Origin of the sequence: Roseateles sp., assembly GCF_019237615.1 — a bacterium.
Classification (GTDB): Bacteria; Pseudomonadota; Gammaproteobacteria; order Burkholderiales; family Burkholderiaceae_C; genus Pelomonas.
This window is the reverse complement of sequence record NZ_JAFAGT010000044.1, coordinates 1-55,218: the sequence shown is the minus strand read 5'-3', so window position 1 is coordinate 55,218 and position 55,218 is coordinate 1. Positions and strand designations below refer to the sequence as shown.

Sequence of the window (55,218 nt, the reverse complement as noted above, 5' to 3'; positions counted from 1 at the left end):
AATAGCTGGCAGTGCGCAAGGGCCGAAAAGCACTGCCAGCCAAGCGCACATGATCGCCAAGAACAACACGCTCGAAAGAAGGCCCATCTCGCTAGTTGGCCGAGCCAGAAACAGCACCAGCCGATTCTTGGTATTCGGCCGAATGCCACGGAGCACGTCTGCATGAGACGTGAGCGCAAAGCCGAACACGAAGCCGACCGCCGCACCGCAGGCGAGACCGAAGATCGCGACTAAAGACGGCGGCAGGAAATTCATAATGCCCAACGTTTTGTAGACCGCAGGTGGACGCGGCCTATCACGGCAGCCCGCGCAGTAACGCGGCGCCCCGCACGCGACCCAAGTGCTTGTCGAGGCTGGAGCTTCAGCCGACTTGACTGTCGTTTCATACAGTACAAAATTTCCCGTCAAAAGCCGCACCCGTTACAAACCGGTTTGGTTGGTTCGCGGCACCGCCAAGCGGAGGCTGCCATGCTGCCTGCCATCGCTCGCCCTGTCACTCCTCGCGCGGCATTGCGCCCGAGCCCTGCAGTTAATCTGCCGCCCTTGCGAGCCGTCAGGCTGCTGGATCAGCTGCGTGAGCGCATCCGGATGTTGCACTACAGCCGGCGAACCGAGCAGGCGTACTTGTACTGGTCTCGGGCCTTCATCCGGTTCCACGGCCTACGCCATCCGGCAGAGATGGGTGGCCCCGAGGTCGAGGCCTACCTTACCCATCTGGCATCAGACCGGGGGCTGTCTCCGTCCAGCCATCGTCAGGCCTTGTCTGCACTCCTGTTTCTCTACGGCAAGGTGCTGAGCCTGCAGTTGCCCTGGATGCAGGAGATCGGACGCCCGGTGCCCAAGCGGCGCTTGCCGGTGATCCTCGGTGTCGATGAGGTGTTGTCGGTGCTGACCAGATTGCCCCGGCGTCAGGACTTGTGTCGTGTGAGTGGCAAGGCGGTTCGATCAGGCCCGCAGGCGCGCCCGTTGACGCAGCATGGCCGGTGTCGGGCCAGCCCGGGCCTTCCGCTGACGACAGGGTGGGCGGCCGCCGTTCAGGTGGCCTGGGCGTCGGTTTCCAACCCGAACTGCATCGCCGCCAACTTCGCATACAGCCCGTCGCGTGCCACCAGCTCCTCGTGCCGGCCGATGTCAACGATGCGCCCCGCCTCGAGCACCACGATGCGATCGGCCTTCTGGATGGTTGCCAGCCGGTGCGCGATGACCAGCGTCGTGCGGTGCTGCATGGCGGCCTCCAGCGCGGCCTGCACGACGCGTTCGCTCTCGGCGTCCAGCGCGCTGGTGGCCTCGTCGAGCAGCAGCAGCGGCGGGTTCTTCAGCATCGCGCGGGCGATGCTGATGCGCTGGCGCTGGCCGCCGGACAGGCGCACGCCGCGCTCGCCCAGGAAGCTCTGGTATCCCTCGGGCAGCGCGCGGATGAAGTCGTCCGCGAACGCGGCCCTGGCAGCGGCCACGACCTCCTCGTCGCTGGCGCCCGGCCGGCCGTAGCGGATGTTCTCCATCGCCGTGGTCGAGAAGATGACGCTGTCCTGGGGCACCAGGCCCACGTTGGCGCGCAGGTCGGCAAGGCTCAGCGTCTGCGTGGGCGCGCCGTTCAGGCGGATCTGGCCAGACTGCGGGTCGTAGAAGCGCAGCAGCAGCTGGAACACCGTCGTCTTGCCGGCGCCGCTGGGGCCCACCAGCGCGACGGTCTCGCCGGGCTGCACCGTCAGCGACAAACCGTCCAGCGCCGCCGTCTGCGGCCGCGAGGGGTAGTGGAAGGTGATGGCGTCGAACTCGACGCGGCTGCCGCCCCGTGCGGCCGTCAGCGCCTGCGGCATGGCCGGGTCGGCCACCGGCGAGCGCGCCTCCATCAACTCGATGAGGCGCTCGGTGGCGCCGGCCGCGCGCAGCACGTCGCCCCAGACCTCGGCCAGCACGGCCACGCTGCTGACCAGCAGCGTCACGTAGACCACCGTCTGGCCCAGGTGGCCGGCCGAGATCTTGCCGGCGATGACGGCCTGCGTGCCCTGGTACAGGCCCCACAGCATGGCGCCGAAGACGGCCGTGATGATGAAAGCGACCAGCAGGCTGCGCACACGTGTGCGCTTGCGCGCCGTGTCGAAGGCGGCCTCGCTGGCGGCGGCGAAGCGCTTGGCCTCGGCGGCTTCCTGGGTGTAGCTCTGCACGACCGTGACGGCGTTCAGCACCTCGGCGGCGATGGCCGACGTATCGGCCACGCGGTCCTGGCTGGCCCGCGACAGCTTGCGCACGCGGCGGCCGAAGTACAGCGCCGGCGCGACGATCAGAACCAGGATGCCCAGCACCTGGCCCATCACATAGGGGTTGGTGACGACGAGCATGACCAGCGCGCCGACGCCCATGACGATGTTGCGCAGGCCCATGGACAGGCTGGAGCCGACGACTGTCTGCACGACGGTGGTGTCCGTCGTGATGCGGCTCAGCACCTCGCCGGTCTGCGTGGTCTCGAAGAACTCGGGACTCTGGCGCAGCACATGGGTGTAGACGGCGTTGCGCAGGTCGGCCGTGACGCGCTCGCCCAGCCAGGTGACCATGTAGAAGCGCGAGGCCGAGAAGATGCCCAAGGCGGCGCCGACCCCGAACATCGCGAGGAAATGCTCGCGCAGCGCCATCAGCCGCTCGCCGGGGTCGCCGGCGGAGAAGCCCGCGTCGATGAGGCCGCGCAGCGCCAGCGGGAAGGCCAGCGTGGCCATGGCGGACAGCAGCAGGGCCACGAGGGCCACCGTGATGCGGCCGCGGTAGGGGCGCAGGAAGGGGGCCAGGCCGCTCAGCGAGCGGGCCTGCTTGGAGGCGGGGCGTTCGGTGGTGGAACTCATGTCTTCAGGGCGTCGGTCAGCACGTCGCAGGTGCGGGTCAGCATGGCATCGTCGAGGTCTTGGTGGCACAGCAGCTGCAGCACCTGGGTGCGCCAGCGGGCGCCGTGATCGTCGGGGAAGTCGGGCACGTCGGGCCAGACGCGGTCCCAGCGGAACACCGCGCAGCCGGCCGCGCGAAGCGCCGCGTAGGCGGTTTCGGCAGGCTCGGGCGCGTCCAGCCACAGCGGCATCACATAGGGCGCGGCCTGGGCGGGCAGGGGGGCGGACAGCGGCCGCGCGCCGGGCAGTCCTTGCGCGAGGCGGTGCAGCATGTCGTAGTGGGCGCGGCGGCGCGTGACGATGCGCCCGCGTGGCAGGCCCAGCAGACGCCGGGTCAGGGCCGGCGCTGCCTGCTCGCTGCGGCCGAGGTCGCATTCGGCCAGCATCCGGGCTTCGTCCGGCTCGCCCGGCGCGGCGGGCGAGGGCGCGCGGGGCGGACCGTTCTTCAGGCGGAACAGCGCGCGCAGCGGTGCGTTCAGGCCTGTCAGCCGGCCCTGTGCGCTGCCACGCTCCAGCAGATCCACCCAGGCCTTGAGCTGCGCCCTGGCGCCGGCCGGCTGCAGGGCCTGCGCGGGCAGAGGCCGGGCCGCGGCGAGCAGGCCGCCTTCTGCCACGGGGAAGAACTTGGACAGGCTGGCCGTCGCCAGGTCGCCCCAGTGCCCCACAGGCCGCTCGCCGGCCTGGCCGAAGAAGCTGTGTGCGCAGTCCTCCACCAGCGCGATGCCGCGGGCGTCGCACCAGGCCCGCACGGCGGCCAGCGAGCGCGGCAGTCCGAAGAGCTGGGCCGCGACCAGGGCGCGCGTGCGCGCCGCCGGTGTGATGGCGTCGAGCGCGGGCAGGCCATCGGGGCCCAGCGGATAGAACTGCAGCGCCGCGCCGGCCGCGCGCAGCGGCGCGACCAGCGTCGGGCAGTGGTAGCTGGGGGCCAGCACGCCGTCGCCGGCCTGCACGCCCAGCGCCTTCATCGCGGCGAACAGCGCCGCGCGGCCACTGGTCAGCAGCCGCGTGTGGGGCAGGTCGTCGACGGCGGGGAGGCCGGCGGCGTGCCCGCCCGCGAGGTTGTCCCAGCCGAAGGTCGGGCGGGTGGGTTGGCGTTGCAGCATGGGCCGCGCATTGTGGTCTACAGGATGGGTGGCCTGCCCGCGTAGCCGGTCAGTTCCAGGTAGCCGGCGCCGAGTTGCCGGTTTCTGCCGTCGAACAGCCGTGCCACACCCTCCCAGTAGACCAGGCCCGAGCTGCGGCGCGCGTCGATCTCCTGGGCGTCGAAGGCGGCGCGCAGCTGCATCTCGCCGGCCGGACTCTTCAGCCGCCAAGCCACCGGCCAGCGGGCGCCCGTGGCGGGGCTGGTCCAGTGGCGGACCGGCTGCATCTCGACCTCGTCGGGCGCGAAGCTGCGGTCGGGCTGGCCGGGCGTGCGCAGGCTGCCGCCGGCCCAGTCGCGGCGACCGTCCGGGCGGCGCAACTGGAATAGCGTCAGCGCGCGGCCATCGTGCAGGTTGATGCCCAGCCAGTCCCAGCCGACGGCGTCGCCCAGCAGCTTGTCGCTCCACTCGTGGTCCAGCCAGGCGCGGCCGGCCAGGCTGTGGCGCTGGCCGTCCAGCATGAGCGCGGCCTGAGTCAGCAACTGCGGCCGCGAGTAGTAGTGGCTGAACTGCTGCGGTCCGGGGCCCTTGCGAGACAGGCCGGCCTCGCCCTGCTGCAGCGGCGCGTCCGGCGAGGCCAGCTCCAGCTCCAGCGAAAAGCCTGGCCCGCCGAACAGCGCGCGGTAGCCGCCGCTCTCGCGCCTGAGCGTCCAGTCGCGCAGCTTGACGTCGCAGTCGCCCACTGCGGCCTGCACGGCACCGGGCAGGGCACGCAGCAGGCGCTGGGCATGGCGCTGCCGCTGCGCGCCGAGGTCGGACAGGGCCACATGGCCCAGCAGCAGTTGCCGGGCGGCCAGCGGGCTGGGGTGATCGGCCGCGGCGGGGCCGGGCAGACGAAAGAAGGTCAGCTGGTAGCCGTAGCGCGGCTGCGCGCCGTCGCGGTCACCCAGCAGGCCCGTCAGGTACCACCACTCGATGGCCTGGTCCGGGTGGGCGCCGAAGTCCTGCGGGAAGTTCAGCGCGGCGCGCACCGGCAGGGGCAGCGCGGCCAGCAGCAGCGTGCGTCGGCGCAGCATCAGGCGTCCTCCCTGACCGCGCGCACGGCGTCCTGGCCCAGTGCACGGTGGCCGGCCAGCAGCGACGCGCCCACCGCCGCCGCAAAAGCCAGCCCCACCAGAGACGCGAGGCGCGCGAGGGGCAGGTGCATCTCCATGCTCCAGTGAAAGCTCTGTGGGTTCACGACGTAGACCAGCACGACGCTCAGGCCCAGGCCCAGCGCCAGCCCGGCCAGTGCACCGGTGCCGCCGGTGAGGCCGGCCTCGATGAGCAGCAGCCTCAGCAGCTGACGCCGCGAGAGGCCCAGATGGCGCAGGAGCCCGAACTCGCGCTTGCGCGCCAGCGCCTGGGCCGACTGGCTGGCGACGACGCCGAACAGCCCCACGGCCAGCGCCACGGCCTGCAGCCAGATGGTGATGGCGAAGCTGCGGTCGAAGATCTGCAGCGACAGCCTGCGCAGCTCGCCGGCGGCGGCCAAGTCCACGTCCGCGCCGGCCAGCCGGCGCACGGCCGCCTGGGCGTTGTCCGGCGTCTGGCCGGGCGCCAGCCACAGCGCGACCTCGGTGGACGTGGCGTCGCCGCTGGCACGGCGGTAGTCGGCCAGCGCCATCCACAGCGCCGTGCTCTGGCGCGCGTAGTCGCGCCAGACGCCGCGTACCTGCAGCTCGACGCTGCGGCCGCCGTTCACCAGCTCGGCCGCGACCACGCGGCCCGGCACCAGCCCGTCGCGGTCGCGCGCCACCTCGTTGACCCAGACGGGCAAGGCGCCGGCGGCCGGCGGGCCGTCCCAGCGCTCCACCAGGGGCAGTCCGGCGGCGCCGACGTCGCGCGCCGTCAGCGTCACCGGCTCGGCGCCCGGCGCGAGGCGCAGCCGGGCGGTGCGCTGCGGCAGCGCACGAGCCACCTCGGGCAGGCGGGGCAGGGCGTCGAGCAGGGCCGGCGGCAGCGGCGCGGGCTGGCCATCGGCAGCACGCAGCGCGCTGCGCAGATAGAGGTCGGCCGGCAGGGCCTGGTCCAGCCAATGCATCAGCGACTCGCGGAAGCTGCCGATCATGACCGTCATCGCGACGGCCAGTGCCAGTGCGACGAGCACGCCGGCCAGCGAGCGGCGTGCCTCGCTCGCCTGGTCGCGGCTGCGCTCGCGGGCCAGCAGCAGCAAAGGCGTGGCCGGCAGCCGCGCCAGCAGCGCCGTCAGGCCGCGCACCCCGGCCGGCACCAGCGCCAGGCCGCCCAGCAGCAGGCAGAGCATGGACAGGTAGGCCGCAACCGGCGTGTCGTGCCACAGCGGCGGCAGCGCGGCCAGCAGGCCGCCCAGCGTCAGCAGGCCCGCGCCCAGCCAGGCCGGCAGGCTGCGGCTGGCCGGCAAGCCCAGGCCCTTGAGCACCAGGGCCGGCGCGATGCGGCGTATCGTCAGCGCCGGCGCCAGCGCGGCCAGCAGTGCGGCGGCCATGCCCAATGCGCCGTAGACCAGCGCCGGCAGCAGCAGCGACTGGCCCAGCAGCAACTGGATGGACGAGCCGCCCGCGCCCTGCAGGCCCAGGTCGCTGCCCAGCAGCTTCAGCGCGCCGGCCGCCAGGCCCAGGCCCAGCGCCAGGCCCAGCAGGGTGCCGATGAGGCCGACGATGCCGCCCTCCATCAGGATGAGCCGCCAGCGCATGCGCGCCGACACGCCCAGCACGCCCGCCAGCGCCCATTGCGGCAGGCGCTGGGCAGTGGCCAGCGACAGCACCGCGTAGACGAGGAAGCTGCCCGTGAACAGCGCCATCAGCGCCAGCAGCCCCAGGTTGACGCGGTAGGCGCGGGTCAGGTCGGACAGGCGGGCGCCTTCGTCCACGGGCGGTGCGGCCCGCCAGCGCGCGGGCAACCGGGCGGCCCAGGCGGTGGCGTCCACGCCGGGGGCCAGCTGTACGTCGATGCGGTCCAGCCCGTCGAGGCGCCCGAACAGGACTTGCGCGTCGGCGATGTCCAGCACGCCCAGCGGCGTGCTGCCGGCGGCGACGCGGCCACCGATGCGCAGCTCGATATCGCGCGGCGCCGCGCCGCCGGGCTGGGGCAGGCGCAGTCTCAGGCGGGTCGCACCGGCGGGCAACAGGCGACGCGCGGCCGCGTTCAGGTGCACCGTGTCGGCGGCCAGCAGCTCGTTGACGCCGCCCTCGATCTGCGGCGTGAGCTCCGGCGCGAGCGGGCGGCTGCTGGCGGCGGAGGCCAGCAGGGCCAGCGGGTCCAGGCCGATGAGGTGCAGGCTCAGGCCGCGGCCCACCGAGTCGGTCTGGCCGGGCCACAGCGCCTGGGCCTCGACGACGGGGCTGGCGGCGGCGACATCCGGGCGGTTCAGCAGCTCGGCGAGGTCGGCGGCGGTCAGCGTGCCACCGCGGGCGTGCAGCACCAGGTCGGGCTGGCCGTTGACGCCGCGCGCGGCGCGCGCGAACTCGGCCAGCGCCGCGCCGTTGAGCAGGTGCACGCCAAAGGCCAGCGCCACGCCCAGCATGACGGCGACGATGGCCAGCACGATACGACCGGGCTGGTCGCGCCAGGCGGGCCAGCACAGCGTGGCCCACAGCCTCATGCTTGGTGCAGGCCGAGGCCGTCCAGCCGCAGGCGCCGGTCCGCGGCGTCGGCTGCGCGTTCCGAATGCGTCACCAGCAGGCAGGCCGCTCCGGCCTCCAGCGTGCAGTGCCGCAGCAGCGCCAGCACCTCGGCCGCATGGCGGGCGTCGAGGTTGCCCGTGGGCTCGTCGGCGAGCACGAGGCGGGGGCGGTGCACCAGTGCGCGGGCGATGGCGACGCGCTGCAACTGGCCGCCGGACAGCTGGCGCGGCATGCGCTCGGCCAGTGGCGCGAGCTCCACCGCCGCGAGCATCTGCGCGACGCGGGCGTCGTCGCGGCGGCCCAGCAGGCGCAGCGGCAGCGCGACGTTGTCAGCCACATTGAGGTGCGGCAGCAGGTGGAAGGCCTGGAAGACGAAGCCCAACGCCCGGCGGCGCAGCGCCGAGCGGCCCTCGTCGTCGAGCGTGCGCAGGTCGCGGCCGTCCAGCGTGATGCTGCCGGTATCGGCCTCGTCCAGCCCGGCCAGGCAGTTCAGCAGCGTGGACTTGCCAGCGCCGGACTCGCCCAGCAGCGCGACGATCTCGCCCGGCGCGAGTTCGAGGTCGATGCCGGAGAACACGGCCACGTCGCCGTAGGCCTTGGACAGGCCGCTCGCACTCAGAGGATTCATGCCTTGGATTCTGGATCCTTGCGTGCGGCCGCCGCCCGACCCTGGGGCGGCGCGAGCTTGATGCCGCGCCGGCCCAGCGCCTCGCGCAGCAGCAGCTCGGCCTGGGCGTTCGCGCTGCGCAGCTCGGCCGCGGCGAGCCGCTCGACCTCGGCCCACAGCGCGGGGTCGACGCGCAGCGGGAAGGATTTCTTGTCGGGGCTGGCCATCAGCTGTGCTTGTCGGGGCGCCTGGGCTGCCGCTGCGGCTCGATCTCGGCGGGGGGCGGTGCCGGAAACAGGCGAAAGATCTGCCAGCACCAGGCGGCAAACCACAGGGCCAGCGCCGCGGCCCCGAGCTGCCAGGCTTCGCCCGGCGGCTGCGGCCAGTCGGGGCTGCTGCGCAGCAGCAGCAGGAGGTGGATGCCGGCAAGCAGCAGCATCTGCATCAGGCCCAGGGCGCTGACGTGCTCGGCCAGGCGGGCCAGCGTGGCTTCGCGGCGTTCCGGCGCCAGCCAGTAGGCCCGATGGGGCAGGCTGAGCTGCTGCGGTGCGTTGCGTCCCATCCAGGTCACGAAACCGGGCCCGAACAGGCCGCCCGTCCCGACCGCCAGCAGCATCGCGACGAGGTAGGCGCCCCGGCCCATCTCCTGGCCAGGGTCGCCGACCTGTTCAGGGAGCCAGGGCAGCGTGGCCGCCATGAACAGCGCGGTGAGCGGCCAGGCGAGGCGGAACAGGTGGCTCTGCACGGCGCTGCCTCAGGTGTAGAGCGAACCGGTGTTGACGACCGGCTGGGTCTCGCGGTCGGAGCACAGCACGACCAGCAGGTTGCTGACCATGGCGGCGCGGCGTTCGTCGTCCAGCACGACGATCTGGCGCTCGCTCAGGCCCTTCAGCGCCGACTCGACCATCTCCACCGCGCCCTGCACGATCTTGCTGCGTGCGCTGATGATGGCCTCGGCCTGCTGGCGGCGCAGCATGACCTGCGCGATCTCGGGGGCGTAGGCGAGGTGGCTGATCTTGGCGTCCAGCACGTCCACGCCGGCATCTGCGAAGCGGGCCTGCAGTTCGGCGCGCAGGGCCAGCGCGACGACGTCCTGGCCGCCGCGCAGGGTCACGGCGCCGGCCTCGACCTCGTCGGCCTCGTCATAGGCATAGCACGTGGCCAGGTGGCGGATGGCGGCCTCGGCCTGCACGCGCACATAGGCTTCGTAGTCATCCACCTGGAACAGCGCCTGAACGGTGTCGCGCACCCGCCAGACGACGACGGCGCTGATCTCTATGGGGTTGCCGCGCTGGTCGTTGACCTTGAGCACTGGCGCGTTGAGGTTGCGGTCGCGCAGGGAGACGCGCTTCTTCACTGCCAGCGGGTTGGCCCAGCGCAGGCCGGTGCCGCGGTCGCTGCCGATGTAGGCGCCGAACAGCGTCAGCGCGGCGGCCTGGTTGGGATTGAGCATGTACAGGCCCGCCAGCGTCAGTACGCCGGCCAGCACCAGCGGCACGCCCAGCAGCGGTGCACCACGCATGAGGCCGATGCCGATGGCGATCAGCGCCAGGCCAAGCGCCACCATGGGATAGCCGTTGACGCTGCGGGCCGCGCTTTCGCTGACGCTGGTTTCACGCGACGGGGAGGGAGTGCTCATGACGTGGCTTGCCTCAAAAGTGAATCAAAGTGATATCACTTTAACGAGGCTTTCGATGCGACGCAAGAGGGCTCAGACCAGCAGGCGATGCAGCCCGGCCAGCAGCTCGGGGATGGGTTGGGGGCCATCGCAGGCGATGACGCGGCGCCGCGGCATGCTGCGCAGCCAGGTGATCTGGCGCTTGGCGAGCTGGCGGGTGGCGGCGATGCCGCGCTCACGCAGGTCATGGAAGTCGTCGGCATCCAGCGCCTCCCAGGCCTGGCGGTAGCCGACGCAGCGCATGGACGGCAGGGCCAGGCTCAGGTCTCCGCGGGCGCGCAAGGCCTTCACCTCGTCGATGAGACCCTGGGCCAGCATCGTGTCGAAGCGCTGTGCCAGCCGCTCGTGCAGCCAGGCGCGGTCGGTGGGTTCCAGCGAGAACAGCGGCCAATCCACGCCTTCCTCGCGCGTCGCGGCATGCAGGGCGCTCAGCGGCTGGCCGGTCAGGCGTATGACTTCGAGGGCGCGCTGGATGCGCTGGCTGTCGTTGGGCGCCAGGCGCTCGGCCGTATCGGGGTCAAGCCTTGCCAGTTCGGCATGCAGCGCCGGCCAGCCTCGCTCGGCAGCCTCGGCGTCGATGGCGGCGCGCAGCTCCGCGTCGGCCTGGGGCAGCGTGGAGAGGCCGTCAAACAGCGCCTTGAAGTACAGCATGGTGCCGCCCACCAGCAGCGGCAGCCGGCCGCGCGCGGCGATCTCCGACGCCAGGCGCCTGGCGTCGCGCACGAACTCGGCAGCCGAGTAGCTCTCCAGCGGGTCGAGGATGTCGATCAGGTGGTGCGGCACGGCGGCCCGCTCAGGCGTCGTTGGCTTGGCGGTGCCGATATCCATGCCGCGGTAGACCAGCGCCGAGTCCACGCTGATGATCTCCACCGGCAGCACCTCGGCGATTGCCAGCGCCGCCGCAGTCTTGCCGCAGCCGGTGGGGCCGGCCAGGCAGATGGGGGTCAGAAGCGTTCCCATGGGGCGAGGTAGCGCCATTGGCCCACCGGCAGATGACCCAGCGGGATGCGGCCGATGCGCACACGCTTGAGACCCACGACTTTCAGCCCGACCAGTTCGCACATGCGGCGGATCTGGCGCTTCTTGCCCTCGCGCAGCACAAAGCGCAGCTGCTGCTCGTTCTGCCAGCTGACCTTGGCGGGCTGCAGTTGCTCGCCGTCCAGCTCCAGGCCATGGTTGAGCAGGGCCAGTTGCTCGGGCGCCAGCGCCGCGTTGGGCAGCGTGCCCTCGGGCACCTCGTGACCCACGAACTCGACGCGGACGAGGTACTCCTTCTCAATGTCGGAATCGTCGCCGATCAGCGCCTTGGCCACGCGACCGTCCTGCGTCAGCACCAGCAGGCCGGTGGAGTCGATGTCCAGCCGGCCGGCGGGCGCCAGGTGACGGTGGTGGTTGGGATGGGGCTTGATGCCGGAGGGGTCATCCTTCCAGCGGTTCTCCTGCTGGAACAGCACCACGGCCGGCTCGTAACCGTCCTCGGCCTGGCCGGACACGTAGCCGATGGGCTTGTGCAGCAGCACGGTGACGAGCTGGGATTGGGCCTGGCGGGCCGCGGGGTCGATGGTGATCTCGACGTCGCCGACGACGCGCTGACCCAGCACGGCGACCTTGCCGTTCACCCGCACCCAGCCGGCGGCGATCCACTCGTCGGCCTCGCGGCGCGACGCCATCTTCAGCTCGCTCATGCGCTTGGACAGGCGATCGCCGTCCTCGGCATCGACCTGGCGAGCCGGGTTGCGGCGCTGCTGCGGCCGCGGCGGCGCCTCGAAGCCGGGGCCGCGGTTGGAGGCGCGGCGCTGGTCGATGCGGGGCGGGCGGTCGCCGGCGGGGCGCTCATCGCGGTGCTCGTGACGGCGACTCGGGTCGCCGTGTTGCGCGCGCTGTGGCGGGCCGTCCGGGTTGAAACCACCGGGCCTGGGGCCGGGGCGACCCTGCCGCTCGTCGCGCGGCCGGTCATCGCGGCGGAAGGGTTCGCTGCGCGGCTGCGGCCGCTCGGGCTTGAAGCCGGCCGGCTTGGGCCGGGCCGGGCGCTCGTCGCGCCGATCGTCACGCTGGGGCGCGGACCGCTCGTTGCGCTGCTGCTGAGTCTTCTGGAAGCGCTCCTCGCGCTCGGTCCTCTCGGCTTGTGCCTTGGCCAAGGTGGGGCGGGGCTTGGAGACGCCCTTGCCGCGCAGCGGCGCGCGCTTCTCGCCCTCGGCATTGCGGGTCTTGGCGGCGGGCTTGGGCTTGCCCTTGAGGGTGATGGTGGCCATCTTTTCTTCTTTCAGCGGCCGCGCAGGAACAGGGCGTCCAGCTCGCGCATGTCGAGCTGGCGCCAGGTCGGGCGGCCGTGGTTGCATTGGTCGGCGCGTTCGGTGGCTTCCATGTCGCGCAGCAGCGCGTTCATCTCGTCCAGCGTCAGCTGGCGATTCGCGCGCACTGCGCCATGGCAGGCCATGGTGGCGAGGATCTCGTGCTGGGCGCGCTCCAGCACCGAGCTGGCGTCGAACTGGGCCATCTCGGCCAGCAGCTCGCGGGTCAGCGCGACCAGGTCGCTCGCGGCCAGCAGGGCAGGGCGGGAGCGCACGGCCAGGGTGCGGACGGACAGTGGCGCCACGTCCAGTCCCAGCTGGGCCAGTGTCGTCGCATGCTGCTCGGCCGCGGCGACCTCCTCGGCCGTGGCGGCAAAGCTGATCGGGATCAGCAGCGGCTGGCTCTCGATCTGCGTCGCGCCCAGCCTGGCCTTGAGGCGTTCGTAGACGACGCGCTCATGGGCGGCATGCATGTCGACGATGACCAGGCCCTGGCGGTTCTCGGCCAGGATGTAGACGCCCTGGATTTGCGCGATGGCGCGACCCAGTGGCCAGTCCTGGTCGGGCAGCACCGGCTTCAGCGTGACGGCGGGTGCGGTCGGAATGGGGGTGGGTGGCGCGGATTCGGTGGGCTCGGCGGGCCGCCACAGCGCTTCGTGCTGCTCCAGCGACAGCCGCACCTGCTCGGCCGTAGGCGGCACGGGCGGCACATAGGCCGCGTGACCCTGCCGGGGCTCGGCGACGTAGAGCGTGGCCGCGGCCGTCGGCGCGAAGCCCAGCGGCGCCATGGCCGATTCGACGCCCGCGGCCTCGGCACTGCGCGAGGAGGCCAGTGCGTCGATGAAGGCGCGGCGCACGCTCTGGTGGATGGCGCGGCCATCGCGGAAGCGCACCTCGATCTTGGTCGGGTGCACGTTCACGTCCACCAGCTCGGGCGCGATCTCGATGAACAGCACGTAGCTGGGCTGGCGCTGGCCGTGCAGCACGTCCTCGTAAGCCGAGCGGATGGCGTGGCTGATGAGCTTGTCGCGCACGTAGCGACCGTTGACCCAGACGTACTGCTGGTCGGCCCGCGAGCGCGCGGCCTCGGGCAGGCCGGCGCGGCCGGTCAGCGCCAGCGGGCCGGCGCTGTGCTCGAAGGCGCGGCTGTCCTCGTTGAAGTCGGCGCCCAGCACGTCGGCGATGCGCTGCTCGCTGGAGGCTGCGCGCCACTGGTCCACCAGCTTGCCCTCGTGCCAGATGGCGAAGCCTACGTCCGGCCGCGCCAGCGCATGGCGGCGCACCGCCTCCACGCAATGGGCCAGCTCGGTGGCGTCGGTCTTCAGGAACTTGCGGCGCGCGGGCGTCGAGAAGAACAGCTCGCGCACCTCGACGCTGGTGCCGCGCGAGCGGGCGGCGGCGCAGAGCTCGCCGCTGCGGGCGTCGATGCGGTGGGCATGGGAGGCGTCGGCCGTGCGGCTGGCGATGGACATCTCCGATACCGACGCGATGGCCGCCAGCGCCTCGCCGCGGAAACCCATGGTCGCGACCGACTCCAGCTCGTTGAGCGACGCGATCTTGCTGGTCGCATGGCGCTTGAGCGCCAGCGGCAGCTGGGCCGCCGGGATGCCGCAGCCGTCATCCTCGACGACGATGCTGCGCACGCCGCCAGCCATCAGCTTGACGAGCACGTTGCGGGCGCCGGAATCCAGCGCGTTGTCAACCAGCTCGCGCACCACCGAGGCCGGACGCTCGACGACCTCACCGGCGGCGATCTGGCTGATCAGCTCGTCGGGCAGTTCGCGGATGGTGCGGGGCGCGGAGACTTCAGGGAGCGGCGAATCCATCCCCGGGATTATCGACGCCCCTCGACCGTCATCGAGGCGTCGGGATAATGCCGCGCCATGGACCTGCTGCACTTTCTCGTCGACTTCATCCTGCACGTGGATCGGCACCTGGCCGATTTCGTCCAGGCCTACGGCACCTGGGTGTACGCCCTGCTGTTCCTCATCATCTTCGTGGAGACCGGCGTCGTCGTGATGCCCTTCCTGCCGGGCGACTCTCTGCTGTTCGTGGTCGGCGCGATGTGCGGCGTGGGGCTGATGGACCTGGGCCTGTCCATGGCGCTGCTGACGGCGGCGGCCATCCTGGGCAACCAGAGCAACTACACCCTGGGCCGCTACTTCGGGCCGCGCGTGTTCCAGTGGGAGCAGTCGCGCTTCTTCAACAAGGCGGCCTTCGACAAGGCCCATGCCTTCTACGAGAAGTACGGCGGCTTCACCATCGTCGCGGCGCGCTTCATGCCATTCCTGCGCACCTTCGCGCCCTTCGTGGCCGGCGTGGCGCAGATGACGCGGCGCAAGTTCACCTTCTACGACGTGACTGGCGGCGCGCTGTGGGTGTGCGGCATCACGCTGGTCGGCTATGTGTTCGGCAACGTGCCCTGGGTCAAGGCCCACCTGGACAAGATCATCTGGGCCATGATCCTCATCCCCGGCCTCATCGTCATCGTCGGTGGCCTGCGCGGACGGCTGGCGCGCAAGTCGGGCTGACTGACTTTCGGGTCCGGCCCGTCCAGGGTCTAGAGTCACGGGCTTTTCGTGACTGTCGGAGATCCCGATGACCCTGTCCCGCATTGCCCTGGCCCTGGCCTGCGCCTGGATGACCTCCGGCCTGGCCCAGGCCGCCGAACCGACGCTGATGCTGCGTCAGCCCGCCGTTTCCAAGGACCATCTCGCCTTCGTCTACGCCGGCGACCTCTGGCTGGCCGACCGCAACGGCGGCAATGCGCGCCGGCTCACGAGCCACGCGGCCAGCGAATTCGCGCCGCGCTTCTCGCCGGACGGCCGGCAGATCGCCTTCTCGGCCAGCTATGACGGCAACATCGACGTCTACGTCATCGGCCTGGATGGCGGTACGCCGAAGCGTCTGACCTGGCACCCTGGGGCCGATGTCGTCAGTGGCTGGAGTCCGGACGGCCGTCGCGTGCTGTTCGCGTCGCCGCGCGAGGTGCTGAACAACCGCAGCAACCAGCTCTACGAAGTTAGCGTGGATGGCGGCTACGAGAAGCAGGTCATGAAGGCCGTGGCCTGGGAGGGCGCCTGGTCGGCCGACGGCAAGCAACTGGCCTACCGCCCCTACAACGCAGCCTACGCTGGCGTCAGCGGCTGGCGCCAGAGCCGCGGTGGCTCGACGCCACCGGTGTGGATCATGGACATGGCCTCCCAGCGCTGGCAGGAGATTCCCCACGTCAATGCAACCGACTCGGCGCCGGTCTGGGCCGGCGGGGAGGTGGTCTTCATCTCCGACCGCGCGGACGGCGCCGCCAACCTGTTTGCCTTCAACCCGGCCACCAAGTCGCTGCGCCAGCTCACGAAGGAGACGCAATGGGACGTGCGCAGCGTCGACGCCGTCGGCACGACGCTGGTCTACGAGGCGGGTGGGCGCATCAAGCAGATCGAGCTGGCCGGCGGCGAGCCGCGCGTGCTCGACATCCAGCTCGCCAGCCTCGCGCCCCGGCCGCAGTGGAAGGACGCCGGCAAGACGCTGACGCAGGCCCGCCTGTCCAGCACCGGCAAGCGCGTGGTGGTGAGCGCGCGCGGCGACGTGTTCACGGTACCGGTCAAGGACGGCAGCGTGCGCAACCTGACCGAGACTGCCGGCGTGCGCGAAAAGGACGCGCTGTGGAGTCCTGACGGCCAGCGCGTGGCCTATGTCTCCGACGCGCCGGGCATGCGCCACGAGCTGGTGCTGCAGGCGCAGACCGGCCTGGGCGCCAAGGAGCGCTTCCTGCTGTCCAAGGAGGGTTATTTCACGCTGATGGACTGGTCGCCGGACGGCCAGCAACTGGTGCTGCAGGACAACCACCTCAACCTCTACCGCCTCGGCCTGGCGGCGGGACCGCAGCGTGGACAGCTCGTCAAGATCGCCACCAATGTGCGCCGCTTCGGCGCCAACGGCTTTGCGGTGTCCTTCTCGCCGGACAGCCGCTGGCTGGCCTACACGGTCTCGGGGGACAACTACTTCGGTCGCATCGTGCTGCACGACATCGCCACCGGCCGCAGCCACACGGTGACCGACGGCCTGGCCCATGCCGGCAATCCGGCGTTCTCGGCCAAGGGCGACTACCTCTACTTCACGGCGTCCATCAACTCCGGCCCCAGCCAGGTCGGGCTGGACCTGTCCACGCAGGAGCGCCCGCGCCGCGTGGGCCTCTACGCACTGGTGCTGGCGGCGGACGGCAAGTCGCCGCTCGCGCCCAAGGCGGGTGACGAGGAGGCCAGGAAGGAAGAGAAGAAGGATGAGCCGGCCGACAGGAAGGCCGACGCCAAGAAGGACGACAAGCCCAAGGCCGAGCCGCTCAAGCCCGTCAAGGTCGACCTCGACGGGCTGGCGGACCGCCTCGTGGCTCTGCCGGTGGCGGAGCGCAACTACGACAGCCTGGCAGTGGCTTCCGATGGCGCGCTCTACTATCTGCAGCGTCCGCAGCCGGGGGCCAGCAACGAGCTGCCGCAGGCTGAGCGCCGCGCGACGGCCGAGCTGTGGCGCTTCGACTTCGAGGAGCGCAAACCCAAGCTGCTGCGCAGCGGTGTCGCCGAGTTCTCGCTGAGCGAAGACCACAAGAAGCTGCTGCTGACCGTGGCCGGCGGCAAGCTGGAGGTGGGCGACGCCAACGACAAGGCCGAGACCAAGGCGCTGGACTTGTCCGGCCTGCGCGCCCGCATCGACCCCAAGGCGGAGTGGAAGCAGATCTTCGACGAGGCCTGGTGGATGGAGAAGGAGTTCTTCTACGACCCCGCCCTGCACGGGTTGAACTGGCAGGCCGTCTACGACCGCTATCTGCCGCAACTGGCCCATGTGCAGCGTCGCGAGGACCTCAACGACCTGCTGGTGCAGATGATCGGCGAGCTGCAGGTGGGCCACAACCGCACCGGCGCCGGCGACGAGCACCAGGAGTCACCGGTGGCCGTGGGCCTGCTGGGTGCGGACTTCGCCGTCGAGCAGGGCCGCTACCGCGTCGCCACGCTTTACGCCGGCGACCGCCTCAACCCCAGCCTGCGCTCGCCGCTGAGCGCGCCGGGCCTGGGCGTGAAGGAGGGCGATTTCATCCTGGCCGTCAACGGTCATGAGCTGGACGGCAGGACCGGCCCCATCGGCAACATCTATGCGCTGCTGGAGAACACCGTCGGCAAGCAGGTCGTCCTCGCCGTCGCGCAGGACGCGGCCGGCAAGGGTCGCCGCGACATCACGGTCGAGCCCATCGCCAGCGAGTCGTTGCTGCGCCGCTGGGCGTGGATAGACGGCAACCGCAGGAAGGTCGAGCAGAAGAGCGGCGGCAAGGTGGCCTATGTCTACATGCCCGACACCGCGGGCCAGGGCTTCGAGCACTTCAACCGCATGTTCTTCGCGCAGGTCGACAAGCAGGCGCTGATCGTCGACGACCGCCGCAACGGCGGCGGCCAGGCGGCCAACTACGTGACGGAGCTGCTGTCGCGCCCCTACCTGGGCAGCTGGAAGGACCGCGACGGCCTGGTCTTCGACACGCCGGGTGGCGCCATCTACGGCCCCAAGGCCATGCTCATCGACCAGGACGCCGGCTCGGGCGGCGACTTCATGCCCTATGCGTTCAAGCGCGTGGGCCTGGGGCCGCTGATCGGCAAGCGCACCTGGGGTGGCCTGATCGGCATCTCGGCCAACCCGCCGCTCGTGGACGGCGGCTTCCTGACCGTGCCCTATTTCCGCTTCTACACGCCGGAAGGCGAATGGCGTATCGAGAACGAGGGCGTGGCGCCGGACATCGACGTCGAACTGGACCCGGCTGCCGTCAACCGCGGCGAGGACACGCAGCTGGATGCGGCGATCGCCGACGTGATGAAGCGGCTGGAGGGCTGGAAGCCCATCCAGCGCAAGGTGGCGCCGGCGCCGGCGACGCTGGGGCGTTGACATGAAGGGCTGGGCCGCCCTGTCCCTGCGGGGCCGCCTCTTCCTGCTGGCGCTGCTGCCCCTGCTGGCCTCGCTGGCGCTGATCGCGCTGGCCGTGCGCCAGCAGGAGAGCGCGCTGGCCACGCGCGAGCACGCGCTGGTGCGGGCCAGCTATATGGATGCGCGGCGTACCGAGCTCAAGCATTACGTGGACCTCGCCGTCAGCACCATCAAGCCGTTGCTCGGCCAGCCGGGCGGGCGGGAGCGGGCGCTGGCCATCCTGTCCTCGCTGGACTACGGCCGCGACGGCTATTTCTTCGTCTACTCGCTGAGCGGCCGCGTGCTGATGCACTCACGCCAGCCTGAGCTGGTCGGCCAGGAGCTCTGGGAACTGCACGACCCACGCGGCCGGCCGACCATCCAGCAGCTGATCCACCAGGCCAAGGCCGGCGGTGGCTATGTGGACTACCTGTGGCGCAAGCCGTCCAGCAACCTGCTGGCGCCCAAGCTGGGCTATGTCGTCGCGGTGCCGGAATGGGACTGGATGCTGGGCACGGGCCTCTACCTGGACGGCATCGAGGCGACGATGGCGGAGCTGGAGCGCGGCGCGCGCCAGAACATCACGGCCACCATGCTGTGGGTGGGCGCCGTCGCCATCTTCGGCGTGGCCCTCATCAGTGCCGGCGCGCTGGCGCTCAACCTCAGCGAGCACCGCAGCGCCGAGGCCAAGCTGCGCGCGCTGGCGCGCGAGGTCGTGCAGAGCCAGGAGGACGAGCGCGCGCGGCTGGCGCGCGAACTGCACGACGGCGTCAGCCAGGCGCTGGTGGCGACCAAGCTGCTGATCGAGTCAGCCCAGTCCGAGCCCGCCTCGGCCGCGCGTCTGCAGGCGCTGGCGCTGACGCGGCTGAACAGTACGCTCTCGGAGGTGCGGCATCTGTCCCACGCGCTGCGGCCCGCGTTGCTGGACACACTGGGCCTGCCAGCGGCGCTGCAGCATCTGGCGGCGGAGTTCGACGCCGCCGGCGGCACGCATTTCCAGGCCAGCGTGGAGGGCGAGGAGGTCGAGTTGCCAGAGGTGGTGAACACGGCGCTGTTCCGCATCGCGCAGGAGGCGCTGAACAACGCGGCCCGCCATGCCCGTGCGACGCGGGTGGGCGTGATGCTGCACTTCGGGCGTGACGGCGGACTGGCCCTGGAGATCCACGACGACGGCCAGGGCTTCGACGCCGACGCGGCCCAGGCCGTGGCCGACCAGGGACTGGGCCTGCGCAGCATGCGCGAGCGCGCGGCTGCCCTGGGCGCCAGGCTGGGGCTGGTGACGTCGCCAGGCCTGGGCAGCCGGTTGACGGTCAAACTGGGGGCTGCTGACCTGGCCCGCGCGGCCTCATGAACATGCCCATACGCATCCTGCTCGTCGACGACCACCCCATGGTGCGCGAGGGCCTGGTCGCGCGCCTGGCGGCCGTGCCGCGCTTCGAGGTCGTCGGCGAGGCCGGCGGCCGCGTAGAGGCGCTGGAGCAACTGGCCCGCACGGCGCCCGACGTCGTGCTGATGGACGTGGGGCTGAAGGACGGCAACGGCATCGCGCTCGGCGCGGAAATGCTGGAGGCGCGGCCGGCCATCAGGCTGCTGATGTTCAGCATGTATGACAACCCCGAGTACGTGCAGCGCGCGCTGACGGCCGGTGCGCGCGGCTATGTGCTGAAAGATGCGCCGGCGACGGAGATCGTGTCGGCCATAGATGCGGTGGCGGCGGGCGGCACCTTCCTGAGCGCGGCCGTATGCGGCCGGCTGTTCCGCGGCCAGAGCCCCAAGCCGGTGCTGACGCCGCGCGAGAGCGAGATCCTCGGCAAGCTGGGGCAGGGCGCTTCAAGCAAGCAGATCGCACGCGAGCTGAACCTGTCGGTGCGCACCGTGGAGGCGCACCGGCAGAGCATCAAGCGCAAGCTGGAACTGGACGGGCAGGCGGAGCTGATCCGCTATGCCGTCGAGCATGTCAGCGGCAAGGGACCGGCATGAGCTGCCGGCCCTGACTCAGCGGCCGCGGCGCGGGCCGTAGTCGTCGCGATCATGGTCGCGGCGATCCCAGCGGTAGTCGCGGCGGCCATCGCGATCACCCCAGCGGCGCTCGTGATAGACCGTCTCGTACACCACCCGGGGCGGAGGCGGGGGCGCGTAGTAGACGTCGGGCTGGACATAGCGCGGCGCCGGCACGTAGACGACCGGCGGCGGGTCGTAGTAGACCGGCGCGGGCACCACATACCTCGGGCCGTCGGCCACATAGACGCCGGCGGCCGGCAGGTTGATGCCGATGGACCAATGCGTGCCGGCGTGGGCGGCGCCGGCACCGAGCATGGCGGCGCCGGCGGCCAGGGTGACGAGGGCGGAACGAAGCATGGTGAACCTCCTGCAAAGCCAGGACTGCTGGCTCGATGCCGGAACAACGCTGCCCGACGCGTTGCGTTGACGCGTCGCCCGGCGCATTGGTAAGCGGGTGTGATGACGCCAGGGTTGACCCTTAGGTGATGCCGCGTGGTTGGTCTGCGTGACATGGACGATTGCCTGCCGCGCCCCGATTCCCGAGACTTCCGTCACGGCCATGCGCCCTCGTCGAGGCGTGCGCCGCATCCGGAGACAAGACTCATGAATCTGCGCCGCCACCTCGCGTGGGCGGGCATTGCGATCCTTGGCGCTGCATCCCTCGCCGTCGTGGCCCTGAGCCGCGGCGAGACGATCAGCGCGCTATGGGTCGTGGCTGCCGCCCTTTGCACCTACCTGATCGCCTACCGCTACTACAGCCTGTTCATCGCCGACAAGGTGCTGGGGCTGGACGCCAAGCGCCAGACGCCGGCCTGGAAGTACAACGACGGCCTGGACTACGTGCCCACCAACAAGCATGTGCTCTACGGCCACCACTTCGCCGCGATCGCCGGCGCGGGCCCGCTGGTGGGCCCCGTGCTCGCGGCGCAGATGGGCTACCTGCCCGGGCTGTTGTGGATCCTGGCCGGCGTCGTCTTCGCCGGCGCGGTGCAGGACTTCATCGTGCTGTTCATCTCCACGCGCCGAGACGGCCGCTCGCTGGGCGACCTCGTCAAGCAGGAGATGGGCACGGTGCCGGGCCTGATCGCGCTGTTCGGCGCCTTCATGATCATGATCATCATCCTGGCGGTGCTGGCGCTCATCGTCGTGAAGGCGCTGGCGGACTCGCCCTGGGGCCTGTTCACGGTGACGGCCACCATCCCGGTCGCGCTGTTCATGGGCGTCTACCTGCGCTTCATCCGCCCGGGCCGCATCGGCGAGGTGTCAGTCATCGGCTTCGTGCTGCTGATGGCGGCCATCTTCGGCGGCCAGGCGGTCAGCGAGAGCCCGACGCTCGCGCCGCTGTTCACGCTGGCCCCGACCACGCTGGTCTGGGCGCTGATCGGCTACGGCTTCATCGCTGCCTGCATCCCGGTGTGGCTGCTGCTGGCGCCGCGCGACTACCTCAGCACCTTTCTGAAGATAGGCACCATCGTCGCGCTGGCCATCGGCATCATCGTCGTCGCGCCGCCGCTGAAGATGCCCGCGCTGACGCAGTTCGCGGCCGGAAACGGCCCGGTCTGGGCCGGCAACCTGTTCCCCTTCCTGTTCATCACCATCGCCTGCGGCGCGGTGTCGGGCTTCCACGCGCTGATCGCGTCGGGCACCAGCCCGAAGCTGCTGGAGAACGAGACGCACGCCCGCTACATCGGCTATGGCGGCATGCTGGCCGAGAGCTTCGTCGCCGTGATGGCGCTGGTGGCAGCCGCCTGCATCGAGCCGGGCGTCTACTTCGCGATGAACAGCCCGGCCGCCGTCGTCGGCAAGGATGCCGCCACGGTGGCGCAGACGCTGTCCACCTGGGGCTTCGTCATCACGCCCGACATGCTGACCCAGGCCGCGGCCGACGTCGGCGAGAAGACCATCCTGGCCCGCGCCGGCGGCGCGCCGACGCTGGCCGTGGGCATGGCCGAGATCCTGCACCAGGTCATCGGCGGCAAGGCCATGATGGCCTTCTGGTACCACTTCGCCATCCTGTTCGAGGCGCTGTTCATCCTGACCGCCGTGGACGCCGGCACGCGCGCCGGCCGCTTCATGCTGCAGGACCTGCTGGGCAGCTTCGTGCCCTCGCTCAAGCGCACCGAGAGCTGGGTCGCCAACTTCATCGCCACCGGCCTGTGCGTGGCGGCCTGGGGCTACTTCCTCTACCAGGGCGTCGTCGATCCGCTGGGCGGCATCAACACGCTGTGGCCGCTGTTCGGCATCGCCAACCAGATGCTGGCCGCCGTCGCGCTGCTGCTGGGCACTGTCGTCATCTTCAAGATGAAGAAGGACCGTTACGCCTGGGTCACGGCCCTGCCGGCCGTGTGGCTGCTGGTCTGCACGATGACTGCGGGCTGGCTGAAGATCTTTTCGGCCGACCCCAAGCTGGGCTTCCTGGCCCACGCCGACAAGTACGCCGCCGCGATTGCGCAAGGCCAGGTGCTGGCGCCGGCCAAGACGCTGGCTGCGATGGAGCGCGTGGTCTTCAACGACCGGCTGGACGCGGCACTGTGCGCCCTCTTCATGGGCGTGGTCATCAGCGTGCTGATCTACAGCGTCAAGGCCATCGTCGCGGCCCGCCGCAGCGGCCGGCCGACGGCCCATGAAACGGCCTTCGTGCCGATGCCGGCCGGCCAGCATGCGTGAGCAGCTGGGCGAGCTGGCCCGTGACGCCGCCCGTGCCGGGCGGTACCTCACGCAGAGCCTGCGCCTGATGGTGGGCGTGCCGGACTACGGCAGCTACCTGGCCCACCACCAGGCCACGCACCCGGAGCGGGAGCCCATGAGCTACGAGGAGTTCTTCATGGAGAGGCAGGCGGCGCGCTACAGCGCGCGCGTCGGGAAGTGCTGCTGACCCAGTGGTACAAGGCCGGCCATGCCGGCCTTTTCCGACGATGTCCTTCCAGAAGGCTTCCATCTGCTGCCCGGCCTGCTCGCGCCGCAACGGCGGCAGGCCCTGATCGACGAGCTTTCGACGCTGCCGCCCGGCGCGGCGGGTCAGCGTGAATTGCTGGACCGGCCCTGGTGCCGGGCCCTGGTGGGTTGGCTGAAAGGCCAGCCGCGGCTGCGACCCTATCTGCCGTGCGACGACGTGGCGGTGCAGTGCACGCTGTTCGAGAAATCCCAGGATCGCAACTGGCTGGTCGCACCTCATCAGGACCTTGCCGTTCCGGTCCGGAACCGAATCGATCACGCCATGCTGAGCGGCTGGTCCGTCAAGGGCGGCCGGCATTTCGTGCTGGCGCCGGCTGAGGTGCTCCGCGGCATGCTGGCCCTGCGTCTGCATCTGGACGATGCGACGCAGGCCGATGGTGGCTTGCGCTTCGTGCCGGGCTCGCATCGAGAGGGTGTTCTCTGCCCTGACGCGATCCGCGCCCGGCGTGACCGGTCCGGCGAGGTGGTGGTTGACGCGCGGGCCGGCGATGCGCTCTTGATGCGCCCCCTCGTACTGCACTCATCCAGCAAGGCCGTTGCCGCAGGCCGGCGGCGTGTGCTGCATCTGCTGTTTGGCCCGCCGGCCTTGCCCCACGGCCTGCGCTGGCTCTCGGCCGTCTGACGCTTACAGCGTCGTGCTGCGCTTCCTCGCCATCGGCGGGCTCTTGGCAAAGTACCTGGCGATGCCGGAGGCCAGCGCGTCCACCAGTTGATCCTGGTAGCCCGGATCGTTCAGCTTCTTCTCCTCCTCGGGGTTGGAGATGAAGGCCGTCTCCACGAGGATGCTGGGGATGTCCGGCGCCTTCAGCACGGCGAAGCCGGCCTGCTCGACGCGCGGCTTGTGCAGCTTGCCGACCTTGCCGATCTGCCCCAGCACCTCGCCGCCGAGCTTGAGGCTGTCCTTGATCTGGGCCGTGGTGCTCATGTCCAGCAGCGCGCGCAGCACGTTGGCGTCCTTGGTGGCGGCGCCGACGTTGACGCCGCCGACGAGGTCGGCCGCGTTTTCCCTGTTGGCCATCCAGCGCGCGGCCGCGCTGGTGGCTGCGCCATCGCTGAGCACGAAGACCGAGGCCCCGCGCGCCTGGCTGTTGATGAACGCGTCGGCGTGGATGGACACGAACAGATCGGCCTGCACGCGCCTAGCCTTCTGTACGCGCTCGTGCAGCGGCACGAAGAAGTCGGCGTCGCGCGTCATCAGCACGCGGATGTTGGGGTTGGTCGTCAGCCGTTCGCGCAGCTTGTGGGCAACGGCGAGCACGACGTCCTTCTCGCGCAGGCCGGAGGGTCCCACGGCGCCCGGATCCTCGCCGCCATGGCCGGGGTCCAGCGCGATGATGATGAGGCGGTCTATCCTGGGCTCGGCCGTCGGAGCCGGGGCGGCCGGCGCGGGCTTGGGGGCGGCGACCACGGGCGGCGGGGGCGCCGCAGCAACGGGTGGGGCCGGCGGGCGCTCGATCTTCTGGATCAGCTCGCCGAGGGCGTCGTTGACTGCGCTGGCCGCAGCCTCGGCGCGCTGGGCGGCGGGGGGCGGCGCGGGCTGGGCCTTGCGGCCGCCTTCCTTCGCCAGCGCCACCAGCGGGTCGGCCTCGACCTTGGGGCGCAGGTCGAAGACCAGGCGGTGCTGGTAGGCCGCAACCGGCGTCAGCGTGAAGATCTGCGGCGCGACGGGCTGGCGTAGGTCCAGCACGATGCGCACGACGGTGGGCGTGTTCTGGCCGACGCGCACGCCGCTGATGTACGGGTCGTCGGCCTTGACCTTGCCGATCAGGTCGCGCAGGCCGGGGCTCAGCGTCAGGCCGTCGATGTCGATGACGAGGCGGTGCGGCGAGTCGACGAGGAAATGCCTGGCGGCGAGCGCCTGGTCGGACTCGATGGTGACCCGCGTGTATTCCTGGGCGGGCCAGACGCGCACGGCGACGATGCTGGCCTGGCCGGGCTGGGTCGGGGCGGCCAGCGTGTCGGGGGCCTTCAGCAGCAGGGCGAGCAGGCCGAGGGAGCTGCGGCGCTTCACGCTGACAGTGCCTCCACGAGGTGCGCCGCTCCCACCACGCGCACGCGGCGGCTGTCGTCGGGCATCAGCTCGATGAAGAGCTGCAGGTCGGCGCTGGGCAGCTGGCCGGCGGCCTTCTCGGGCCATTCGCAGAGCTTGAGCCCCGGCGCGGCGAAGACGTCGCGAAAGCCGGCGTCCTCCCACTCGCGCGGGTCGCCGAAGCGGTAGAAGTCGAAATGGCTGGCCGAGCCGCCGCCCGCCAGCCCATAGCTCTCCATGACGGCATAGCTGGGGCTCTTGATGCGGCCCTCGACGCCCAGCGCACGCAGCAGCAGGCGCACGAAGGTGGTCTTGCCGGCGCCCAGCGGCCCGTGCAGCTCGATGATGGCGTCGGGTGAGGGGAGCAGCGCCGCCGCGAGACGGTCGGCGGTGGCCTGGGCCGCGGCCTCGTCGTGCCACAGCAGCTGGGTTTCTAAAATCGGTGCCAAATGCAAGAGCTTCCGTCCACTGTCGATACCGCCGCGCTGTTGGCGCGTTTGCGCGGCTGGGCCCGCGAGCTGGGATTCTCACAGATCGCGGTGGCCGACGTGGACTTGCGCCACGCCGAACCTGGCCTGCAGGCCTGGCTGGACGCCGGCCACCACGGACGCATGCATTACATGGCCGCGCATGGCCTGAAGCGAGCGCGGCCGGCCGAGCTGGTGCCGGGCACGCTGCGCGTGCTGACGGCGCGCATGGACTATCTGCCACGGGGCACGGCGCCGGGCTGGCAGGCCGTCGAATGGGCGGGTCTGGCGAAGCCGGAACAGGCCCAGGTCTCCATCTATGCCCGCGGCCGGGACTATCACAAGGTGTTGCGCCAGCGCCTGCAGAAGCTGGCCGAGAAGCTGGAGGCCGAGGTCGGCCCGCTGGGCTACCGCGTCTTCACCGACTCGGCGCCGGTGCTGGAGGTGGAGCTGGCATCGCGCTCGGGCCTGGGTTGGCGAGGCAAGCACACGCTGACGCTGCACCGTGATGCGGGTTCGATGTTCTTCCTCGGCGAGATCTTCATCGACCTGGAGCTGCCGCTGACAGATCCCGTCACGGCGCATTGCGGCGAATGCCGGGCCTGCATCGACGTCTGCCCGACGGCCGCCATCACCGCACCCTACCGCGTCGACGCGCGGCGCTGCATTTCCTACCTCACGATAGAGCACGACGGCTCCATCCCCGAGGCGCTGCGCGAGAGCATCGGCAACCGCGTCTACGGCTGTGACGACTGCCAGCTGGCCTGCCCCTGGAACAAGTTCGCACAGCCTGCGGTGCTGGCCGATTTCGACGTGCGCCCCGGCATGGCGGGCGCGCCGATCGCAGAGTTGCTGGCCTGGGACGAAGCCGAGTTCCTGCGCCGCACCGAAGGCTCGGCCATCCGTCGCATCGGCTTCACGCGCTGGCGGCGCAATCTCGCCGTGGCTGCCGGCAACGCGCTGCGGGCGCGCGACGACGCCGCGCTCCGCGGCGCGCTGCTGCGGGCCGGGCAGGGGGCCGACGCGCTGGTGGCCGAGCACATCGCCTGGGCGCTGTCCGCGCCTCGAGCCTTTGACGCGTTATCGTCGGGTTCGTCCGTCGTTGGAGTCCTTGAATGATGCCGTCCCGCCCCTTTGTCCGTCGTCGCGCCGCCATCCTTGCCCTGGCCGCCGCGACCTGCCTGCCGGTGCATGCCGTGCGCTACGAGGGCCAGGACTTCCCCGACACACTGGAGCTCGGTGGCAGCATGCTGGCCCTGAATGGCACGGGCAAGCGTCAGGTTGCCATCTACCCGCTCTATCTCGCCGCCCTCTACCTGCCGCAGAAGGCGGGCACGCCAGACGCCATTTACGCCCAGGCCGGCCCCAAGCGGCTGGAACTGCGCATCGTCATCCCGCTCGTGAAGGACGTGTCGACGCAGGAATTCGTCAAGGCCATCAGCAAGGGCGTGGACCGCAACTCCACCGAGGCCGAGAAGGCAGCCGTGGCCGAGCGCGTGAAGCTTTTCAACGGCTTCATCACCGAGGTGGGCCGCGTCAAGAAGGGCGACCTGCTGCACGTCGACTACCTGCCCGACCAGGGCGGCACCGTCCTCACGGTCAACGGCAAGGTCTGGGGCCAGCCCGTCGAGGGACAGGACTTCTACACGGCCTTCCTCAAGGTATTCCTGGGCAACAGCAACAGCGACGCCCGCCTGCGCGCCGGCCTGCTGGGCCGGCACGGCTAGCATCCGCCCATCCACACCCCGGAGACCGACCTCATGCAACGTCGTTTCGTCCTCCAAGCAGCCGCGCTCGCCGGCTTCGGCCCCCTGGGCCATCACGCCTGGGCCGACACCTACCCCAGCAAGCCGGTGCGCCTGATCGTGCCGTTCGCGCCGGGTGGCACCACCGACATCATTGCGCGCATCGTTTCCGAGCGCATGACGGTGCTGCTGGGCCAGACCATGGTGGTGGACAACAAGGCCGGGGGCGGCGGTACGGTGGGCGCGACCGAGATCGCGCGCGTCGCGCCGGACGGCTACGCACTTGGCGTGGCGACGGTGTCGACGACGGCGGCCAACCCGGCCATCAACCCCAGGATTGCCTACAACCCGCTGACGGACTTCACGCCCGTCATCAACATCGCGGCGACGCCCAACGTCATCGCGGTGCACCCGAGCTTCCCGGCGCGCGACTACAAGGGCTTCGTCGCCGAGCTCAGGAAGAACCCGGCCAAGTACAGCTACGCCACGTCTGGCACGGGCGGCATCGGCCACCTGCAGATGGAGCTGTACAAGACGCTGGCCGGCGTCTTCGTGCTGCACATTCCCTACCGCGGAGCGGGCCCGGCGCTGAACGACACGGTGGCCGGTCAGGTGCCGATGATCTTCGACAACCTGCCGTCGGCGTTGCCCTTCATCAAGGACGGCCGCCTCATCCCCATCGTCGTCGCGGCGCCGCAGCGCGTGGCGGCGCTGCCCAATGTGCCGACTTTCAAGGAGATCGGCCTGGAGCCCGTCAACCGCATGGCCTACTACGGCATCCACGGCCCCAAGGGCCTGCCGCGCGACATCGTCGACAAGGTCAATGCCGCCGTGCGCAAGGCGCTGGAGAACCCCGACGTGCGCAAACGCATCGAGGACACGGGCTCGCTGATCGTGGCCAACACGCCCGAGCAGTTCGCGGCCCAGATCGCGGCCGAGTTCGATGTCTACAAGAAGGTCGTCGCGCAGCAAAAGCTCAAGCTTGACTGATCCTGGTATCGAGGCCTTCATCGAGGCGCTCTGGCTGGAAGACGGCCTGAGCGCCAACACCCAGGCGGCCTACCGGCGCGACCTGGCGGCGCTGGCGGGATGGCTGGCACCCATGGGGCTGGACGCCTGCAGCGAACGCCAACTGCTCGAGTACGCAGCCGCCCGGCCGGCGGCCAAGACCTCCAGCGCGAACCGGCGCCTGTCGGTCATCAAGCGCTATTTCCGCTGGGCGCTGCGCGAGGGACGCATCCAGTCCGATCCCACGCTCAAGCTCATGGCCGCGCGGCAGCCACTGCGTGTGCCCAAGCTGCTCAGCGAGGCCCAGGTCGGCGCGCTGCTTGCGGCGCCTGACGTCGGCACTGTCCTGGGCCTGCGCGACCGCGCCATGCTGGAGCTGATGTACGCCAGCGGCCTGCGCGTCAGCGAGCTGGTGACGCTGAAGAGCGCCCATGTCGCCTTCAAGGACGCGGTGCTGCATGTCACCGGCAAGGGCAGCAAGGCCCGCCTCGTGCCTTTTGGCGAGCATGCCCGCGACTGGATGGTGCGCTATCTGCGCGAGGCCCGCGCCGAGATCCTGGCCGGCCGCAGCAGCGACGACCTTTTCGTCACCGCCCGCGGCGCCGGCATGACGCGGCAGATGTTCTGGACGCTGATCAAGCGGCATGCGATCGTGGCCGGCATCACGGTGCCGCTGTCGCCGCACACGCTGCGCCATGCCTTCGCGACGCACCTGCTCAACCATGGCGCGGACCTGCGCGCCGTGCAACTGCTTTTTGTTCTTGCTGATCTGGCGACCACGGAGATCTACACCCATGTGGCGCGCGAGCGGCTGAAGGCATTGCACGCCCAGCACCATCCGCGCGGGTAACTACCCCTGTGAGCGGTGCACAACAGTGCCTGCCCGCAGCGCGGGCAGGGCGGCAAACTCGGGCGGCGTCACAAGACCCCAGGGAGTCGTCATGTCTGCACACCGCCTGCTGCCCGTCGCGTTTGCCGCACTGAGCCTCTTCGGTGCGACCGCCACGCGGGCCGACGACGCCAACAGTCTTGAACGCGTGACCGTCGTCGGCTCGCGCAAGACGCTGCCCGCCGCGTCCAGCACGGAGACCCTGGTGCCGGTGGACATCTACTCGATGAACAAGGTTGTCGAGGGCGGAGGGCAGTTCGACCTGGCGCAGACGCTGCAATACCTGTCGCCGTCCTTCAACTCGACGCGCCAGACCGGCGCCGATGGTGCCGATCTGATCGACTCCGCGGCCCTTCGCGGCCTGGGCTCGGACCAGACGCTGGTGCTGGTCAACGGCAAGCGCCGCCACACGGTGGCGCTCGTCAGCCTGTTCGGCGCGCGCAACCGCGGCTCGACGGGCACGGACATGAACTCCCTGCCGCTGCTGGCCATAGACAACGTGCAGGTGCTGCGCGACGGCGCGGCGGCCCAGTACGGCTCGGACGCCATCGCCGGCGTCATCAACATACAGCTGAAGAAAAAGGCCGGATGCGAGGCCGTGGCGGGCTACGGTCAGTACTCGGCCGGCGACGGCAAGAACGACCTCGCCTCGGCCTATTGCGGCGTCAAGCTGGGCGGCGGCATGCTGGGCATCACCGGCGAATGGCAGGACCGCGGTCGCTCCAATCGCGCCGACCCCGACAGCCTGCGCACCATCGGCGACACCCAGGTCAAGAACAAGACGGTCTACCTGAATGGCGAGTTCCCCGCCGGTGGCGACAACAAGCTCTACGTGACGGCCGGTGCGCAGAACCGTGCTGCCTCTTCCGCCGCCTGGGCGCGTGGCGGCGTTGGCTCGGACGACATCCCCAGCCGCAACTCGGCCGCGATGTACCCCAACGGCTTCGTGCCGTACATCAACGGCAAGATCGAGGACCGCTACCTCATCGCCGGCTGGAAGTCGGCCATCGCTGGCTGGGACACCGACCTGTCGCAGACCTACGGCAGCAACAAGCTGCGCTACAACATCAGCCACACGCTGAACGCCTCCATCGCCAACAAGGACCTGTTGTCGGGCGGCAAGGGCATCAGCCCGACCAGCTTCGACGCCGGGGGCTTCGGCTTCAGCCAGTCGACGACCAATTTCGACGTCAGCCGCTTTTTCCCCGCCCTGCTGGGTGGCAGCAACATCGCCTTCGGCGCCGAGTACCGCAAGGAAAACTACGACATCGTCGCCGGCGAGCCCGGCTCGTATATCGATGCCGATGGCGTGGGCTTCGGCGGCAATGCCGGCAGCCAGGGCTTTCCGGGGTTCCAGCCCTCGGACGCCACCAACAGGAGCCGCAGCAGCCAGGCCCTCTACGTGGACTGGGAAGCCACGCTGACGCCGTCGCTGACGCTGGACGCCGCCGTACGCGCAGAACACTACAGCGACTTCGGCTCGACGACGACGGCCAAGCTGGCTGGCAGCTTCAAGGCCAGCAAGGAACTGCTGCTGCGCGCCGCCTCCAGCACGGGCTTCCGCGCACCAAGCCTGCAGCAGCTCTACTTCTCTTCCACCTTTACCGACTTCATCAGCGGCCGGCCGCTGGACGTGGTGCTGGCCCCCAACGGCAGCAGGATTGCCAATGCCGCGGGAGTTCCGGCGCTCAAGCAGGAGAAATCCAGGAACCTGTCCGTCGGCTTCACGATCAAGCCCAGCCCCGACTCGGCCGTCACGGCCGATCTCTACCAGATCAACATCCGCGACCGCATCGTGCTGTCCGGCCGCTTCGACGAGGACAACTACCCGGCCCTGGGTGCCATCCTTCAGGGGTTGGGCGTGGGGCAGGCGCAGTTCTTCGTCAACTCGGTCAACACCCGCACCCGCGGCCTGGACCTGACGGCTTCCAATCGCACGAAGCTGGGGGCGGGGCAACTCACCACCTTCCTGGCGCTGAATGTCAGCCACACGGCGGTGACGGCCATCCACGCGCCGCCCTCGCTGAAGGGCTTCGAGGACGTGCTGCTGTCCGAGCGCGAACGCCTCTTCATCGAGCAGGGTGGTCCGCGCGCCAAGGGCACGCTGGGCTTCGAGTACAGCGAGGGCGCGTGGACGAGCGAAGCCAAGATCATCTACTTCGGCAGCCAGACGCAGGGCGGCTTCACGGACGGCGTGTACCTGCGCTACAAGCCCAAGGCCTCGATGGACCTGGCCTTGAGCTGGCAGGCCACACCGGCCCTCAAGCTCAGCATCGGCGGCAACAACGTCTTCAACGTGAAGCCGACGCGCCAGGATCCGGACGAGACGGACAACGGTTTCTACTACGACAGCGTGCAGTTCGGCCTGAACGGCGCGTCCTACTTCGCGCGGGCTTACTACCGCTTCTGAACCGGTCGCCGACAATCGGGGCGGATGGACCACAGTTTTCTTTCCGCCCTGATCCTGCTGTTGCTGGTGCTCGACCCGCTCGGCAGCCTACCGATCTTCATTTCCATCATGCGCGCGGTGCCCAAGGAGCGGCGTACGCGCGTGGCCATGCGCGAGGTGGGCATCGCCTTCTGCGTGCTGTTCGCGTTCATGTTCCTCGGCGACAGCTTCCTGCAGGTCATGCACCTGTCGGAGCGGTCGCTGGAGGTGGCGGGCGGCGTGATCCTGGTGATCATCGCGATCCGCATGATCTTCGGCGGCTCGAGCGAATCGGCCTACGGGCTGGAGCCGGGCAAGGAGCCGTTCATCTTCCCGCTCGCCGTGCCGCTGCTGGCCGGGCCGTCGGCCATGGCGACGGTGCTGCTGCTGGCGTCGCGCCAGCCGGACAAGATCTGGCAATGGATTGGCGCGCTCAGTGCCGCGATGCTGATCTCGGGCCTGACGCTGGTGCTGGCGGACCGCATCCGCAAGCTGCTGGGCGACTCGGTCGTGTCGGCCATCGAGAAGCTGATGGGTCTGGTGCTGACTGCCATCGCCGTCGAGATGGTGCTGGCAGGCCTGAAGCGCTATTTCATCGGCGGGCTCTGAGGCGTAGTCGAGAACAGGCCCTGCGGCCTGTTCGACGCTCGCCGAAGGCCAGGCGGCCAGCAGGCCGCTCGGCATGAGGCCGGAACGGCCTACTTGTTCTTCAGCTTGGCTTCCTTGCCCTTGGGGATGACCGAGGTCATCGGCGCGACCGGGCGGTCGGAGCCGGCCGTCTTGCCGGGACCGGCGTCCTTCTTGGGCTTCTTCGTCATCTTGTTGCTGCGCTGTTCGGTGTTCGCCATGAGTCCTCCGTGCAAAGGGATTGAAGAAGGCCGGACTATGCCTCAGCCTCGTAGGCCTTTCGGGCCGGACTTGCGGCCCATTGCGTGGCCGTGACGTCGTAGCGGGCGCAGTCCATGTCGTACCAGCGGCCGGTGCCGCTATAGGTCATGCCCAGCCGTTGCATGACGGTGGAGGAGGCCGTGTTCTCGGGCTGGCAGATGGCGCAGATCAATTCGGGCTTCAGTGTCGCGAACGCCCAGCCGACCATGTGGCGCGCCGCCTCGCTGGCGTAGCCCTGGCCCCAGGCACTCTGGCTCAGCCGCCAGCCGGTTTCCAGCGGGCCGGCGGGGTCGCGGTTCAGGTGCTGGATGCAGCCCATTCCTATCACTTCATCGTCGTCCAGGCGCTGGAATGCCCACCACGAGTAACCGAATTCGGCCCAACGCCCCTTCACGCGCGCCACCATCTGCCGGGTGTCGTCCAGCGTCTCGGGCCGACCGGTGATGTAGCGCATGACGACCGGGTCGCTGTTCAAGCGGTACAGGCCATCGACGTGGCAGTCATTCAGCGGTTCCAGCCGCAGGCGGGGCGTGATCAGGACGGTCATGGCGTTGCGGCGGTTCTCACGATGCTGAAGTATCGTTTCAAATTGCGAAAAGCAACGATGTTGCGTCGCCGCATGATTTCTCATTATGGTGAATCTGATTTCTTTATTTGAAAAATGTAGTGCAAGTCATTGTTATTAAAGGACAAAGTTTTTTGTCTTGTATAAGACTTTGGCCTTCCGCGGACGGGTGATGAGGCCTAGGCTTGAGCCATCGGTTTTCGATGTTTCTTGACTGCCTACAGGAGCTCTCCATGACCCGCCTCACCCGTGACCAACAGATCGCCGCCCTCGAGAAAGACTGGGCCGAGAACCCGCGCTGGAAGGGCATCACCCGCGGCTACACCGCTGCCGACGTCGTGCGCCTGCGGGGCTCCGTCGCCATCGAGCACACGCTGGCCAAGCGCGGTGCCGAGAAACTCTGGGGCCTGGTGAACACCGAGCCCTTCGTCAACGCGCTGGGCGCACTGACCGGCAACCAGGCCATGCAGCAGGTCAAGGCCGGCCTGAAGGCCATCTACCTGTCTGGCTGGCAGGTGGCCGGCGATGCCAACAGCAACGGCGAGATGTACCCCGACCAGTCGCTGTATTCGGTGGACTCGGTGCCCAAGGTGGTCAAGAAGATCAACGCCACCTTCCAGCGTGCCGACCAGATCCAGTGGAGCGAGGGCAAGGACGACATCGACTTCTTCGCCCCCATCGTGGCCGACGCCGAAGCCGGCTTCGGCGGCGTGCTGAACGCCTTCGAGCTGATGAAGTCCATGATCGAGGCCGGCGCCGCCGGCGTGCACTTCGAGGACCAGCTGGCCAGCGCCAAGAAATGCGGCCACATGGGCGGCAAGGTGCTGGTGCCTACCCGCGAGGCCGTCGCCAAGCTCGTCGCCGCCCGCCTGGCTGCCGACGTGATGGGCACGCCCACGCTGCTGGTGGCCCGCACCGATGCCGAGGCCGGCGACCTCGTCACCAGCGACATCGACGACAACGACAAGCCCTTCTGCACCGGTGAGCGCACCGTCGAGGGCTTCTACCGCACGAAGAACGGCCTGGAGCAGGCCATCAGCCGCGGCCTGGCCTACGCGCCCTATGCCGACCTGATCTGGTGCGAGACCGGCAAGCCCGACCTGGCCTTCGCCAAGGCCTTCGCCGACGCCATCCACGCCAAGTTCCCGGGCAAGCTGCTGGCCTACAACTGCTCGCCCAGCTTCAACTGGAAGAAGAACCTGGACGACGCCACCATCGCCAAGTTCCAGCGCGAGCTGGGCGCCATGGGCTACAAGTTCCAGTTCATCACGCTGGCCGGCTTCCACAGCCTGAACTATTCGATGTTCAACCTGGCCTACGGCTATGCCCGCAACCAGATGAGCGCCTTCGTCGAGCTGCAGGAGGCCGAGTTCGCCGCCGCCGAGAAGGGCTTCACCGCGGTCAAGCACCAGCGCGAGGTCGGCACCGGCTACTTCGACGCCGTCACGACCACCATCGAGGCCAATGCCTCCACGGCCGCGCTGAAGGGCTCGACGGAGGACGAGCAGTTCTTCGACGCCAGGCACGGTTGAACATGGCCCGGGGGCGGCAGGCATGCCGCCCGACGCCTGTTCAGCGGCCGGCGATGCTTCGCATCGCCGGCACGACCCCAAAGGTCAATCACAGTCAGCGTCAACTCCTGACTTTCACGACCCGCCTTGGCGGGTCTTTTTTCTTGGTGCGCCAGGCATGGCGCGTAGCGCCGTGACTGGCGCTGTCCGGCTCGCTGTGGTGGTGAGTTGGATGACTTGGGGGTGAAAGTCCCCTACGGACCTTGATGATGGGAACCGTTGCCGAACAGCAAGGGTGTCCGCCGCGAGGTGGAATCTGAAGGAAGCTGTACGCAAAGCTGTGGCCCGACGAACAGGAACCGCATATGAGGCCGGCTCGACTGGGCGAGGGGGCCAAGAAACCCGAAGCCCGAAATCATCCGGAAGGCGAGCAAGTAGATGCGGCGGGTGTATGCAGTGAAGGTCGCGCGTCTTACCCCGGGAGACCTGTCAACCTGCCCGAGAGGGCTACCGGCGCCGCAAGGCGACGGGATGGGCTGGCAGGGGTCAGCAGAGGCCGTAGTAGCCGCTGGGAGCCGCAGCGGCGAAGGGCCGAACTTGTCATGAGTGGACAGTCACGCGTGCTCTCTGGCATTGCAGGGCAGAAGTCTTGGCGCGAGCCAAGAGCCACGGCAACCGCCATGTTGAGGCCGGAAGTCTCGATGCGGTGCGGTGGTGCTCAATGCACGCCAGGCGACACGATGAACGAAACCAAGCTCGCCGGGCACCCGCCCAGTAGACAGGAACCGCCGTATGCCGAGCGGCACGTACGGTGGTGTGGGAGGACGGAGGGGGCAGCCCCTCCTCCTACCCGATTCACGTGCGCGCCATACTCCGGTCACAGACTGGTGCCATGAACAACACAACAACGACAACAAGGTTCAGCCTCGTCCACCGGCTCGGTGCCTGGTGGACGCGGCAGCGCGAAACCCAGCAGCGGCAGGCGCTGCGCCGGCGCTGCCCGCCGGCCACGGTGGCGGCCGACCAGATCCCGCCTGCGGTGCGTTCGGCCTGGGCGCACCATGCCACCGACGAATTCCCCGGGCTGGCCGTCGACGATGCGGCCTGGCTGCGCTGTTCGCTGGGCCTGGCGCAGTTCTTCGAGGCTTGCCGGCTGCAGCGCGGGCAGGGGCCTTGTGCGCTGCCGAGCAGGGCAGCTGATTCGGTCTGGCATGTCTGGCTGGCGCTCGACCCCGCCGGTCTCGCCGGCTGGCAGCAGCGCTACTTCGGCCGCGAGGTCGAGCACTACGAGGCCGAGGCGCTTGGCGCGCCGCTGGAGGATTGCCTGGCCCGCACGTGGGTCGGCAGCTGCCGCAGCGAGGGGCTGGGCCTGCTGGGGCCGCGCCTGCCGCTGCTGTTTGCGCTCGACGGCCTGCTGCGCCTGCCCGCGGGCTGGGCCTACCGCTTCGAGAAGCGTGGTCTGGTGCACCGGCAGATCAATGGCCTGGGCCTGCCCGGTGGCAGCGCCGTCACGCATGCGGCCATCGCCGGTGGCGGCCTGCTGGCCCTGGGCCTGATCAGCGAGGCGGAGCTGGCCGCGTTGCGCAGGCGCCAGGCCAGTGACGGCGGTGACGCCGGCGGCGGCAGCTGGAGCTCCGGTGACGATGGCTGCAGCGGCGGCTCGGATGACGGCGGCTGCAGCTGTGGATCGGGCTGCGGCGGGGGCGGGGGCGGCGACTAGCGGCGTGCGACCTGGAAGGTCCCGACCGCGCCGTTCAGCGTCGTGGCTTGCTCGCGCAGGCTCTCGGCCGCAGCGGTCGACTCCTCGACGAGGGCAGCGTTCTGCTGCGTGACCTGGTCCAGCTGGGCGATCGCGATATTGACCTGGGCGATGCCGTCGGACTGCTCGGCCGTCGCCGCGGTGATCTCGCCCATGATGTCCTTGACGCGCTGCACGGCGCTCACCAGTTCGTCCATGGTCTTGCCCGCCTCGCTCACCAGGCGCGAGCCGGTCTCGACGCGCTCGACGCTGCTGCCGATCAGGCTCTTGATCTCCCGTGCCGCGTCCGCCGAGCGGCCGGCCAGCGAGCGCACCTCGCTCGCGACGACCGCGAAGCCTCGGCCCTGCTCGCCAGCGCGTGCCGCCTCGACGGCTGCGTTCAGGGCCAGGATGTTGGTCTGGAACGCGATGCCGTCGATGACGCCGATGATGTCGGCGATCTTGTGCGAGCTGGTGTTGATCTCGTCCATCGTGTGCACGACCTGGGCGACGACCTCGCCGCCGCGCTGGGCCACGCTGGCGGCCGACTGGGCCAACTGGTTCGCCTGGCTGGCCGACGCGGCCGACTGGTGCACCGTGCCGGTCAGCTGTTCCATCGCGCTGGCCGTCTGCTCCAGGCTGGACGCCGCTTTCTCGGTGCGCGCGCTCAGGTCCTGGTTGCCGCTGGCGATCTCGGCCGAGGCGGTGCCGATGGACTCGGCCGAGTCACGGATGCTGCCGATGGTCTGCGCCAGCGTCTCGCGCATGCGGCGCAGCGTCATCTGCAGCTGGCCGATCTCGTCGCTGCGCGCGGCCATGCCGGAGCCCGAGCGCATCAGGTTGCCGTCCGCCACGCGCCCGGCCAGCTCGTTGGCCGCCGCCAGAGGTACCGTGATGCTGCGCGTGATGTGCCACGCGGCGGCCGCGCCCAGGCCCAGCATGAGCAGGCCGAAGCCCAGCAGCAGCAGCCGGCCGTCGCCGTTGGCCTCGTCGATGCCGGTGGCGGTGTCGTCGATGCTCTTGCGTTGGTGGTCCAGGAACTCCTGCATGCGCGCCAGGTAGACCTTGGAGCCGGGCACGAAGACCTCCATCAGCACCTTCTCGGCGGCCTCGGCCTGGCCGGCCTTCTTCAGCTTGACGATCTCGTCTCGCGACGAGATGTAGACCTGGCGCGCCTTGCCGACGGCATCGAACAGCGCCTGCTCCTCGGGCGAGCGGATCAAGCCCTTGAGCTTCTCCTGCATCTCGCCGGAGGACTTGGTGGACTGGGCCTGATCCTCCCGGAACAGCTCGACCAGCGAGGCGTCGGCACTCTTGGCGATGGCCATGGTGCGGCGCACGCCGGCGTTGATGTTGCGGTTCCAGTCGGAGATCAGCCTTTCCTTGGCCAGCGGCTCGTCCATCATCTGCCGCGTCGCCGCGGCCGTGGCCGCCAGGCGCCAGGAAGCCAGCGCGATGACGCAGCCGGCCAGCACCAGCACCAGCGCAAAACCGGTCGCCAGTCGCCTGCCGATGGATAGCTTGATCATGTTCTCCTCCAGTCTTCTCTATTTCTACGCGGCACAGGCGCGCCGGGCAACAGAGAATGCTAGTGCCGCGCTACCTGTCGGGGCAGACCCAATCTGGGACTTCGATCACGCTGTCCGCGACAAAAACGCGGCCACGTTTCAGCGCGACGCCGCCAGCAGCGCGTGGTAGTCGGCGGCGCTGGCGATGCGCGGGTTGGTCTTGTGGCAATGGTCCGGCAGCGCCCGTTCGACGATGCGCTCGTCCAGCTCCGGCCCGACGCCCATTGCGGTCAGGCCCGAAGGCAGGCCCAGGCGTGCATTCAACGCCGTGATGGCGTCGGCCACCGCGTCGGCGTCGCGGCCGGCCAGGCCCATGGCATGGGCCAGACGGGCGATGCGGTTCTCGCGGCGCACGCTGTCGGCCGCGGCGTTGAAGCGGATGACGGCCGGCAGGAAGACGGCGTTCAGCGTGCCGTGGTGCAGGCGCGGCTCAAGGCCGCCCAGCGCATGGCTCAGCGAATGCACGGCGCCCAGTCCCTTCTGGAAAGCCAGCGCACCGTGCACGCTGGCGCACATCATGTCCAGCCGAGCGTCGCGGTCCCGGCCGTCGCGCGTGGCTCGCTCGATGGCGCCCCAGCCGCGGCGCAGGCCCTCCAGCGCGATGCCGTCGGCCGGCGGGTTGAAGGCCGGCGCGAGGAAGGTCTCGATGCAGTGAGCGATGGCGTCCATGCCGGTCGCGGCCGTCAGCGCCGGTGGCAGGGCCAGCGTCAGCTCCGGGTCGCAGATGGCGACCTTGGGCAACAGTACCCAGTTGTGGAAGCCCAGCTTGCGACCGTCGTCGACGATGAGGATGGCGCCGCGCGCCACCTCGCTGCCGGTGCCGGCCGTCGTCGGTACTGCGATGAGGGGCAGCACCTTGCTGCTGATGTCGATGGCGCCGCCCTCGATGGTGGCCCAGCGCTTCAGCGGCCCCTCATGCGTGGCGGCGATGGCCACGCCCTTGGCCAGGTCGATGCTGGAGCCACCGCCGATGGCGACGAGACCGTCGCAGCCCTGGTCGCGCAGCTGGGCTACGGCCAGGCGCACCGCCGCTTCGGTCGGATTGGGCGGCGTGCGGTCGAAGACGGCGGGCGGCGCGGCGAAGGCCGCCAGCGCCTGGTCCAGCACCCCGGCCGCGCGCACGCCGGCATCGGTCACCACCAGTGGCCTGCGCAGCCCCAGGCGACTGCATTCGGCGGGCAGCAGGCGGCTGGCACCAAACTCGATCTCGATGCGGGTCACGTGAAGGATCTGGGCCATGGCGGTGGTCTCCGGAATGTCTTGGGCCATCCTAGGCCCTGGCCGGGGCTGGGCGATAGCGGGGCCTGCGCCGCAGTCGGCAGGCAGGCGCGCACGGCCAGCGGCCAGACCTTGCAGAATGCAGGCTTCATGACCTCGCCCACCCAGCTCCTGACCCCGCGCATGGCGGGGCTGCTCCAACGCATACAGCGCGCCAACCGGCCGCCCTTCCACAGCCTCACGCCGCGCGAGGCGCGCATCGCCTACCGCATGGGTGCCGAGATCCTGGACCTGCCGCGCGCGCCGCTGGCCCGCGTGGAGGAGTTGCAGGTTGCGGGCCTGCCGGCGCGCCTGTATGCACCCAGCGCCGAGCGCCTGCCCGTTCTGCTCTACCTGCATGGGGGCGGCTTCACCATAGGCGACCTGGAGACCCATGACAGCCTGTGCCGCCAGCTTAGCCTGCGAAGCGGCGCGGCCGTGCTGGCGCTGGACTACCGGCTCGCGCCCGAGCACCGCTTCCCCGCGGCCGTGGACGACGCCTGGGCAGCGCTGGAATGGCTGCACCGGCAGGCCGACGGCCTGGGGCTGGATGGCCGCCGGCTCGCCGTGGGTGGCGACAGCGCGGGCGGCACGCTGGCGGCCGGCGCAGCCTTCTTCGCCCGCGATCGCGGCCTGCCGCTGGCGTTGCAGCTGCTCATCACGCCCGGCACCGCCAGCAGGGCCGACACCGCCTCGCACCGCTTCTTCGCCAACGGCTTCCTGCTGGACGCCGCCAGCATCGCCTGGTTCTTCGACCAGTACATCGCCCGCCAGCAGCGCCATGACTGGCGCTTCGCGCCGCTGGAGGCCGACGACCATTCAGGCCTGGCGCCGGCCTGCTTCGTGCTGGCCGAGTGCGACCCCCTCGTCGACGAGGGCATCGCCTATGCCGACACGCTGCGTGCCGCGGGCGTGGACGTGCAGCTGGAGCTGTACCGCGGCGTGACGCACGATTTCATCAAGATGGGCCGCCAGATCCCGGAGGCCATCACGGCCCTGGACGCCTGCGCGGCCGCGATCAGGGGGCAGCTTCAAACATGAAAAGAACCGAATTCCGCCACCTCGAACCCCTGCGCGTGCGCTGGGCCGAGGTCGACGCCCAGGGCATCGTCTTCAACGGGCATTACCTGACCTATCTCGACACCGCCGTCAGCGGTTACTGGCGCGCGCTGGCCGTGCCCTATGCCGAGACGATGAAGAGCCTGGGCGGGGACCTCTACGTTCGCCGCGCGACGCTGGACTACCGCGGCTCGGGCCGCTATGACGACCGCCTGGACGTCGGCATCCGCTGCCGCGAGTTCGGCAACAGCTCCATGAAGGTGGACGGTGCCGTCTTCCACGGCGAGCAGATGCTAGTGCAGGCCGAAATGGTCTACGTCTTCGCCGACCCCGGCACGCAGACGCCGGTGCGCCTGCCCGACGCGCTGCGCCGCCTCATGCTCGACTTCGAGGCCGGCCAACCCGTCGTGGACGTGGCGCTGGGGCCCTGGCGCGAGCTGGGCGAGGCCGCGACGGTGATCCGCCGCGAGGTCTTCGTCGAGGAGCAGCACATCCCGGCCGACATGGAATGGGACAGCGCCGACGCGAGCTGCCTGCATGCGCTGGCGCGCAACCGCTTCGGCACGCCGCTGGCCACGGGCCGGCTGCTGGAACATGTGCCTGGCGTCGCCAAGATCGGCCGCATGGCCGTGCTGCGCCCCATGCGCGGCACGCGCATCGGCCGCCAGGTGCTGGAGGCGTTGATGGCCGAGGCCAGGCGCCAGGGGTACCGCGAGGTGCTGCTGCATGCGCAGCTGTCGGCGGAGAACTTCTATCTGCGCGCCGGCTTCCAGCGGCGCGGCCAGCCTTTCGAGGAGGCCGGCATCGGGCATGTGGAGATGGTCAGGGCCCTCTGAGGGCCCGCTGAGTCCGGCCGCGTGCGGATGCGGCGCTCGGCCCCGGGCTCAGCCCAGCATCTCGAAGCGCTCGACCTTGCGCTCGCCGGCCAGCCATGGCGCCATCGCCGCCGCCACCTGCGGCTCGCGATGCCCCCAGCCCTCGGGGTAGATCTCCATCCATGTCCAGCGCCCGTCGGCATCCGGTTCGGGGCGCTGCAGCAGCTCGATGGGCGCCTCCACGCGCGCCTTGCGGAAGGCGATGAGGGCCGCGTCGACGTGCCCGACCGCGACCTTGTAGTAGACGTAGAGCTGCACGCTCACTCCTGCGGCGGGATGTCGTAGGGCAGGGGGCGCGGCCGAAGCGTTGCGCCAGCGGCGCTGCCCAGGTGCAGGCTGCCACCCTCCAGCGCCGCGAGCTTGATCTCGGCCGCGACCGCCGTGCGGCCGCCGCGCGTGCCGCAACCGGCCACGACGCCGGCCGGCTGCGCGGGGTCGGCGCTGTGGAAGATCTCCTGGCCCAGCGTCGCCGCCGCCTCGGTCTCGAAGACCTGCAGGCGGCGCTTCAGCGTGCCGCGGTACTGGCTGCGCGCGACGATCTCCTGGCCCGGGTAGCAGCCCTTCTTGAAGCTCACGCCACCCAGCACCTCGAAGTTGATCATCTGCGGCACAAAGGCCTCGACCGTCACGCCGCGCACCCAGGCCATGCCGGCCGCGGCTTCGGCCCAGGCCCAGTCTTCGGCCGTCATCGCGGGGCCGGCCGGGGCGGGCGTGCCGGCGGGCTGCACGCGCAGCGCGCGGCCCGCGCCAGGCAGCGCGACCTGCACCGCGTCGCCATCGCGCGCGAGCGACCAGTCGTCGGCGGCCGGCTGGCCCAGCAGGCCGTAGACGGCGAACTCGGCGCTCGCGTCGCTCAACTTGCACTTGGCACGCAGCACGAACATGGACAGGCGCTTCAGCGTCGCGGCCAGCGTCTCGGCCGGCAGCGCCAGCAGGATCTCGTCCTCGCCCTGGCGCCAGCCCACCATGGTGGCCAGCAGCCGGCCCTTGGCGGTGCAAAAGCCGGCCAGGCGGGCGTGGTCGCGGTCCAGCAGCGCGAAGTCCTGGGTCAGCTGGCTGTGCAGGAAGCTGGCGGCGTCGGCGCCGTGGGCGCGGATCACGCCCCAGTCGACGAGACGCAGAGAGGTCGGTTCGGTCATGCTCGCAATTATCATCAGCCCCCTTTGGGCAGACCCCGGGCAAGGGCATGAAGTGGTTGGTGCGGGCGCTGCTCGCTGTGTTGTTGATCGCGGCGCTGGCCGCAGGCGCCGTCTGGCAGTGGCTGCGCAGCCCGTTGAGCCTTGCCGCGCCGTCCGTGGAGCTGTCCGTCGAGCCTGGCACCAACCCGGCCGATGTCGCGCGCGCCTGGGTCGCGGCCGGCGTGCAGACCGATGCGCGCTACCTCTACCAATGGTTCAAGTGGTCGGGCCAGGCGCGGCAGATCCGCGCCGGCAGCTACGAGGTGCATGCCGGCGCCACGCCGCGCGAGCTGCTGGACAAGATGGTGCGCGGCGACGAGGTGCTGGAGCAGTTGCGCCTCATCGAAGGCTGGAACTGGCGCCAGGTAAGGGCGGCCCTCGCGGCCGCACCGGCGCTGAAGGCCAGGACGGCGCAGATGAGCGATGCGGAGGTGATGGCCGCGCTCGGTGAGCCGGGCCTGTCGCCCGAGGGGCGCTTCTTCCCCGACACCTATGCCTACAGCCGCGGCGTCAGCGACCTGACCGTGCTCAAGCGAGCCCGCGCGGCGATGCAGCGCCGCCTGGCCGCGGCCTGGGCAGCCCGCGCGGCCGACCTGCCGTTGAAGTCGGCCGAGGAGGCGCTGGTCCTGGCCTCCATCGTCGAGAAGGAAACCGGCGCACCCGCCGACCGCAGCCGGGTCGCGGCCGTGTTCGTGAACCGGCTGCGCCTGGGCATGCCGCTGCAGACCGACCCCACCGTCATCTACGGCCTGGGCGAGGGCTTCGACGGCAACCTGCGAAAGCGCGACCTGCTGGCCGACACGCCCTTCAACACCTACACCCGCGGCGGCCTGCCGCCCACACCCATCGCGATGCCGGGCCAGGCCTCGCTGCAGGCGGCGCTGCACCCGGCGCCGGTGAAGTCGCTGTACTTCGTCTCGCGCGGCGACGGCAGCAGCGAGTTCAGCGAAGACCTCACCGCGCACAATCGCGCAGTCAACAAATACATCCGCGGCAAGTGACGGGACGATTCATCAGCTTCGAAGGCATCGACGGTGCCGGCAAGTCCACCCACATCCGGGCCGTGGCCGACTGGTTCCGCGCCCGTGGCGCCGACGTGCAGCTCAGCCGCGAACCCGGCGGCACGCCGCTGGCCGAGACCTTGCGCGACATCGTGCTGAAGGAGCCCATGGGCTCGCTGACCGAGCTGCTGCTGATGTTCGCCGGCCGTCGCGACCATGTCGAAACGGTCATCAAGCCGGCGTTGGCCGCCGGCAAGACGCTGCTCTGCGATCGCTTCACCGATGCCAGCTTCGCCTACCAGGGCGGTGGCCGCGGGCTGCCGTTGGCGGTGCTGGAGACGCTGGCCGACTGGGTGCAGGAGGGCACCGAGCCCGAGCTGACGCTGTGGTTCGACCTGCCCGCGGCGCAGGCCGCCGCGCGCCGGGCGGGTGCCCGCGAGGCCGACCGCATCGAGCAGCAGGACCTGGACTTCTTCGAGCGCGTGCGTGCCGGCTATGCGGCCCGCGCGGCCAAGGCGCCGGGCCGCATCGTGCGCGTCGACGCGAGCGGCACGGTGGAGCAGGTCGGCGCCCAGGTGCTGGCCGTGCTGTCGGAGCGCTATCCATGCTGAACGCCGATCTGCCCTGGCTTGAGCGCCCGCTCGCCGACGCGCTGGCGCGGGCGCGCTCGCATGCGCTGCTGGTGCAGGGGCCGGCCGGCGTCGGCCAGCTCGAACTGGCGATCAAGCTGGCGCAGAGCTGGCTCTGCGAGGACCGCACCGCCCCGCAGCCGGCCTGCGGCCACTGCGCCAGTTGCAAGCTGTTCGCCAGCGGTACGCATCCCGACTTCCAGCTGCTGCTGCCCGAGGCACTGGATGCCTCGGCCCGCGAGTCCCTGGGCCTGCCCTACGAGGAGCCCGACGCCAAGGCCGGCAAGGCCAAGCCCAGCCGCGAGATCAAGGTCGAGGCAGTGCGCAACCTGCTGGCCTTCGCGCAGGCCACGTCGGCGCGCGGCCGCGCCAAGGTGGCCGTCATTTTCCCGGCCGAGGCGTTGAACGGCGTGGCGGCCAATGCGCTGCTGAAGACGCTGGAGGAACCGTCCGGCCTGCTGCGCTTCGCGCTGGCCAGCCATGACAGCGCCGCGCTGCTGCCCACCATACGCAGCCGCTGCCAGCCGCTGCCGCTGCCCTTGCCGGACCGCGAGGCCGCGCTGGCCTGGCTGGCGGCCAAGGGCGTGGACGGCGCCGCCGGCCTGCTCGATGCCACCGGTGGCCGGCCGCAGCAGGCGCTGGCCTGGTCCGAGGCGGGGCTCACGGACGCCGCCTGGCAGGCCATCCCCAAGCGCGTGGCGCGCGGCGAGGTCGCGGCGCTGTCCGACTGGGCGCCGCCGCGCGTCATCGACGCGCTGCAGCGCCTGTGCCACGACCTCCTGCGCCGCGCCCATGGCCGGCCCGGCCAGTTCTTCGCCGCCGCCTCGCTGCCGTCTCCGCGCCGCGCTGCGCCGCTGCTGGGCTGGGACGCCGAACTGCGCCGCGCAGCCCGGCACGCCGACCACCCGCTGAACGCCGGGCTGTGGATAGAGGCGCTTGTCGCGCAGGCCCAGGCGGCCATGTCGGCGGCGGCCCGATGACTACACTCGCCCCATGAGCGACGCCAACTCCAAGCCCGGCCAGTCCGCGCAGTTCCGCCCCAGCCAGATGACCGGCGCACTGCCTCTGCCTGCGGTGAGTGGCGCAGGCAGCGCATCCAGTGCGCGGCCCAGTGTGATCCAGCTGGTGTTCAAGGAGAAGTCGGCGCTCTACGCGGCCTACATTCCGGCATTCACCGAAGGCGGCCTGTTCGTGCCGACGACGCGCGACTACCGGCTTGGCGAGGACGTCTACCTTCTGCTGGCCTTGCCCGAGGACAACCAGCGCTATCCGGTTGCCGGCAAGGTCGCCTGGCTGACGCCGGCCAATGCCTCGGGTGGCCGCACCCAGGGCGTGGGCGTGCGCTTTCCCGGCGACGAGAAGACGCGGCTGATCCGCGTGCGCATCGAGGAAATCCTGGGCACGGCCGTCTCGTCGAGCAAACCGACCCAGACGCTCTGATCCTGTTTCGATGTTCATTGATTCGCATTGCCACCTCAGCTTCCCCGAGCTGAAGAACAACCTGCCCGCCATCCTGGCCGACATGCACGCTGCCCAGGTCGACCAGGCCATCTGCATCTGCACGCAGATGGAGGAATTCGACGCCGTGCACGCGCTGGCGCTGCAACATGGCCAGCTGTGGGCGACGGTGGGCGTGCACCCGGACACCGAGGACATGCGCGAACCCGACGTGGCCGAGCTGGTGCGGCTGGCCGCGCTGCCTCGCGTCGTGGCCATCGGCGAGACGGGGCTGGACTACTACCGCCTCAACGGCCGCAGCATCGCGGACATGGAATGGCAGCGCGAGCGCTTCCGCACCCACATCCGCGCGGCGAAGGAGGCGAGCAAGCCGCTGGTCATCCACACCCGTTCCAGCGCCGCCGACACGCTGCGCGTGCTGGACGAGGAGGGCGGCGAGCAGGCCGGCGGCGTGTTCCACTGCTTCACCGAGACGGCCGACGTGGCGCTGGCGGCGGTGGAGCGCGGCTACTACATCTCGTTCTCGGGCATCGTCAGCTTCAAGAACGCGCAGGACCTGCGCGACCTGCTGAAGCTGCTGCCGCTGGACCGCCTTCTGATCGAAACCGACAGCCCCTATCTCGCACCCGTGCCCTTCCGCGGCAAGACTAATTCGCCAGCTTACGTGCCGCACGTGGCCCGTGCCGTGGCCGACGCGCTGGGCCTGCCCGTGGCCGAGCTGGCGGCCGCGACGACGGCCAACACGCGGCGGCTGTTCGGCCTGCCGGAATCTGCGGCATGAGGAAGGCCTGGCTGGCCGCGTGCGCACTGTCGGCCGTGGCCCTCGCGCGGGCCGCGCCCATCGACGACCTGGTCATCGCCGCCGAGCTGAACGACGGTCGAGCGGTGCTGGGCCTGTTGCTCAAGGGCGTCGATCCCAATCAGGCCGACGGGCGCGGGCGCAAGGCCCTCTTCGTCGCCGTGCGCGAGGACTCGTTGCGCGCGCTGGACAGCCTGCTCGCTGCACCGCAGACCCAGGTGAACGAGGCCAACGCCCAGGGCGAGACGCCGCTGATGATCGCCGCCATCCGCGGCTCGCTGCCGGCGGCACAGGCCCTCGTGAAGCGTGGCGCCGCCGTCAACCGCGCAGGCTGGACGCCGCTGCACTACGCCTGTGCCGGCCCGGACAACGGTGTCGCGGCCTTTCTCATCGCCCAGGGCGCCGAGATCGACGCGCGCTCGGAGAACGGCACGACGCCGCTGATGATGGCCGCACGCTACGGCAACAGCGATCTCGTGCCGCTGCTCCTCAAGGCCGGTGCCGAGCCGCGCGCGGCCAATGAGCAGGAGCTGACGGCCGCGGACTTCGCGGCCCGCGGTGGCCGCGATCTGATGGCCAGGGAGCTGCGCCGCGTCATCGAGGAGCGCCAGCGCGCGGCCGATGCCGCCAAGGCCTCTGGCGCCGACAAGTAATGCCCGCCCGGGCCGGCGTGTAGGGGAAACTCTTACAGCACCTCGCGCGCTGTGCCGACTGTCGCGGCCCGGGGCCCTTGCCTACAGTGAGGTCATCGACTCACCCGGAGGCTCAACATGCTGAACACTCACCCGAACCTGGCCGACCCGTTCGCGATGCTGATCGCCCCCGACCAGGTCATGAACGCCATCGAACGCTCCGACCGCCTGGCTCGCCTGCAGCGCCGCGTCTACCGGCCGCTGGATCGACCCTGGATCCCGGTCAGGGGCGGCGCGGCCGACTTCGACAGCGAGGTCGACGCCGAGCCGGACGTGCCCGACCTGTCCGACGAGGCCTGATAAACAAAACGCCCGCAGATGCGGGCGTTTTGTATGAGGCCTGAGCCTTCTTAGACGCGCTTGCGGTACTCGTGCGTGCGGGTGTCGATTTCGATCTTGTCGCCGTTCTCGACGAACAGCGGCACGGCGATCTCGAAGCCGGTGCCCTTCAGGCGCGCGGGCTTCATGACCTTGCCCGAGGTGTCGCCCTTGACGGCCGGCTCGGTCTCGATCTCGCGCACGACGCTGGTGGGCAGTTCGATGGAGATGGCCTTGCCGTCGTAGAAGGTCACTTCCGCGGCCATGCTGTCTTCCAGGTAGGACAGTGCGTCACCCATGTTCTCGGCCTCGACCTCGTACTGGTTGTACTCGGTGTCCATGAAGACATACATCGGGTCGGCGAAGTAGGTGTAGGTGCACTCCTTCTTGTCGAGGATGATCTGCTCCATCTTGTCGTCGGCCTTGAAGACCAGCTCGGCGCCGGCGCCGTTCAGCAGGTTCTTCATCTTGATGCGCACGGTGGCAGCGCCGCGGCCGCCGCGGCTGTATTCCGTCTTCAGGACGACCATCGGGTCCTTGCCCTGCATGATCACGTTGCCGGCGCGGATTTCTTGAGCGAGTTTCATGGTGTGTTGCGGTGGGATAAGGCCGGGCTTTCCGGCTGGGCGGCGCACCAGACTCCAGGAGACTCCGTCTCGGTTTGGCGCGGCAAAGCCGGTCATTCTAGCTGGAAACCCCTAAGAAGCTCTGCAATTGCGTCAGTAAATCGGGCTGGGCCGTCAGTTGTGCGCGCCAGGCCGGCGCATGGGCCGAGGCCGCTGCCAGGCCGTCCAGGGTGGCCGGCAGGGGCGTGAAGCCATTCCAGCCGCGCCAGACCGCGCGCCAGGCCTCGGGCAGGGCGGCGCGCGACATGAAGGCTTCCAGCTTGGCGCGATGGGCCTCGTCGTGTTGGGGGTAGATGTGCCAGACCAGGGGTTTGCCGGCCCATTGGGCGCGCACGAAGGAGTCCTCGCCGCGGACGAAGTTCAGGTCGCAGGCCCACAGCAGCCGGTCGTAGTCGTCCTGCGGCAGATAGGGCAGGGCGACCGTGCGCAGCCCCGGTCGGGCGGTGACCAGGGCCTGCAGCGGCCCCGGGCAGGCGAGCAGCAGCGTGGGCTGCCCGGCCAGCGCATCCAGCAGGGCTGGCAGCGCGGGGTTGGCGTAGGCGAACAGGCTGACGACCCGTTCGCCGGGGTGCGGCGCCCAGCCGCGCCGGGCCAGCCAGGCCGGGCCGTCGAAGCCGCCGATGGCCTCCAGCAGCCCCGGTTCGCGCAGCAGGCCGCCGGTGCGCCGCGTGAAGCCAGGGTAGAAGAAACGCTTGCTCAGCCCGGCGCCGGGGCCATGGAACTGTGGTGACGCTAGGCCGTGGCTGCGCTCGACGTAGTCCTCGGCGCTCAGGTACTCCAGGTTGACCCAGCGTGGTGGGGGCGTGCGCGCGGCCATGCGGGCGATGAAGGCGGGTGGCAGCTCGCAGCCGAAAGCTTCGATGACGACGTCGCCGGGCTGTGCAGCCACGTCGCCCTCGGGCCAGGTGTGCAGCGCGATGCCGGCGGGGCGGTCCGGTGCCATCCAGGCCAGTGCCGCGGCATCGTCCACCCACAGCCGCGCCATATGCCCGCGTGCCGCGAGGTCGCGCGCCAGCCGCCAGCAGACCCCCAGGTCGCCATGGTTGTCGATGACGCGGCAGAAGATGTCCCAAAGCACCGGCCTACTCATGGGATGGATTGTCCCAGGCCAAAATCCCGCGCCATGTCACTGCCACCCGTTCCTCCGTCCAATGCCGAACTCGGCGCCCAGCAGCAGGCCGAATGGTCCGCCGAGCGCGCCGCCGTCGAGGCGGCCGAGAAGCAGCGCGCCGTCGAGATGGAGGCCGCAGCGCGCGAAGTGCGCGAGAAGCTGGTGGCCGAAGTGAATGCGTTGCCGGCTCTTCCCGGCGTCTACCGCTATTTCGACGCCCGGGACGAGGTGCTCTACGTCGGCAAGGCCAAGGACCTGAAGCGCCGCGTCTCCAGCTACTTCCAGAAGAACCATGGCGGCACGCGCATCGGCATGATGGTGGCGCGCATCGCGCGGCTGGAGACGACGGTGGTGCGCACCGAGGCCGAGGCCTTGCTGCTGGAAAACAACCTGATCAAGACGTTGAACCCGCGCTTCAACATCCTGTTCCGGGACGACAAGAGCTACCCCTACCTGAAGATCACCGCGCACGCCTACCCGCGCATGGCCTATTACCGCGGCGCGGTGGACAAGCGCCACCAGTATTTCGGCCCCTTCCCGAGCGCCTGGGCGGTGAAGGAGTCCATCCAGCTGATGCAGAAGGTGTTCAAGCTGCGTACCTGCGAGGACAGCGTCTTCAACAACCGCAGCCGGCCTTGCCTGCTGCACCAGATCAAGCGCTGCTCGGGGCCCTGTGTGCCGGCCGGCCAGACTGGCGACTACGCGCGCAACGTGGCCAGTGCCGAGCGCTTCCTGCGCGGCGAGACCGACGAGGTCATGGCCATGCTGCAGGAGCAGATGATGGCCTTCGCCGAGAGCCAGCACTACGAGCAGGCCGCCGAGGTGCGCAACCAGATCCAGGCGCTGTCCAAGGTGTTGCAGCAGCAGGTCGTGGAGGAGAGCAGCGCCACCGGTCGCGACCGCGACGTCGACATCCTCGCCGTCAAGGTGCAGGGCGGCCGGGCCTGCGTGAACCTCGCCATGGTGCGCGGCGGCCGCCATCTCGGCGACCGGGCCTTCTTCCCCAAGCATGTCGACGACGCGACCGCCATCCAGCTGGAGGACGAGGAAGCGCTGTCGCCCGAGCGGCAGGTGCTGGAGGCCTTCATGGCCCAGCACTACCTGGCGTCGCCGGTGCCCGGCCTCATCGTCGTCAGTGAGGCCGTCGACACCGGCCTGGCGGAGGCGCTGGGCAGTCAGGGCGGCAGCCGCGTGACCGTGCAGGCCCAGCCGCGCGGCCAGCGTCGTATCTGGCTGGAGATGTGCGTCAAGGGCGCCGAGCTGGCGCTGGCTCGGCTGCTGGCCGAGGAGGGCTCGCAGCAGGCCCGCACGCTGGCGCTGGTCGATGCGCTGGACCTTGCGCCGCCCGAGATCGACAAGTTCCGTGTCGAATGTTTCGACATCAGCCATACCGCTGGCGAGGCGACGATGGCAAGCTGTGTCGTGTTTGAGGGGCATCAGATGCAAAGCAGCCAGTACCGGCGCTACACGATCGAGGGCATCACCGGGGGTGACGACTACGCGGCCATGCGCCAGGTGCTGACGCGCCGCTACAGCAAGCTGGCCGAGGCCGCGCAGCTCGGCACCGGCCGGCTGCCCGACCTGGTGCTGGTGGACGGCGGCCGCGGCCAGGTTGCGATGGCGCGCGAGGTCTTCGAGGAGCTGGGGCTGGACCTGGGCCTGATCGCCGGTGTCGAGAAGGGCGAGGGCCGCAAGGTCGGCCTGGAGGAGCTGGTGTTCGCCGACGGCCGCGAGAAGGTCTACCTCGGCCGCGACTCGGCTGCGTTGATGCTGATCGCGCAGATCCGCGACGAGGCACACCGCTTCGCCATCACCGGCATGCGCGCCAAGCGCGCCGCGGCGCGCACCGGCGGCTCGCGCCTGGAGGATGTGCCCGGCGTCGGCCCCAAGAAGCGCGCGCAGCTGCTGCAACGCTTCGGCGGCGTGCGCGGCGTGGCCGGTGCCAGCGTCGACGAGCTGGCCAGCGTGAAGGGGGTTTCACGCGAGCTGGCCGAGGAGATCTACCGCGTGCTGCACTGACGTGCGGAACACGCGGTCTAGCCGAGCAAATCTACCGTGCGCTGCACTGAGCGCGAATCCGAGGAGAAGACTTGTCTGTCATCGATCATTTCAAGCGTGCCGTCCGCTGGCTGATGGGCCCGGTGCTGGCCGGCTGCACTGCGGCGCCGCGCGCGCCGGCGCCGGTCCCGCCGCCTGCGCCCGTCGCCGTGCCGGCTCCGCAGCCATCGCCGGCCGTCGCAGCCGCGCCCAAGCCGTCCGGCCTGCCGGCACCCAGGCCCGTGCGCACGCAGGACGAGCTGCGCCGTCAGGCCGCAGAGCGCCTCGTCATGGCCAACCCCGACGGCACCTACATGACGCCGGCGCCGACCCATCTGCTGACGCTGGTGGTGCTGGAGGTCGAGCTGAAGGCCGATGGCAGCGTGCGCCGCGTCAACGTGCTGCGCAAGCCGAGGTTCGCGCCGGAGACGCTGCAGATGGCCGTTGACGCCATCTACCGCGCCGCGCCCTTCGGCGACGTTCGGCAGCTGCCCGAGCCCTGGAAGTTCACCGAGACCTTCCTCTTCGAGGAGGACCGGCGCTTCAAGCCGCTCAGCCTCAACTGACACCTTCTCGCCACAGTCCCGCGGGCCGGCGCCGGAGCTGCTCCGCGGGCTTGGGCACAATGCAGCGGATGTTCGCCCCCACGCTCTCTTTGATCACAGCCCCCCATGGGGGCGACAGTGCCCTCCGGGCGGCCGAGCGGGCACTGCAATGTTCCTGACGCTGCCGACCCTGCTGACCTGGGCCCGCATCGTGGCCATCCCGCTGATCGTCGGCGTGTTCCACCTCGGCCTGACGCCGGCGCACCAGAACCTGTTCGCGACGACCCTGTTCATCGTCGTCGCGTTGACCGACTGGCTGGACGGCTACCTCGCCCGCAGGCTCAACCAGGCCTCGTCCTTCGGCGCCTTCCTGGACCCGGTGGCCGACAAGTTCCTGGTCTGCTCGGCGCTGCTGATCCTGCTGGAGCAGCAGCGCGTGGACGCCTTCGTCGCCCTCGTCATCATCGGTCGCGAGATCGCCATCTCGGCCCTGCGCGAATGGATGGCGCAGATCGGTGCCTCGCGCAGCGTCGCCGTGCACATGGTGGGCAAGCTGAAGACGACGGTGCAGATGGTGGCCATCCCCTTCCTTCTTTACGACGGCCAGCTCTTCGGCCTCATCCCGACGCGGCTCTGGGGCACCTGGCTGATCTACGCGGCCGTCGTGCTGAGCATCTGGTCCATGGTCTACTACCTGCAGAAGGCCGTGCCGGAGATACGCGCCAAGGCGCGCTAGCCTGGCGTCGAGTTGTATCGGGACTTTTCCCGCCCTGTCCACCACCGGACGCGCGTCTAGAATCCGTTTCCCCGCGCGCGCCCCGGCCGCTTCAGTCGGCCTCCCATGGGCTGCGCAGTGCGCGGGGCCGACATCTGTATTGCAGTCTTGCACGCCGCCGTGGGTGCAGGCGCAACAGTCCGCTGAATCCTCTTGAGGGGGCACGAGTGAACAAGTCCGAATTGATCGAGCACATCGCCAAGCAGGCCGACATCTCCAAGGCCGCTGCCGGCCGTGCGCTCGAAGCCATCATCGGCGGCGTCAAGACGACGCTGAAGAAGAACGGCACTGTTTCGCTGGTGGGCTTCGGCACCTTCAGCATCACAAAGCGCGCGGCGCGCGCCGGCCGCAACCCGCGCACTGGCGATACGATCAAGATCAAGTCGGCCAAGGTGCCCAAGTTCAAACCCGGCAAGGCGCTCAAGGACGCCGTGAACTGACCCTTCCGCCGGTCCCGGAATTCCCGGGCGCTTAGCTCAGTTGGTAGAGCACCTCCCTTACACGGAGATTGTCGGCGGTTCGAGCCCGTCAGCGCCCACCACCCGCCCCAGGCGGTGTCTGCCGCATCGCACATAGAATGCGGCTCCCCTCGAAGGCGAACCTCGGTTCGCCTTCGTCGCGTTTGATTCGCGCTAGATCGTCAAGGCTCCCCGAGATGTTTGAATTCGTCCGCCAGCACAACCGCTTGTTCCAGTTCATCCTGCTGCTGCTGATCCTGCCGTCCTTCGCCTTCGTCGGCATGCAGGGCTATACCAGCATGATGGACGGCGCCAACGCCGGCGTGGCCACCGTCAACGGCCGCAAGATCACCCAGGCCGAATGGGACGCCGCGCAGCGCGAGCAGGCCGACCGGGTCCGCCGCCAGAACCCGACCATCGACGCCAAGCTGCTGGACACGCCCGAGGTCAAGCGCCAGGCGCTCGAGGGCCTCGTCACAGAGCGCACGCTCAAGGCCGCGGCCGACCAGCAGCATTTCACGCCCAGCATCGAGTCCGTCAACGCGCGCTTCTGGAACGACCCGCAGTTTTCCTTCCTGCGCAACCCTGATGGCACCGTCAACAAGGGGATGCTGGCCGCCCAGGGCATGACGCCTTCCATCTTCATGGAGCGCCTGCGCCAGGATTACGCGCTCCGCCAGGTCACGGCGCCCATCGAGGCCTCGGTCGCCGTCGGCGCTGCCGCACCCAAGCTGGCCTTCGACTCGCTGCTGCAGCAGCGCGAGGTGCAACTGCAGCGCTTCGACGTCAAGGACTTCGCTGCCAAGCTCAACCCGAGCGATGCCGAGGTGGACGCCTTCTACAAGGAACCGGCCAACGCCGCCAAGTTCCAACTGCCCGAGACGGCGCAGATCCAGTACGTCGTGCTGGACCTGGAGGCGCTGAAGAAGGACGTCAAGTTCACCGAAGACGACCTGCGGAACTACTACAAGGAAAACGCGTCGCGCTACGGTGTGCCCGAGGAGCGCCGCGCCAGCCACATCCTGATCAAGGTGGAGCGCAGCGCACCGGCCGAGGAGCGTGCCAAGGCCAAGGCCAAGGCCGAGGAGATCCTGGCCCAGGTCCGCAAGAACCCGGCCGAGTTCGCCGCACTTGCCAAGAAGAACTCCCAGGACGAGGGCTCGGCGGCCAATGGCGGCGACCTCGACTTCTTCAGCCGTGGCGCCATGGTCAAGGAGTTCGACGCGGCCGTCTATGCGATGAAGCCGGGCGAGATCAGCAACCTCGTCGAGACCGATTTCGGTTACCACATCATCCAGCTGACCGGCACCCGCGGCGGCGAGCAGAAGCCCTTCGAGGCGGTGCGTGCCGAGGTCGAGGCCGAGGTGCGCAAGCAGCTCGCCCAGCGGCGCTATTCGGAAGCCGCGGAGCAGTTCGGCAACCTCGTCTACGAGCAGTCGGACAGCCTGCAGCCCGCGGCCGACAAGCTCAAGCTGCAGATCCAGACCGCCACCGTGCAGCGCCAGCCGCAGCCGGGCGCCATCGGTCCGCTGGCCTCCGCCAAGCTGCTGGACGCCGTCTTCGGCGTCGAGGCCCTGCGCAACAAGCGCAACACAGAAGCCGTGGAGACCGGCCCCAACCAACTGGTGTCGGCCCATGTCACCCAGTACAGCCCGGCCCGCGTGCCGCCGTTGGCCGACGTGAAGGACAAGGTGCGGGAGCAACTCGTCAAGAAGCTCGCCTCGGAGCAGGCGAAGAAGGCCGGCGAAGCGCGCCTCGCCGCGCTGAAGGCCAATCCGGCCGACACCGCCGGCCTGGAAGCCGCCGTGACCGTGTCGCGGGCCAAGCCGCAGAACCTGACGCGAGCTCAACTCGAGGCCGTGCTGGGCGCCGATGCTTCCAAGCTGCCGGCGGCCGTGGGTATCGCTGCCGATGATGGCGGCTATGTCGTCGTGCGCATCAACCAACTGCAACCGCGCGACGCCACCGTCATCGACGACAAGCGTGCCGCCCAGCAATACGCCGGCGCCTGGGCTCGCGCCGAGGCCCAGGCCTACCTGGCCGCGCTGAAATCCCAGTACAAAGCCGTCATCAAAGTTGCCGCACCGGCTTCGGCTGCCAGCGCACCCTGATTTTTAGGTTATACTTATTGGCTCTGCGGTGGCTGTAGCTCAGTTGGTAGAGTCCAGGATTGTGATTCCTGTCGTCGTGGGTTCGAGTCCCATCAGCCACCCCATCTAAATATGAACGGCGTCAACAACTTAGGTTGTGACGCCGTTCTCGCTTTCGGGGCCAAGATCAGTTCGACGCGCGTCGCACGAGCTTGGTCCGGTCGTAAGCGGAGCTAAACGACGTTGACAGGCCTGCGCATCAGCGTCGATTTCCCGAACAGGGATTCGATGAGGTCCACGGCCACCAGTGCCGTCTTGTTGCGCTCGTCCAGCGCGGGGTTGAGCTCGACGAGGTCCAGCGAGGCCATGCGACCGGTGTCGGCGATCATCTCCATGCACA

Annotated in this window: 53 protein-coding genes, 2 tRNA genes and 1 pseudogene (1 of these 56 only partly in view); 32 read left to right on the top strand and 24 right to left on the bottom strand. The window is 69.8% G+C overall.

Translation table 11 applies throughout. From position 1 onward, the window contains the following. Positions 1-255, bottom strand: partial view of a hypothetical protein gene (locus tag JOY88_RS07805; RefSeq protein ID WP_293501692.1) — the 5' portion only. 120 nt of this gene lie to the left of the window's left edge; only the first 255 of its 375 coding nucleotides appear in the window; the start codon lies at positions 253-255; its stop codon lies off the left edge, out of view. 213 nt (positions 256-468) lie between these two features. Here JOY88_RS07805 and JOY88_RS07800 point away from each other — a divergent pair. Beyond that, positions 469-798 (top strand): annotated as a pseudogene (locus JOY88_RS07800) (phage integrase N-terminal SAM-like domain-containing protein); the annotation flags it as partial. A 236-nt stretch (positions 799-1,034) separates the two neighbouring features. Here JOY88_RS07800 and JOY88_RS07795 read toward each other — a convergent pair. The 11 genes from JOY88_RS07795 to mutL all read right to left on the bottom strand — a co-directional run bounded on the left by JOY88_RS07795 (position 1,035) and on the right by mutL (position 14,004). Then, complete coding sequence (locus JOY88_RS07795) at positions 1,035-2,837, bottom strand: ABC transporter transmembrane domain-containing protein (protein ID WP_293501691.1); 1,803 nt, start codon at positions 2,835-2,837, stop codon at positions 1,035-1,037. Continuing rightward, positions 2,834-3,979 carry a DegT/DnrJ/EryC1/StrS family aminotransferase gene (locus JOY88_RS07790; RefSeq protein WP_293501690.1) on the bottom strand — a complete coding sequence of 382 codons (1,146 nt, stop codon included), beginning with the start codon at positions 3,977-3,979 and terminating at the stop codon, positions 2,834-2,836. The genes JOY88_RS07795 and JOY88_RS07790 overlap by 4 nt, the downstream gene beginning before the upstream one ends. Before the next feature lie 17 nt (positions 3,980-3,996). Then, entirely contained in the window at positions 3,997-5,034 is a 1,038-nt protein-coding gene (locus tag JOY88_RS07785; RefSeq protein ID WP_293501689.1) for a lipocalin-like domain-containing protein, read from the bottom strand. After that, entirely contained in the window at positions 5,034-7,580 is a 2,547-nt protein-coding gene (locus JOY88_RS07780; RefSeq protein ID WP_293501688.1) for an FtsX-like permease family protein, read from the bottom strand. The genes JOY88_RS07785 and JOY88_RS07780 overlap by 1 nt, the downstream gene beginning before the upstream one ends. After that, complete coding sequence (locus tag JOY88_RS07775) at positions 7,577-8,230, bottom strand: ABC transporter ATP-binding protein (RefSeq protein WP_293501687.1); 654 nt, start codon at positions 8,228-8,230, stop codon at positions 7,577-7,579. The genes JOY88_RS07780 and JOY88_RS07775 overlap by 4 nt, the downstream gene beginning before the upstream one ends. Continuing rightward, the gene (locus JOY88_RS07770; RefSeq protein WP_293501686.1) at positions 8,227-8,436 is read right to left on the bottom strand and encodes a type II toxin-antitoxin system antitoxin; all 210 of its coding nucleotides are present in this window, start codon (positions 8,434-8,436) and stop codon (positions 8,227-8,229) included. Before JOY88_RS07770 ends, JOY88_RS07775 begins: the two co-directional genes overlap by 4 nt. Further along, positions 8,436-8,954, bottom strand: coding sequence for a hypothetical protein (locus tag JOY88_RS07765; protein ID WP_293501685.1), 519 nt, complete (start codon positions 8,952-8,954; stop codon positions 8,436-8,438). The genes JOY88_RS07770 and JOY88_RS07765 overlap by 1 nt, the downstream gene beginning before the upstream one ends. Before the next feature lie 9 nt (positions 8,955-8,963). Then, positions 8,964-9,848, bottom strand: a complete 885-nt coding sequence (locus tag JOY88_RS07760; RefSeq protein ID WP_293501684.1) for an SPFH domain-containing protein — start codon at positions 9,846-9,848, stop codon at positions 8,964-8,966. A gap of 72 nt (positions 9,849-9,920) precedes the next feature. After that, entirely contained in the window at positions 9,921-10,847 is a 927-nt protein-coding gene (gene miaA / locus JOY88_RS07755; RefSeq protein ID WP_293501683.1) for a tRNA (adenosine(37)-N6)-dimethylallyltransferase MiaA, read from the bottom strand. Beyond that, positions 10,832-12,139, bottom strand: a complete 1,308-nt coding sequence (locus JOY88_RS07750; protein WP_293501682.1) for a pseudouridine synthase — start codon at positions 12,137-12,139, stop codon at positions 10,832-10,834. The genes miaA and JOY88_RS07750 overlap by 16 nt, the downstream gene beginning before the upstream one ends. 11 nt (positions 12,140-12,150) lie before the next feature. Then, positions 12,151-14,004, bottom strand: coding sequence for a DNA mismatch repair endonuclease MutL (mutL, locus tag JOY88_RS07745; protein ID WP_293501681.1), 1,854 nt, complete (start codon positions 14,002-14,004; stop codon positions 12,151-12,153). A 57-nt stretch (positions 14,005-14,061) separates the two neighbouring features. Here mutL and JOY88_RS07740 point away from each other — a divergent pair, with 57 nt between their 5' ends. From JOY88_RS07740 to JOY88_RS07725, 4 genes are all read left to right on the top strand, one after another. Then, positions 14,062-14,709, top strand: coding sequence for a DedA family protein (locus tag JOY88_RS07740; protein WP_293501680.1), 648 nt, complete (start codon positions 14,062-14,064; stop codon positions 14,707-14,709). A gap of 67 nt (positions 14,710-14,776) precedes the next feature. Then, positions 14,777-18,100: a S41 family peptidase gene (locus JOY88_RS07735; RefSeq protein ID WP_293501679.1), complete on the top strand. Its 3,324-nt coding sequence runs from the start codon at positions 14,777-14,779 to the stop codon at positions 18,098-18,100. A gap of 1 nt (position 18,101) precedes the next feature. Continuing rightward, on the top strand, positions 18,102-19,469 hold the full coding sequence (locus JOY88_RS07730; RefSeq protein WP_293501678.1) for a cache domain-containing protein: 1,368 nt from the start codon (positions 18,102-18,104) through the stop codon (positions 19,467-19,469). Then, positions 19,466-20,098, top strand: a complete 633-nt coding sequence (locus JOY88_RS07725) for a response regulator transcription factor (RefSeq protein WP_524539195.1) — start codon at positions 19,466-19,468, stop codon at positions 20,096-20,098. Before JOY88_RS07730 ends, JOY88_RS07725 begins: the two co-directional genes overlap by 4 nt. Positions 20,099-20,113: 15 nt before the next feature. Here JOY88_RS07725 and JOY88_RS07720 read toward each other — a convergent pair whose 3' ends face one another. Continuing rightward, positions 20,114-20,476: a hypothetical protein gene (locus JOY88_RS07720; RefSeq protein ID WP_293501676.1), complete on the bottom strand. Its 363-nt coding sequence runs from the start codon at positions 20,474-20,476 to the stop codon at positions 20,114-20,116. A 246-nt stretch (positions 20,477-20,722) separates the two neighbouring features. Here JOY88_RS07720 and JOY88_RS07715 point away from each other — a divergent pair, with 246 nt between their 5' ends. Genes JOY88_RS07715 through JOY88_RS07705 form a run of 3 tightly spaced genes read left to right on the top strand, consistent with a single transcriptional unit; the run spans position 20,723 to position 23,696 of the window. Beyond that, entirely contained in the window at positions 20,723-22,786 is a 2,064-nt protein-coding gene (locus JOY88_RS07715; RefSeq protein ID WP_293501675.1) for a carbon starvation CstA family protein, read from the top strand. Further along, positions 22,779-22,994 (top strand): YbdD/YjiX family protein, encoded by a 216-nt coding sequence (locus JOY88_RS07710; RefSeq protein ID WP_293501674.1) that lies wholly within the window; start codon positions 22,779-22,781, stop codon positions 22,992-22,994. Before JOY88_RS07715 ends, JOY88_RS07710 begins: the two co-directional genes overlap by 8 nt. Positions 22,995-23,015: 21 nt before the next feature. Continuing rightward, positions 23,016-23,696 carry a phytanoyl-CoA dioxygenase family protein gene (locus JOY88_RS07705; protein WP_293501673.1) on the top strand — a complete coding sequence of 227 codons (681 nt, stop codon included), beginning with the start codon at positions 23,016-23,018 and terminating at the stop codon, positions 23,694-23,696. A 3-nt stretch (positions 23,697-23,699) separates the two neighbouring features. On the opposite strand, the gene JOY88_RS07700 is transcribed toward JOY88_RS07705, so the two are convergent. After that, positions 23,700-25,085, bottom strand: a complete 1,386-nt coding sequence (locus tag JOY88_RS07700) for an N-acetylmuramoyl-L-alanine amidase (RefSeq protein ID WP_293501672.1) — start codon at positions 25,083-25,085, stop codon at positions 23,700-23,702. After that, positions 25,082-25,558 (bottom strand): tRNA (adenosine(37)-N6)-threonylcarbamoyltransferase complex ATPase subunit type 1 TsaE, encoded by a 477-nt coding sequence (gene tsaE / locus JOY88_RS07695; RefSeq protein ID WP_293501671.1) that lies wholly within the window; start codon positions 25,556-25,558, stop codon positions 25,082-25,084. The genes JOY88_RS07700 and tsaE overlap by 4 nt, the downstream gene beginning before the upstream one ends. Between tsaE and queG the strand changes: the two genes are divergently transcribed. The 6 genes from queG (at position 25,553) to JOY88_RS07665 (ending at position 32,249) form a co-directional block, all read left to right on the top strand. Beyond that, the gene (gene queG / locus JOY88_RS07690; RefSeq protein WP_293501670.1) at positions 25,553-26,689 is read left to right on the top strand and encodes a tRNA epoxyqueuosine(34) reductase QueG; all 1,137 of its coding nucleotides are present in this window, start codon (positions 25,553-25,555) and stop codon (positions 26,687-26,689) included. The genes tsaE and queG overlap by 6 nt on opposite strands. Continuing rightward, positions 26,686-27,297: a chalcone isomerase family protein gene (locus JOY88_RS07685; RefSeq protein WP_293501669.1), complete on the top strand. Its 612-nt coding sequence runs from the start codon at positions 26,686-26,688 to the stop codon at positions 27,295-27,297. The genes queG and JOY88_RS07685 overlap by 4 nt, the downstream gene beginning before the upstream one ends. Positions 27,298-27,330: 33 nt before the next feature. Next, a complete protein-coding gene (locus JOY88_RS07680; protein WP_293501668.1) occupies positions 27,331-28,305 on the top strand; it encodes a tripartite tricarboxylate transporter substrate binding protein BugE in 975 nt (324 codons plus the stop codon). Next, positions 28,259-29,173, top strand: a complete 915-nt coding sequence (gene xerD / locus JOY88_RS07675) for a site-specific tyrosine recombinase XerD (protein ID WP_293501667.1) — start codon at positions 28,259-28,261, stop codon at positions 29,171-29,173. Before JOY88_RS07680 ends, xerD begins: the two co-directional genes overlap by 47 nt. Positions 29,174-29,264: 91 nt before the next feature. Beyond that, positions 29,265-31,622: a TonB-dependent receptor plug domain-containing protein gene (locus JOY88_RS07670; RefSeq protein WP_293501666.1), complete on the top strand. Its 2,358-nt coding sequence runs from the start codon at positions 29,265-29,267 to the stop codon at positions 31,620-31,622. Between the two features lie 24 nt (positions 31,623-31,646). Further along, positions 31,647-32,249, top strand: a complete 603-nt coding sequence (locus JOY88_RS07665) for a MarC family protein (RefSeq protein ID WP_293501665.1) — start codon at positions 31,647-31,649, stop codon at positions 32,247-32,249. A gap of 89 nt (positions 32,250-32,338) precedes the next feature. Here JOY88_RS07665 and JOY88_RS07660 read toward each other — a convergent pair whose 3' ends face one another. Both JOY88_RS07660 and JOY88_RS07655 read right to left on the bottom strand, forming a co-directional pair. Then, positions 32,339-32,488, bottom strand: a complete 150-nt coding sequence (locus JOY88_RS07660) for a hypothetical protein (protein WP_293501664.1) — start codon at positions 32,486-32,488, stop codon at positions 32,339-32,341. Between the two features lie 35 nt (positions 32,489-32,523). Beyond that, a complete protein-coding gene (locus JOY88_RS07655; RefSeq protein WP_293501663.1) occupies positions 32,524-33,075 on the bottom strand; it encodes a GNAT family N-acetyltransferase in 552 nt (183 codons plus the stop codon). Positions 33,076-33,326: 251 nt separating this feature from the next. Here JOY88_RS07655 and aceA point away from each other — a divergent pair, with 251 nt between their 5' ends. Continuing rightward, the gene (gene aceA / locus JOY88_RS07650; RefSeq protein ID WP_293501662.1) at positions 33,327-34,625 is read left to right on the top strand and encodes an isocitrate lyase; all 1,299 of its coding nucleotides are present in this window, start codon (positions 33,327-33,329) and stop codon (positions 34,623-34,625) included. Between the two features lie 871 nt (positions 34,626-35,496). Continuing rightward, positions 35,497-36,324, top strand: coding sequence for a UCP032817 domain-containing protein (locus JOY88_RS07645; protein WP_293501661.1), 828 nt, complete (start codon positions 35,497-35,499; stop codon positions 36,322-36,324). Here the strand turns inward: JOY88_RS07645 and JOY88_RS07640 are convergent. Then, positions 36,321-37,871, bottom strand: coding sequence for a methyl-accepting chemotaxis protein (locus tag JOY88_RS07640; protein WP_293501660.1), 1,551 nt, complete (start codon positions 37,869-37,871; stop codon positions 36,321-36,323). The genes JOY88_RS07645 and JOY88_RS07640 overlap by 4 nt on opposite strands. A gap of 138 nt (positions 37,872-38,009) precedes the next feature. Beyond that, entirely contained in the window at positions 38,010-39,149 is a 1,140-nt protein-coding gene (gene gbd, locus JOY88_RS07635; RefSeq protein ID WP_293501659.1) for a 4-hydroxybutyrate dehydrogenase, read from the bottom strand. Between the two features lie 129 nt (positions 39,150-39,278). Between gbd and JOY88_RS07630 the strand changes: the two genes are divergently transcribed. Together JOY88_RS07630 and JOY88_RS07625 are read left to right on the top strand one after the other, a co-directional pair. Next, complete coding sequence (locus tag JOY88_RS07630) at positions 39,279-40,208, top strand: alpha/beta hydrolase (protein WP_293501658.1); 930 nt, start codon at positions 39,279-39,281, stop codon at positions 40,206-40,208. Beyond that, positions 40,205-41,062, top strand: coding sequence for a YbgC/FadM family acyl-CoA thioesterase (locus JOY88_RS07625; RefSeq protein WP_293501657.1), 858 nt, complete (start codon positions 40,205-40,207; stop codon positions 41,060-41,062). Before JOY88_RS07630 ends, JOY88_RS07625 begins: the two co-directional genes overlap by 4 nt. A gap of 48 nt (positions 41,063-41,110) precedes the next feature. On the opposite strand, the gene JOY88_RS07620 is transcribed toward JOY88_RS07625, so the two are convergent. Together JOY88_RS07620 and ygfZ are read right to left on the bottom strand one after the other, a co-directional pair. After that, positions 41,111-41,359, bottom strand: coding sequence for a DUF4936 family protein (locus JOY88_RS07620; protein WP_293501656.1), 249 nt, complete (start codon positions 41,357-41,359; stop codon positions 41,111-41,113). A gap of 2 nt (positions 41,360-41,361) precedes the next feature. Continuing rightward, the gene (gene ygfZ, locus JOY88_RS07615) at positions 41,362-42,240 is read right to left on the bottom strand and encodes a CAF17-like 4Fe-4S cluster assembly/insertion protein YgfZ (protein WP_293501655.1); all 879 of its coding nucleotides are present in this window, start codon (positions 42,238-42,240) and stop codon (positions 41,362-41,364) included. Between the two features lie 47 nt (positions 42,241-42,287). Between ygfZ and mltG the strand changes: the two genes are divergently transcribed. From mltG to JOY88_RS07580, 7 genes are all read left to right on the top strand, one after another. Then, on the top strand, positions 42,288-43,280 hold the full coding sequence (gene mltG / locus JOY88_RS07610) for an endolytic transglycosylase MltG (RefSeq protein WP_293501654.1): 993 nt from the start codon (positions 42,288-42,290) through the stop codon (positions 43,278-43,280). Further along, positions 43,277-43,891 (top strand): dTMP kinase, encoded by a 615-nt coding sequence (gene tmk, locus JOY88_RS07605; protein WP_293501653.1) that lies wholly within the window; start codon positions 43,277-43,279, stop codon positions 43,889-43,891. The genes mltG and tmk overlap by 4 nt, the downstream gene beginning before the upstream one ends. Continuing rightward, positions 43,885-44,889, top strand: a complete 1,005-nt coding sequence (locus JOY88_RS07600) for a DNA polymerase III delta subunit-related protein (protein ID WP_293501652.1) — start codon at positions 43,885-43,887, stop codon at positions 44,887-44,889. The genes tmk and JOY88_RS07600 overlap by 7 nt, the downstream gene beginning before the upstream one ends. Positions 44,890-44,956: 67 nt before the next feature. Next, positions 44,957-45,349: a PilZ domain-containing protein gene (locus JOY88_RS07595; RefSeq protein WP_293501696.1), complete on the top strand. Its 393-nt coding sequence runs from the start codon at positions 44,957-44,959 to the stop codon at positions 45,347-45,349. A gap of 10 nt (positions 45,350-45,359) precedes the next feature. After that, a complete protein-coding gene (locus JOY88_RS07590; protein WP_293501651.1) occupies positions 45,360-46,148 on the top strand; it encodes a TatD family hydrolase in 789 nt (262 codons plus the stop codon). Further along, positions 46,145-46,819, top strand: a complete 675-nt coding sequence (locus JOY88_RS07585) for an ankyrin repeat domain-containing protein (protein ID WP_293501650.1) — start codon at positions 46,145-46,147, stop codon at positions 46,817-46,819. The genes JOY88_RS07590 and JOY88_RS07585 overlap by 4 nt, the downstream gene beginning before the upstream one ends. 117 nt (positions 46,820-46,936) lie before the next feature. After that, positions 46,937-47,158 carry a hypothetical protein gene (locus JOY88_RS07580; protein ID WP_293501649.1) on the top strand — a complete coding sequence of 74 codons (222 nt, stop codon included), beginning with the start codon at positions 46,937-46,939 and terminating at the stop codon, positions 47,156-47,158. 50 nt (positions 47,159-47,208) lie between these two features. Here the strand turns inward: JOY88_RS07580 and efp are convergent, their stop codons facing one another. Both efp and earP read right to left on the bottom strand, forming a co-directional pair. Further along, positions 47,209-47,763 carry an elongation factor P gene (efp, locus tag JOY88_RS07575; protein ID WP_293501648.1) on the bottom strand — a complete coding sequence of 185 codons (555 nt, stop codon included), beginning with the start codon at positions 47,761-47,763 and terminating at the stop codon, positions 47,209-47,211. A 97-nt stretch (positions 47,764-47,860) separates the two neighbouring features. Continuing rightward, positions 47,861-48,892, bottom strand: coding sequence for an elongation factor P maturation arginine rhamnosyltransferase EarP (earP, locus tag JOY88_RS07570; RefSeq protein ID WP_293501647.1), 1,032 nt, complete (start codon positions 48,890-48,892; stop codon positions 47,861-47,863). Between the two features lie 33 nt (positions 48,893-48,925). Between earP and uvrC the strand changes: the two genes are divergently transcribed. The 7 genes from uvrC to JOY88_RS07535 all read left to right on the top strand — a co-directional run bounded on the left by uvrC (position 48,926) and on the right by JOY88_RS07535 (position 54,943). Then, a complete protein-coding gene (uvrC, locus tag JOY88_RS07565; RefSeq protein ID WP_524539194.1) occupies positions 48,926-50,932 on the top strand; it encodes an excinuclease ABC subunit UvrC in 2,007 nt (668 codons plus the stop codon). Positions 50,933-51,003: 71 nt separating this feature from the next. Then, positions 51,004-51,516 (top strand): hypothetical protein, encoded by a 513-nt coding sequence (locus tag JOY88_RS07560; protein WP_293501646.1) that lies wholly within the window; start codon positions 51,004-51,006, stop codon positions 51,514-51,516. A gap of 148 nt (positions 51,517-51,664) precedes the next feature. Then, positions 51,665-52,231: a CDP-diacylglycerol--glycerol-3-phosphate 3-phosphatidyltransferase gene (gene pgsA, locus JOY88_RS07555; RefSeq protein WP_293501645.1), complete on the top strand. Its 567-nt coding sequence runs from the start codon at positions 51,665-51,667 to the stop codon at positions 52,229-52,231. Positions 52,232-52,437: 206 nt separating this feature from the next. Continuing rightward, positions 52,438-52,710 (top strand): HU family DNA-binding protein, encoded by a 273-nt coding sequence (locus tag JOY88_RS07550; RefSeq protein ID WP_293501644.1) that lies wholly within the window; start codon positions 52,438-52,440, stop codon positions 52,708-52,710. 25 nt (positions 52,711-52,735) lie between these two features. Then, a tRNA-Val gene (locus JOY88_RS07545) sits at positions 52,736-52,811 on the top strand. 114 nt (positions 52,812-52,925) lie between these two features. Next, entirely contained in the window at positions 52,926-54,839 is a 1,914-nt protein-coding gene (locus tag JOY88_RS07540; RefSeq protein WP_293501643.1) for a peptidylprolyl isomerase, read from the top strand. A gap of 28 nt (positions 54,840-54,867) precedes the next feature. Beyond that, positions 54,868-54,943 (top strand) — tRNA-His (locus JOY88_RS07535). Positions 54,944-55,051: 108 nt separating this feature from the next. On the opposite strand, the gene JOY88_RS07530 is transcribed toward JOY88_RS07535, so the two are convergent. After that, the coding region (locus tag JOY88_RS07530; protein ID WP_293501694.1) for an arginase family protein at positions 55,052-55,218 on the bottom strand (167 nt) is incomplete at its 5' end.

What these genes read in the sequence shown, in the direction of transcription:
- JOY88_RS07795 (WP_293501691.1), bottom strand. Translation starts at nt 2,837, where the DNA reads ATGAGTTCCACCACCGAACGCCCCGCCTCCAAGCAGGCCCGCTCGCTG.
- JOY88_RS07790 (WP_293501690.1), bottom strand. Translation starts at nt 3,979, where the DNA reads ATGCTGCAACGCCAACCCACCCGCCCGACCTTCGGCTGGGACAACCTC.
- JOY88_RS07785 (WP_293501689.1), bottom strand. Translation starts at nt 5,034, where the DNA reads ATGCTGCGCCGACGCACGCTGCTGCTGGCCGCGCTGCCCCTGCCGGTG.
- JOY88_RS07780 (WP_293501688.1), bottom strand. Translation starts at nt 7,580, where the DNA reads ATGAGGCTGTGGGCCACGCTGTGCTGGCCCGCCTGGCGCGACCAGCCC.
- JOY88_RS07775 (WP_293501687.1), bottom strand. Translation starts at nt 8,230, where the DNA reads ATGAATCCTCTGAGTGCGAGCGGCCTGTCCAAGGCCTACGGCGACGTG.
- JOY88_RS07770 (WP_293501686.1), bottom strand. Translation starts at nt 8,436, where the DNA reads ATGGCCAGCCCCGACAAGAAATCCTTCCCGCTGCGCGTCGACCCCGCG.
- JOY88_RS07760 (WP_293501684.1), bottom strand. Translation starts at nt 9,848, where the DNA reads ATGAGCACTCCCTCCCCGTCGCGTGAAACCAGCGTCAGCGAAAGCGCG.
- miaA (WP_293501683.1), bottom strand. Translation starts at nt 10,847, where the DNA reads ATGGGAACGCTTCTGACCCCCATCTGCCTGGCCGGCCCCACCGGCTGC.
- JOY88_RS07750 (WP_293501682.1), bottom strand. Translation starts at nt 12,139, where the DNA reads ATGGCCACCATCACCCTCAAGGGCAAGCCCAAGCCCGCCGCCAAGACC.
- mutL (WP_293501681.1), bottom strand. Translation starts at nt 14,004, where the DNA reads ATGGATTCGCCGCTCCCTGAAGTCTCCGCGCCCCGCACCATCCGCGAA.
- JOY88_RS07740 (WP_293501680.1), top strand. Translation starts at nt 14,062, where the DNA reads ATGGACCTGCTGCACTTTCTCGTCGACTTCATCCTGCACGTGGATCGG.
- JOY88_RS07735 (WP_293501679.1), top strand. Translation starts at nt 14,777, where the DNA reads ATGACCCTGTCCCGCATTGCCCTGGCCCTGGCCTGCGCCTGGATGACC.
- JOY88_RS07730 (WP_293501678.1), top strand. Translation starts at nt 18,102, where the DNA reads ATGAAGGGCTGGGCCGCCCTGTCCCTGCGGGGCCGCCTCTTCCTGCTG.
- JOY88_RS07725 (WP_524539195.1), top strand. Translation starts at nt 19,466, where the DNA reads ATGAACATGCCCATACGCATCCTGCTCGTCGACGACCACCCCATGGTG.
- JOY88_RS07720 (WP_293501676.1), bottom strand. Translation starts at nt 20,476, where the DNA reads ATGCTTCGTTCCGCCCTCGTCACCCTGGCCGCCGGCGCCGCCATGCTC.
- JOY88_RS07715 (WP_293501675.1), top strand. Translation starts at nt 20,723, where the DNA reads ATGAATCTGCGCCGCCACCTCGCGTGGGCGGGCATTGCGATCCTTGGC.
- JOY88_RS07710 (WP_293501674.1), top strand. Translation starts at nt 22,779, where the DNA reads ATGCGTGAGCAGCTGGGCGAGCTGGCCCGTGACGCCGCCCGTGCCGGG.
- JOY88_RS07705 (WP_293501673.1), top strand. Translation starts at nt 23,016, where the DNA reads ATGCCGGCCTTTTCCGACGATGTCCTTCCAGAAGGCTTCCATCTGCTG.
- queG (WP_293501670.1), top strand. Translation starts at nt 25,553, where the DNA reads ATGCAAGAGCTTCCGTCCACTGTCGATACCGCCGCGCTGTTGGCGCGT.
- JOY88_RS07685 (WP_293501669.1), top strand. Translation starts at nt 26,686, where the DNA reads ATGATGCCGTCCCGCCCCTTTGTCCGTCGTCGCGCCGCCATCCTTGCC.
- JOY88_RS07680 (WP_293501668.1), top strand. Translation starts at nt 27,331, where the DNA reads ATGCAACGTCGTTTCGTCCTCCAAGCAGCCGCGCTCGCCGGCTTCGGC.
- xerD (WP_293501667.1), top strand. Translation starts at nt 28,259, where the DNA reads ATGTCTACAAGAAGGTCGTCGCGCAGCAAAAGCTCAAGCTTGACTGAT.
- JOY88_RS07670 (WP_293501666.1), top strand. Translation starts at nt 29,265, where the DNA reads ATGTCTGCACACCGCCTGCTGCCCGTCGCGTTTGCCGCACTGAGCCTC.
- JOY88_RS07665 (WP_293501665.1), top strand. Translation starts at nt 31,647, where the DNA reads ATGGACCACAGTTTTCTTTCCGCCCTGATCCTGCTGTTGCTGGTGCTC.
- JOY88_RS07660 (WP_293501664.1), bottom strand. Translation starts at nt 32,488, where the DNA reads ATGGCGAACACCGAACAGCGCAGCAACAAGATGACGAAGAAGCCCAAG.
- JOY88_RS07655 (WP_293501663.1), bottom strand. Translation starts at nt 33,075, where the DNA reads ATGACCGTCCTGATCACGCCCCGCCTGCGGCTGGAACCGCTGAATGAC.
- aceA (WP_293501662.1), top strand. Translation starts at nt 33,327, where the DNA reads ATGACCCGCCTCACCCGTGACCAACAGATCGCCGCCCTCGAGAAAGAC.
- JOY88_RS07645 (WP_293501661.1), top strand. Translation starts at nt 35,497, where the DNA reads ATGAACAACACAACAACGACAACAAGGTTCAGCCTCGTCCACCGGCTC.
- JOY88_RS07640 (WP_293501660.1), bottom strand. Translation starts at nt 37,871, where the DNA reads ATGATCAAGCTATCCATCGGCAGGCGACTGGCGACCGGTTTTGCGCTG.
- gbd (WP_293501659.1), bottom strand. Translation starts at nt 39,149, where the DNA reads ATGGCCCAGATCCTTCACGTGACCCGCATCGAGATCGAGTTTGGTGCC.
- JOY88_RS07630 (WP_293501658.1), top strand. Translation starts at nt 39,279, where the DNA reads ATGACCTCGCCCACCCAGCTCCTGACCCCGCGCATGGCGGGGCTGCTC.
- JOY88_RS07625 (WP_293501657.1), top strand. Translation starts at nt 40,205, where the DNA reads ATGAAAAGAACCGAATTCCGCCACCTCGAACCCCTGCGCGTGCGCTGG.
- ygfZ (WP_293501655.1), bottom strand. Translation starts at nt 42,240, where the DNA reads ATGACCGAACCGACCTCTCTGCGTCTCGTCGACTGGGGCGTGATCCGC.
- mltG (WP_293501654.1), top strand. Translation starts at nt 42,288, where the DNA reads ATGAAGTGGTTGGTGCGGGCGCTGCTCGCTGTGTTGTTGATCGCGGCG.
- JOY88_RS07600 (WP_293501652.1), top strand. Translation starts at nt 43,885, where the DNA reads ATGCTGAACGCCGATCTGCCCTGGCTTGAGCGCCCGCTCGCCGACGCG.
- JOY88_RS07595 (WP_293501696.1), top strand. Translation starts at nt 44,957, where the DNA reads ATGACCGGCGCACTGCCTCTGCCTGCGGTGAGTGGCGCAGGCAGCGCA.
- JOY88_RS07590 (WP_293501651.1), top strand. Translation starts at nt 45,360, where the DNA reads ATGTTCATTGATTCGCATTGCCACCTCAGCTTCCCCGAGCTGAAGAAC.
- JOY88_RS07585 (WP_293501650.1), top strand. Translation starts at nt 46,145, where the DNA reads ATGAGGAAGGCCTGGCTGGCCGCGTGCGCACTGTCGGCCGTGGCCCTC.
- JOY88_RS07580 (WP_293501649.1), top strand. Translation starts at nt 46,937, where the DNA reads ATGCTGAACACTCACCCGAACCTGGCCGACCCGTTCGCGATGCTGATC.
- efp (WP_293501648.1), bottom strand. Translation starts at nt 47,763, where the DNA reads ATGAAACTCGCTCAAGAAATCCGCGCCGGCAACGTGATCATGCAGGGC.
- earP (WP_293501647.1), bottom strand. Translation starts at nt 48,892, where the DNA reads ATGAGTAGGCCGGTGCTTTGGGACATCTTCTGCCGCGTCATCGACAAC.
- uvrC (WP_524539194.1), top strand. Translation starts at nt 48,926, where the DNA reads ATGTCACTGCCACCCGTTCCTCCGTCCAATGCCGAACTCGGCGCCCAG.
- pgsA (WP_293501645.1), top strand. Translation starts at nt 51,665, where the DNA reads ATGTTCCTGACGCTGCCGACCCTGCTGACCTGGGCCCGCATCGTGGCC.
- JOY88_RS07540 (WP_293501643.1), top strand. Translation starts at nt 52,926, where the DNA reads ATGTTTGAATTCGTCCGCCAGCACAACCGCTTGTTCCAGTTCATCCTG.